The organism is Bacillus changyiensis (genome assembly GCF_027706145.1).
Classification (GTDB): domain Bacteria; phylum Bacillota; class Bacilli; order Bacillales; family Bacillaceae; genus Bacillus; species Bacillus changyiensis.
This window is the reverse complement of the sequence record NZ_JAQFWW010000001.1, coordinates 920,904-978,433: the sequence shown is the minus strand read 5'-3', so window position 1 is coordinate 978,433 and position 57,530 is coordinate 920,904. Positions and strand designations below refer to the sequence as shown.

At 38.0% G+C, this 57,530-nt stretch carries 62 protein-coding genes and 2 pseudogenes (1 of these 64 only partly in view); 44 read left to right on the top strand and 20 right to left on the bottom strand.

Annotated elements, in window-relative coordinates; all coding sequences use genetic code 11:
• Positions 1-97 precede the first annotated feature (97 nt).
• Positions 98-1,909, top strand: coding sequence for a PAS domain-containing protein (locus PDT38_RS05130; RefSeq protein WP_270799487.1), 1,812 nt, complete (start codon positions 98-100; stop codon positions 1,907-1,909).
• Here the strand turns inward: PDT38_RS05130 and PDT38_RS05125 are convergent.
• The 3 genes and pseudogenes from PDT38_RS05125 to PDT38_RS19565 all read right to left on the bottom strand — a co-directional run bounded on the left by PDT38_RS05125 (position 1,890) and on the right by PDT38_RS19565 (position 3,988).
• Positions 1,890-3,103, bottom strand: a pseudogene (locus PDT38_RS05125) (aminotransferase A). The gene PDT38_RS05130 and the pseudogene PDT38_RS05125 overlap by 20 nt on opposite strands.
• 134 nt (positions 3,104-3,237) lie before the next feature.
• Complete coding sequence (locus PDT38_RS05120; protein ID WP_270799484.1) at positions 3,238-3,393, bottom strand: hypothetical protein; 156 nt, start codon at positions 3,391-3,393, stop codon at positions 3,238-3,240.
• Positions 3,394-3,631: 238 nt separating this feature from the next.
• Positions 3,632-3,988, bottom strand: a complete 357-nt coding sequence (locus PDT38_RS19565; protein WP_270799483.1) for a hypothetical protein — start codon at positions 3,986-3,988, stop codon at positions 3,632-3,634.
• A gap of 110 nt (positions 3,989-4,098) precedes the next feature.
• Here PDT38_RS19565 and PDT38_RS05110 point away from each other — a divergent pair, with 110 nt between their 5' ends.
• Positions 4,099-5,415 carry an MFS transporter gene (locus PDT38_RS05110; protein WP_270799482.1) on the top strand — a complete coding sequence of 439 codons (1,317 nt, stop codon included), beginning with the start codon at positions 4,099-4,101 and terminating at the stop codon, positions 5,413-5,415.
• Positions 5,416-5,487: 72 nt separating this feature from the next.
• Positions 5,488-6,411, top strand: a complete 924-nt coding sequence (locus PDT38_RS05105; RefSeq protein ID WP_270799480.1) for a chemotaxis protein — start codon at positions 5,488-5,490, stop codon at positions 6,409-6,411.
• A gap of 35 nt (positions 6,412-6,446) precedes the next feature.
• On the opposite strand, the gene PDT38_RS05100 is transcribed toward PDT38_RS05105, so the two are convergent.
• The 4 genes and pseudogenes from PDT38_RS05100 to PDT38_RS05085 form a co-directional block, all read right to left on the bottom strand.
• Positions 6,447-6,905: a YkyB family protein gene (locus tag PDT38_RS05100; RefSeq protein ID WP_270800143.1), complete on the bottom strand. Its 459-nt coding sequence runs from the start codon at positions 6,903-6,905 to the stop codon at positions 6,447-6,449.
• A 139-nt stretch (positions 6,906-7,044) separates the two neighbouring features.
• On the bottom strand, positions 7,045-8,346 hold the full coding sequence (locus PDT38_RS05095; protein ID WP_270799479.1) for an MFS transporter: 1,302 nt from the start codon (positions 8,344-8,346) through the stop codon (positions 7,045-7,047).
• Positions 8,347-8,427: 81 nt separating this feature from the next.
• Positions 8,428-8,784: pseudogene (locus PDT38_RS05090) on the bottom strand (L,D-transpeptidase); the annotation flags it as partial.
• Between the two features lie 218 nt (positions 8,785-9,002).
• Positions 9,003-9,848 (bottom strand): metallophosphoesterase, encoded by an 846-nt coding sequence (locus tag PDT38_RS05085; RefSeq protein WP_270799477.1) that lies wholly within the window; start codon positions 9,846-9,848, stop codon positions 9,003-9,005.
• Between the two features lie 149 nt (positions 9,849-9,997).
• Between PDT38_RS05085 and fadH the strand changes: the two genes are divergently transcribed.
• The 22 genes from fadH (at position 9,998) to moaD (ending at position 26,554) form a co-directional block, all read left to right on the top strand.
• Positions 9,998-10,762, top strand: coding sequence for a 2,4-dienoyl-CoA reductase (gene fadH, locus PDT38_RS05080; RefSeq protein ID WP_270799475.1), 765 nt, complete (start codon positions 9,998-10,000; stop codon positions 10,760-10,762).
• A gap of 65 nt (positions 10,763-10,827) precedes the next feature.
• Complete coding sequence (locus PDT38_RS05075) at positions 10,828-12,048, top strand: EAL domain-containing protein (RefSeq protein ID WP_270799474.1); 1,221 nt, start codon at positions 10,828-10,830, stop codon at positions 12,046-12,048.
• 454 nt (positions 12,049-12,502) lie between these two features.
• Positions 12,503-12,745 (top strand): YkuJ family protein, encoded by a 243-nt coding sequence (locus PDT38_RS05070; protein ID WP_270799473.1) that lies wholly within the window; start codon positions 12,503-12,505, stop codon positions 12,743-12,745.
• A 96-nt stretch (positions 12,746-12,841) separates the two neighbouring features.
• A complete protein-coding gene (locus PDT38_RS05065; RefSeq protein WP_270799472.1) occupies positions 12,842-13,360 on the top strand; it encodes a ribonuclease H-like YkuK family protein in 519 nt (172 codons plus the stop codon).
• 136 nt (positions 13,361-13,496) lie between these two features.
• Positions 13,497-13,676, top strand: a complete 180-nt coding sequence (gene abbA / locus PDT38_RS05060; protein WP_172294484.1) for an antirepressor AbbA — start codon at positions 13,497-13,499, stop codon at positions 13,674-13,676.
• Between the two features lie 184 nt (positions 13,677-13,860).
• Positions 13,861-14,304, top strand: coding sequence for a cyclic-di-AMP-binding protein CbpB (gene cbpB, locus PDT38_RS05055; RefSeq protein WP_270799470.1), 444 nt, complete (start codon positions 13,861-13,863; stop codon positions 14,302-14,304).
• Between the two features lie 108 nt (positions 14,305-14,412).
• A complete protein-coding gene (locus PDT38_RS05050) occupies positions 14,413-15,297 on the top strand; it encodes a LysR family transcriptional regulator (protein WP_270799469.1) in 885 nt (294 codons plus the stop codon).
• A gap of 107 nt (positions 15,298-15,404) precedes the next feature.
• A complete protein-coding gene (locus PDT38_RS05045) occupies positions 15,405-15,872 on the top strand; it encodes a flavodoxin (protein ID WP_270799468.1) in 468 nt (155 codons plus the stop codon).
• Positions 15,862-16,752 (top strand): WD40/YVTN/BNR-like repeat-containing protein, encoded by an 891-nt coding sequence (locus PDT38_RS05040; protein WP_270799466.1) that lies wholly within the window; start codon positions 15,862-15,864, stop codon positions 16,750-16,752. The genes PDT38_RS05045 and PDT38_RS05040 overlap by 11 nt, the downstream gene beginning before the upstream one ends.
• 25 nt (positions 16,753-16,777) lie before the next feature.
• On the top strand, positions 16,778-17,233 hold the full coding sequence (locus tag PDT38_RS05035) for a flavodoxin (RefSeq protein WP_270800142.1): 456 nt from the start codon (positions 16,778-16,780) through the stop codon (positions 17,231-17,233).
• A gap of 82 nt (positions 17,234-17,315) precedes the next feature.
• Positions 17,316-18,026, top strand: coding sequence for a 2,3,4,5-tetrahydropyridine-2,6-dicarboxylate N-acetyltransferase (gene dapD, locus PDT38_RS05030; protein WP_270799464.1), 711 nt, complete (start codon positions 17,316-17,318; stop codon positions 18,024-18,026).
• 68 nt (positions 18,027-18,094) lie between these two features.
• Positions 18,095-19,228: an N-acetyldiaminopimelate deacetylase gene (locus PDT38_RS05025; RefSeq protein WP_270799463.1), complete on the top strand. Its 1,134-nt coding sequence runs from the start codon at positions 18,095-18,097 to the stop codon at positions 19,226-19,228.
• Between the two features lie 44 nt (positions 19,229-19,272).
• Positions 19,273-19,518: a YkuS family protein gene (locus PDT38_RS05020; protein ID WP_270799461.1), complete on the top strand. Its 246-nt coding sequence runs from the start codon at positions 19,273-19,275 to the stop codon at positions 19,516-19,518.
• A 264-nt stretch (positions 19,519-19,782) separates the two neighbouring features.
• Positions 19,783-20,325, top strand: coding sequence for a biofilm-specific peroxidase AhpA (gene ahpA / locus PDT38_RS05015; RefSeq protein WP_270799459.1), 543 nt, complete (start codon positions 19,783-19,785; stop codon positions 20,323-20,325).
• Between the two features lie 68 nt (positions 20,326-20,393).
• Entirely contained in the window at positions 20,394-20,849 is a 456-nt protein-coding gene (locus PDT38_RS05010; RefSeq protein WP_270799457.1) for a TlpA family protein disulfide reductase, read from the top strand.
• A gap of 610 nt (positions 20,850-21,459) precedes the next feature.
• Entirely contained in the window at positions 21,460-22,038 is a 579-nt protein-coding gene (gene rok / locus PDT38_RS05005) for a transcriptional regulator Rok (RefSeq protein WP_270799455.1), read from the top strand.
• Positions 22,039-22,402: 364 nt separating this feature from the next.
• The gene (mobA, locus tag PDT38_RS05000; protein WP_270799453.1) at positions 22,403-22,984 is read left to right on the top strand and encodes a molybdenum cofactor guanylyltransferase; all 582 of its coding nucleotides are present in this window, start codon (positions 22,403-22,405) and stop codon (positions 22,982-22,984) included.
• A 42-nt stretch (positions 22,985-23,026) separates the two neighbouring features.
• Positions 23,027-24,037, top strand: a complete 1,011-nt coding sequence (locus PDT38_RS04995; protein ID WP_270799452.1) for a MoeB/ThiF family adenylyltransferase — start codon at positions 23,027-23,029, stop codon at positions 24,035-24,037.
• Positions 24,038-24,056: 19 nt separating this feature from the next.
• Positions 24,057-25,349, top strand: coding sequence for a molybdopterin molybdotransferase MoeA (locus tag PDT38_RS04990; protein WP_270799451.1), 1,293 nt, complete (start codon positions 24,057-24,059; stop codon positions 25,347-25,349).
• The gene (gene mobB, locus PDT38_RS04985) at positions 25,316-25,852 is read left to right on the top strand and encodes a molybdopterin-guanine dinucleotide biosynthesis protein B (RefSeq protein ID WP_270799450.1); all 537 of its coding nucleotides are present in this window, start codon (positions 25,316-25,318) and stop codon (positions 25,850-25,852) included. Before PDT38_RS04990 ends, mobB begins: the two co-directional genes overlap by 34 nt.
• The gene (locus PDT38_RS04980; protein ID WP_270799449.1) at positions 25,831-26,328 is read left to right on the top strand and encodes a molybdenum cofactor biosynthesis protein MoaE; all 498 of its coding nucleotides are present in this window, start codon (positions 25,831-25,833) and stop codon (positions 26,326-26,328) included. Before mobB ends, PDT38_RS04980 begins: the two co-directional genes overlap by 22 nt.
• Positions 26,321-26,554 carry a molybdopterin converting factor subunit 1 gene (moaD, locus tag PDT38_RS04975; protein WP_270799448.1) on the top strand — a complete coding sequence of 78 codons (234 nt, stop codon included), beginning with the start codon at positions 26,321-26,323 and terminating at the stop codon, positions 26,552-26,554. Before PDT38_RS04980 ends, moaD begins: the two co-directional genes overlap by 8 nt.
• A 35-nt stretch (positions 26,555-26,589) precedes the next feature.
• Here moaD and PDT38_RS04970 read toward each other — a convergent pair whose 3' ends face one another.
• Positions 26,590-26,970, bottom strand: a complete 381-nt coding sequence (locus tag PDT38_RS04970) for a Rok-like winged helix domain-containing protein (protein WP_270799447.1) — start codon at positions 26,968-26,970, stop codon at positions 26,590-26,592.
• A 364-nt stretch (positions 26,971-27,334) separates the two neighbouring features.
• On the opposite strand from PDT38_RS04970, the gene PDT38_RS04965 reads away from it, so the two are divergent.
• The 3 genes from PDT38_RS04965 to PDT38_RS04955 all read left to right on the top strand — a co-directional run bounded on the left by PDT38_RS04965 (position 27,335) and on the right by PDT38_RS04955 (position 29,638).
• Complete coding sequence (locus PDT38_RS04965) at positions 27,335-27,982, top strand: Yip1 family protein (RefSeq protein WP_270799446.1); 648 nt, start codon at positions 27,335-27,337, stop codon at positions 27,980-27,982.
• Between the two features lie 240 nt (positions 27,983-28,222).
• Positions 28,223-28,855: a YIP1 family protein gene (locus PDT38_RS04960; protein WP_270799444.1), complete on the top strand. Its 633-nt coding sequence runs from the start codon at positions 28,223-28,225 to the stop codon at positions 28,853-28,855.
• A gap of 90 nt (positions 28,856-28,945) precedes the next feature.
• The gene (locus tag PDT38_RS04955; protein WP_270799443.1) at positions 28,946-29,638 is read left to right on the top strand and encodes a YIP1 family protein; all 693 of its coding nucleotides are present in this window, start codon (positions 28,946-28,948) and stop codon (positions 29,636-29,638) included.
• A gap of 110 nt (positions 29,639-29,748) precedes the next feature.
• Here PDT38_RS04955 and PDT38_RS04950 read toward each other — a convergent pair whose 3' ends face one another.
• Complete coding sequence (locus tag PDT38_RS04950; protein ID WP_270799442.1) at positions 29,749-30,465, bottom strand: cytochrome c biogenesis CcdA family protein; 717 nt, start codon at positions 30,463-30,465, stop codon at positions 29,749-29,751.
• 475 nt (positions 30,466-30,940) lie between these two features.
• On the opposite strand from PDT38_RS04950, the gene PDT38_RS04945 reads away from it, so the two are divergent.
• From PDT38_RS04945 to lepB, 4 genes are all read left to right on the top strand, one after another.
• Positions 30,941-31,696 carry a DeoR/GlpR family DNA-binding transcription regulator gene (locus tag PDT38_RS04945; protein WP_270799441.1) on the top strand — a complete coding sequence of 252 codons (756 nt, stop codon included), beginning with the start codon at positions 30,941-30,943 and terminating at the stop codon, positions 31,694-31,696.
• On the top strand, positions 31,693-32,604 hold the full coding sequence (gene pfkB, locus PDT38_RS04940; RefSeq protein WP_270799440.1) for a 1-phosphofructokinase: 912 nt from the start codon (positions 31,693-31,695) through the stop codon (positions 32,602-32,604). The genes PDT38_RS04945 and pfkB overlap by 4 nt, the downstream gene beginning before the upstream one ends.
• Positions 32,605-32,617: 13 nt before the next feature.
• On the top strand, positions 32,618-34,501 hold the full coding sequence (locus tag PDT38_RS04935) for a PTS fructose transporter subunit IIABC (RefSeq protein WP_270799438.1): 1,884 nt from the start codon (positions 32,618-32,620) through the stop codon (positions 34,499-34,501).
• Positions 34,502-34,636: 135 nt separating this feature from the next.
• Positions 34,637-35,188: a signal peptidase I gene (lepB, locus tag PDT38_RS04930; protein ID WP_270799436.1), complete on the top strand. Its 552-nt coding sequence runs from the start codon at positions 34,637-34,639 to the stop codon at positions 35,186-35,188.
• 37 nt (positions 35,189-35,225) lie between these two features.
• Here the strand turns inward: lepB and PDT38_RS04925 are convergent, their stop codons facing one another.
• Together PDT38_RS04925 and PDT38_RS04920 are read right to left on the bottom strand one after the other, a co-directional pair.
• On the bottom strand, positions 35,226-35,498 hold the full coding sequence (locus PDT38_RS04925) for a hypothetical protein (protein WP_270799434.1): 273 nt from the start codon (positions 35,496-35,498) through the stop codon (positions 35,226-35,228).
• 12 nt (positions 35,499-35,510) lie between these two features.
• Positions 35,511-35,753, bottom strand: coding sequence for a hypothetical protein (locus tag PDT38_RS04920; RefSeq protein WP_172294536.1), 243 nt, complete (start codon positions 35,751-35,753; stop codon positions 35,511-35,513).
• Positions 35,754-35,901: 148 nt separating this feature from the next.
• Here PDT38_RS04920 and PDT38_RS04915 point away from each other — a divergent pair, with 148 nt between their 5' ends.
• Positions 35,902-37,521 carry an ABC-F family ATP-binding cassette domain-containing protein gene (locus PDT38_RS04915; protein WP_270799432.1) on the top strand — a complete coding sequence of 540 codons (1,620 nt, stop codon included), beginning with the start codon at positions 35,902-35,904 and terminating at the stop codon, positions 37,519-37,521.
• Between the two features lie 83 nt (positions 37,522-37,604).
• Here PDT38_RS04915 and PDT38_RS04910 read toward each other — a convergent pair whose 3' ends face one another.
• The 3 genes from PDT38_RS04910 to mreBH all read right to left on the bottom strand — a co-directional run bounded on the left by PDT38_RS04910 (position 37,605) and on the right by mreBH (position 40,136).
• Positions 37,605-38,837 carry an aminopeptidase gene (locus tag PDT38_RS04910; RefSeq protein WP_270799430.1) on the bottom strand — a complete coding sequence of 411 codons (1,233 nt, stop codon included), beginning with the start codon at positions 38,835-38,837 and terminating at the stop codon, positions 37,605-37,607.
• Positions 38,838-38,924: 87 nt separating this feature from the next.
• A complete protein-coding gene (locus tag PDT38_RS04905; RefSeq protein WP_270799429.1) occupies positions 38,925-39,056 on the bottom strand; it encodes a protein YkpC in 132 nt (43 codons plus the stop codon).
• A 72-nt stretch (positions 39,057-39,128) separates the two neighbouring features.
• Entirely contained in the window at positions 39,129-40,136 is a 1,008-nt protein-coding gene (mreBH, locus tag PDT38_RS04900; protein WP_270799428.1) for a rod-share determining protein MreBH, read from the bottom strand.
• Between the two features lie 305 nt (positions 40,137-40,441).
• On the opposite strand from mreBH, the gene PDT38_RS04895 reads away from it, so the two are divergent.
• From PDT38_RS04895 to ade, 4 genes are all read left to right on the top strand, one after another.
• The gene (locus tag PDT38_RS04895; RefSeq protein WP_270799426.1) at positions 40,442-40,729 is read left to right on the top strand and encodes an AbrB/MazE/SpoVT family DNA-binding domain-containing protein; all 288 of its coding nucleotides are present in this window, start codon (positions 40,442-40,444) and stop codon (positions 40,727-40,729) included.
• Between the two features lie 335 nt (positions 40,730-41,064).
• Entirely contained in the window at positions 41,065-42,369 is a 1,305-nt protein-coding gene (locus PDT38_RS04890) for an ATP-binding protein (protein ID WP_270799424.1), read from the top strand.
• Between the two features lie 68 nt (positions 42,370-42,437).
• Entirely contained in the window at positions 42,438-43,100 is a 663-nt protein-coding gene (locus PDT38_RS04885; protein WP_270799422.1) for a potassium channel family protein, read from the top strand.
• A 117-nt stretch (positions 43,101-43,217) separates the two neighbouring features.
• Positions 43,218-44,945, top strand: a complete 1,728-nt coding sequence (gene ade, locus PDT38_RS04880) for an adenine deaminase (RefSeq protein WP_270799420.1) — start codon at positions 43,218-43,220, stop codon at positions 44,943-44,945.
• A 44-nt stretch (positions 44,946-44,989) separates the two neighbouring features.
• Here ade and rnjA read toward each other — a convergent pair whose 3' ends face one another.
• Together rnjA and PDT38_RS04870 are read right to left on the bottom strand one after the other, a co-directional pair.
• Positions 44,990-46,657, bottom strand: a complete 1,668-nt coding sequence (gene rnjA / locus PDT38_RS04875) for a ribonuclease J1 (protein ID WP_270799419.1) — start codon at positions 46,655-46,657, stop codon at positions 44,990-44,992.
• 4 nt (positions 46,658-46,661) lie between these two features.
• Positions 46,662-46,871 (bottom strand): DNA-dependent RNA polymerase subunit epsilon, encoded by a 210-nt coding sequence (locus PDT38_RS04870; protein ID WP_270799417.1) that lies wholly within the window; start codon positions 46,869-46,871, stop codon positions 46,662-46,664.
• 378 nt (positions 46,872-47,249) lie between these two features.
• Here PDT38_RS04870 and PDT38_RS04865 point away from each other — a divergent pair, with 378 nt between their 5' ends.
• Positions 47,250-48,023, top strand: coding sequence for a Cof-type HAD-IIB family hydrolase (locus PDT38_RS04865; protein ID WP_270799416.1), 774 nt, complete (start codon positions 47,250-47,252; stop codon positions 48,021-48,023).
• A gap of 49 nt (positions 48,024-48,072) precedes the next feature.
• On the opposite strand, the gene def is transcribed toward PDT38_RS04865, so the two are convergent.
• Positions 48,073-48,624: a peptide deformylase gene (def, locus tag PDT38_RS04860; RefSeq protein WP_270799415.1), complete on the bottom strand. Its 552-nt coding sequence runs from the start codon at positions 48,622-48,624 to the stop codon at positions 48,073-48,075.
• Between the two features lie 105 nt (positions 48,625-48,729).
• A complete protein-coding gene (locus tag PDT38_RS04855; RefSeq protein WP_172294555.1) occupies positions 48,730-48,867 on the bottom strand; it encodes a YjcZ family sporulation protein in 138 nt (45 codons plus the stop codon).
• 287 nt (positions 48,868-49,154) lie between these two features.
• On the opposite strand from PDT38_RS04855, the gene PDT38_RS04850 reads away from it, so the two are divergent.
• From PDT38_RS04850 to lpdA, 5 genes are all read left to right on the top strand, one after another.
• Entirely contained in the window at positions 49,155-49,754 is a 600-nt protein-coding gene (locus tag PDT38_RS04850; RefSeq protein ID WP_270799414.1) for a YkyA family protein, read from the top strand.
• Positions 49,755-50,240: 486 nt separating this feature from the next.
• Positions 50,241-51,356: a pyruvate dehydrogenase (acetyl-transferring) E1 component subunit alpha gene (pdhA, locus tag PDT38_RS04845; RefSeq protein WP_270799413.1), complete on the top strand. Its 1,116-nt coding sequence runs from the start codon at positions 50,241-50,243 to the stop codon at positions 51,354-51,356.
• A gap of 3 nt (positions 51,357-51,359) precedes the next feature.
• The gene (gene pdhB / locus PDT38_RS04840) at positions 51,360-52,337 is read left to right on the top strand and encodes a pyruvate dehydrogenase complex E1 component subunit beta (RefSeq protein WP_270799411.1); all 978 of its coding nucleotides are present in this window, start codon (positions 51,360-51,362) and stop codon (positions 52,335-52,337) included.
• 100 nt (positions 52,338-52,437) lie between these two features.
• On the top strand, positions 52,438-53,721 hold the full coding sequence (locus tag PDT38_RS04835) for a dihydrolipoamide acetyltransferase family protein (protein ID WP_270799410.1): 1,284 nt from the start codon (positions 52,438-52,440) through the stop codon (positions 53,719-53,721).
• A gap of 4 nt (positions 53,722-53,725) precedes the next feature.
• The gene (gene lpdA, locus PDT38_RS04830) at positions 53,726-55,138 is read left to right on the top strand and encodes a dihydrolipoyl dehydrogenase (protein WP_270799408.1); all 1,413 of its coding nucleotides are present in this window, start codon (positions 53,726-53,728) and stop codon (positions 55,136-55,138) included.
• A 56-nt stretch (positions 55,139-55,194) separates the two neighbouring features.
• Here lpdA and PDT38_RS04825 read toward each other — a convergent pair whose 3' ends face one another.
• Complete coding sequence (locus PDT38_RS04825) at positions 55,195-55,497, bottom strand: hypothetical protein (protein WP_270799407.1); 303 nt, start codon at positions 55,495-55,497, stop codon at positions 55,195-55,197.
• Positions 55,498-56,713: 1,216 nt separating this feature from the next.
• Here PDT38_RS04825 and PDT38_RS04820 point away from each other — a divergent pair.
• Positions 56,714-56,833: a GapA-binding peptide SR1P gene (locus PDT38_RS04820; RefSeq protein WP_270799405.1), complete on the top strand. Its 120-nt coding sequence runs from the start codon at positions 56,714-56,716 to the stop codon at positions 56,831-56,833.
• A 41-nt stretch (positions 56,834-56,874) separates the two neighbouring features.
• Here PDT38_RS04820 and PDT38_RS04815 read toward each other — a convergent pair whose 3' ends face one another.
• Positions 56,875-57,530, bottom strand: the final stretch of a protein-coding gene (locus PDT38_RS04815; protein WP_270799403.1) for an aminotransferase class I/II-fold pyridoxal phosphate-dependent enzyme. 817 nt of this gene lie beyond the right edge of the window; only the last 656 of its 1,473 coding nucleotides appear in the window; the start codon falls outside the window, past its right edge; it ends in the stop codon at positions 56,875-56,877.

Below are 57,530 nucleotides of genomic sequence, written 5' to 3'. Positions count from 1 at the left end.
AGTTTTGAAGGAGATTTTTCGTATTTTAGCGAATCTTTTTAAACAAAATTGTTTTAATGAATGCTGGTCATGAATAAGGGTATAAAGGAGGGATATGATGGAACAAAAAACAAAACGTTTTGAGCAATATAAACCCCATGTGAATTTACAGGCAGTCCTATCAGCAAACGGCCGGTTTATCTATATATCTGCCAACTGCAAAGAGATGCTGGGCTACAAGCAAAACGAACTGATCGGTACGTATTTGAAGGACTATTTACACAAAGACGATCTTTTTCTGGTAGAAAGCTATTTTTACAATGAGCATCATTTGTTGCCATACACGTTTAGATTTGTAAAAAAAGATTACACATTGATTTGGATCGAAGCAGCGATTGATTTTGTGACGACACATGTTGGTGAAAAAGAGCGGGAAATTGTTCTCAAAATGAAAGTGTTTGAAGACCGTCCCTCTACTAAGAAGAAGAATTCTCATGAGGAGACCGGACCGGAAAAACCGGGCACAAATCCGGTCAAAGAAGAATTTCAAGCGATGATTGAAGGTTTACCCAGTCCTTTGTGTATCAGTGTTCAGGGGAAAATTGTCTATGTCAATGATGCCTTTGTCAGTCTTCTCGGAGCAGAACATAAACAGCAAATTATCGGTAAGTATTCCTACGATTTTATTGAGAAAGAGTATCATGACATTGTCAAAAATCGCATCATGAGAATGCAAAAAGGGCTTCATGTCGGAATGATCGAGCAGACATGGAAAAAGCTGAATGGTCAGCAAATCCATCTTGAAGTTAAAGCGGCTCCGACCGTTTATCAAAACCAAAAAGCGGAACTGATATTGTTGATAGATATTTCGTCAAGAAAGAAATTTCAAACGATATTACAAAAAAGCAGGGAACGTTACCAATTGCTGATCCAAAATTCGATTGACACAATAGCTGTTATTCATAAAGGCAAATGGGTATTCATGAATGAATCAGGGATTCGTCTGTTTGAGGCGAAATCATATGAAGATTTAATTGGCAAAAATATTGAAGAACAGCTTCATCATTGTGATCATGAAGAAGTGAAAGCAAGGCTGAAGCGAATCGTGGATCGAAAATCTGAATCTGAAATCATTAAACAAACTTGGCATACTTTTGGCAACCGTCTAATCTATACAGAGATGGTCTGTATTCCCACGACATTTTTCGGTGAAACAGCTGTTCAAGTCATCTTAAGAGATATTTCTGAAAGAAAACAGACAGAAGAGTTAATGGTGCGTTCTGAAAAATTGTCAATTGCCGGTCAGCTTGCTGCTGGAATTGCTCATGAAATTCGCAATCCACTAACAGCGATTAAAGGATTTTTACAATTGATGAAGCCAACAATGGAAGAAAACGAGGATTATTTTAATATCATTTTTTCAGAATTAAGTAGAATCGAATTGATTTTGAGCGAGCTATTGATGCTCGCAAAACCTCAGCAAAATGCATTACAAGAAAAGCTTGATTTGATCAAACTGATTCGCGAAGTAACGGCTCTCTTAGAAACACAAGCTAATTTGAACGGCATCATGATGAATACGAATCTCTCAGATGAAAAGGTTTGTATAAAAGGGGATCAAAACCAGTTAAAGCAAGTATTTATTAACCTAATAAAAAATGCTGTTGAATCAATGCCAGATGGTGGGACTGTTCATTTAAGTGTGACAGAAACGAAGCAAGCCGTTACCGTTATGGTTCAAGATGAAGGAAAAGGAATCCCCGAACATGTTCTCAAACGGATCGGTGAACCTTTTTTAACAACAAAAGAAAAGGGAACAGGGCTTGGATTAATGGTTACCTTCAATATTATTGAAAACCACAATGGCACAATCGAAATCGATACTCAAGAAGAAAAAGGCACAACGTTTGTTATATCTTTTCCAAAATAAAACAACGGCTCAAAAAGCCGTTGTTTATGTAGTCTCAATCGCCTGTCTTTTCTTGAATACAAATGATTCCAGTCGATCAAGTCCTTCCCGCAGTGTATCGGGTGAGTATGCATAAGAAATCCTCACATAACCTTCCCCGTATTTGGAAAACGAGCTGCCCGGTACAATCGCCAGTCCCTCTTCTTTTAGAAGTGATAAACAAAAATCAAAAGAAGGCATTTCAAACGATTTAATCGAAGGAAAGATATAAAATGCTCCTGACGGTTTAATGACATCAAGCCCCATTGTGACAAGTCTGTCATAAACATAGTCAAGCCGTTTTTTATATTGTTCCTTCATGATCAGTGAATCATCAACACCATTTGTGACAGCTTCTATGGCTGCTTTTTGGGAAATGGAAGAAGCGCATGATACATTGTACTGATGGACTTTTAAAATGTGTTTAGCCACCTCTTTTGGGGCAAACAAGAACCCGATTCTCCAGCCGGTCATACTGTGGGATTTGGAAAGCCCGCCAATCACAATGGTTTGATCCCTTAAAACGGAAGCAATTGAATGATGCGGCCTGTCAAAAGTGAGTTCACTGTATATTTCATCTGATAGAACAAACACATTCCGTCCTTTTAAAAGGGCGGCAATGTCTTTTAGTTCGTCTTCTGTAAGCGTCATTCCGGTCGGGTTTGACGGATATGAAAGCAGAACACATTTCGTTTTTGGTGTTAGAGCTTCCTCGATTAACTTAGCTGTTAATTTAAAGCCGTGAGATGTGGTGTCAACGATCAGTGGAGTGGCACCACACATCCTAATAATCGGTTCATAACCGGGATAAACAGGACCTGGAAGAATAACTTCATCACCCGGTGATAAAATCGTTCGAAGTGTTGCATCAATCGCTTGGCTCGCTCCGGTTGTAATGATAATTTCGCTATCTGCTTCATAATTTAACTCGGTTTTCTTTTTCATATATAATTGGACAGCCTGACGCAACTCCGGATATCCGGCATTATGCGTATATGATGTATCATTGTCATCTATCGCTTTTTTTGCAGCTTGCTTTACATGATGAGGGGTGAAGAAATCAGGCTGGCCAATTGTCAATGAAATGACATTTTCATACTGGGAAACGAGGTTTGAAAACTTACGTATCCCCGAAATTTCAATTTGTTTTACATTTGAATTTAGCAAATGTTCCATTTTTCATCACCTTAACAATATGATCTTTTATCTTAATTTTACCATCATTAGTTGAATTGTCATCTTTTAAGCCATGTATATGCAAAAAACAACATCACTAGAAGAAAAAAAGAAGACAATCAAGTGATTGCCTTTCAATACCCATATTCTGAATCAAGGTTTTCCTTCCAAGAGAGATAAGTTTGCTCAACATTTTCTGAACACGTCTTTACCATTTCTAAATAAATGGCTTTACTGATTTCTTCCATCACGGTGACTTCCTGATCTTTGATCATAATGATAGTTCCCATCATTAAACACCTTCCTTGTAAAAATCCTTCATTATTGTAACATGAAATCTTTGGAATTCAATGTCCATATTGTGAGCAAAACTTTAAATTTAGTTTAAAAAAATGTGATCGATATTGCTTCAAATCGGAAATTGTTAGTAACATATAAAGGTTAGGAGGTAGAAATTTGGAATTAAGTAAACATGGAACAGCTCCAACTTTAGATAGGAGTGAATATGCGGAGTTTGCTCCGCGTTTTTTAGCTTATTGTATTGATCTGATCCATTTCTCTGTTCATGAGTGTATTCATTGCAACGGAAGCTCTTGAAAAATCATAGAATCTTTGATAAGGCAAGCGGTTTTTTGGAATGTGTTCTTCATGCATTTGATCTTCATGGACACTCTTAAGGCTGCTGTCATGGTTTTTTCTGGGTGTATTATTTTTACACACTGATGGAATCATCGACATGGAAAGCAACAAACAGTAAAAGGGTAATGGGAATTCAAGTCGTAGATAAAGTAAAGAGAAGAAAAATTTCTTTTGGGACTGCTGTTGGCCGTTTTTTTGCAAAATAATGTTTATCCCATTTTTATTTTCGCTTTGTTTACTAAGCAACAGCAAACACTTCATGATCTTTTAGTTAAGACAATCGTTATAAAAAAGTAACTAGCACCTACTCAGAATGCTTACTATTGTTTCCAAAGTACAATAAAGGGGGTTTTTTGATGAAGATTCAGCCGGAACAAGAGAAAACATTGAAAGATACCCAGACAAAAGGATTCACATTGTTTTTGACTTTGCCGATCCTTTCATGGGCATTGTATGATTTTGCAAATACGATCTTTTCATCAAATATTGTCACAATCTTTTTTCCTTACTATTTAAAAGAGGCTGTCGGAAATAGTGCTAGTATGGATCAACTAGCAAGCACGTTTATCTCATACGCAAATTCTGCATCAAGTATATTATTGGTGATGTTTACACCGTTATATGGTGTTTTGATTGATAGGACAGGTAGGAAAAAACGGTATATCGCTCCGTTCACACTCATTTGTGTGACGTCAACTATATTAATGGGAGTATTTGCAGGTGCTTCATTTTCGCAAAAAATAGCAGGTGTTCCATTGCAATTACTAATCGTGATCGTCCTGTTTGTGATCGCAAAGTTTTTTTATAACTCCAGTTTAGTGTTTTATGATAACATTTTGCCTGATTTAGGAACAAAAGAACAAATCCCTCTCATATCAGGGTTTGGAATTGCCGTCGGCTATATCGGTACATTGGTAGGGTTAACGGTTTACGCTTTCGTAGGAGACCATCAATTCCATCGAGCATTTATTCCGTCCGCTCTATTAGTTTTATTCTTTTCTCTTCCATACATTTTGTTTACAAAGGAGAAACGGAAAACGGAAGTACTTGAGAAAAAATCGTTTTTTAGCGGATACAAAGAAATCATCAAAACCTTTAAAGACATTCGTTTATATCGTTCCGTTTTTTTGTTTATGATCGCTTACTTTTTTCTCAATGACGCGCTTGCGACAACTGTTGGGATCATGGCAGTCTATTCAGCGACGGTATTTGGTATTGTAGGTAAACAGTTCATTGGGGTATATCTAGTCTCAACAATATTCAGTATTATCGGATCTTTTATGTTAGGGTATGTCACCAAAAGGATTGGCGCGAAAAGAGCGGTCAGCCTTGTGGGGGTTATCTTAATTATCGCTTTAACAATCGGTACCCTTGCCAAATCAGAAGCGATGTTTTGGGTGGCAGGCGGATTATTTGGGGTCGCGCTTGGAGGAAGTTGGGTTACCTCAAGAACATTCATTATCGAACTAACACCTCCGCATAAACGTGGTGAATTTTTCGGTATGTTTGCATTGTCTGGTAAGATTTCTTCCGTCTTTGGTCCATTACTTTATGGTTCAATTACATTATTGTTCCATGATTTAGGGAACGTAGCAAGTCGAATGGCGTTTGGTTCTTTGATTTTATTGACTTTGGCTGGTTTAATTGTTCTTCAACGTGTAAAACCAAATTGAGCAGAAACATCAACTTTTACATAAAGATGCCGATATTAAAAATAAAATAGATGTAGATAGAGAGGGATATCCGTGTCTTTAAATAAACAGGAGATTTTATTAAGTTCCGGAACCAATGAGTTGGAAATTGTCAAGTTTGAAGTTGGCTGCAATATATTTGGTATCAATGTAATGAAAGTGAGAGAAATTATTCAACCTGTCGAAATTACAAAAGTACCTCATTCCCAAAGACATGTTGAAGGAATGATCACGCTAAGAGGTGAGATTCTTCCGGTAATTGATTTATTCTCGTTTTTTGGAGTAGAGCATGGAGAAGAAGAAGAAAAACAGGAGAAATATATCGTAACTGAATTTAATAAACGCAAAATCGTTTTTCACACTGGTTCGGTTTCTCAAATCCATCGGGTTTCATGGGAAGAAATTGAAAAGCCGACTGCATTGAATCAAGGAATGGAAAGGCATCTTACTGGAATTATCAAACTTGATGGAACCATGATTTTCCTACCTGATTACGAAAAAATTATTTTTGATCTGGAATCTGAAACAGGTGTTAATCCTTATGAAGTAAAAGATGAGACATTTGATCAGCGAAGAACATCTAAAAAACTGGTGATTGTTGAAGATTCTCCTTTACTTCTCCGCCTTTTAGTGGAAAAATTAAATGAAGCAGGCTACAACAATATCCTCTCCTTTGAAAATGGCAAAGATGCTTATGATCACCTGATGAACATGATTGAGGATGGAACACCGCTTGATCAACAAATCGATTTAATGATCACTGATATTGAAATGCCGCAAATGGACGGACACCGCTTAACAAAGCTGATCAAAGATAATCCGTTAAGCAATAGGGTACCAGTCTTGATTTTCTCTTCACTGATCACAGATGACCTTCGCCATAAAGGGGAAAAAGTCGGTGCTGATGAACAGATTAGCAAACCAGAACTGAACGAGTTGATTGAAAAACTTGATAAATATATTATGAAAAAAGATTAACAAAAAAAGCCTTGGAAAGAGGCTTTTTTTGTTAATTAAAAATAACTCTCACCGAGTCGTTTAAACACTGGTTTTGTCGCTTGTTTTCGACCGGTCATTAGTGATTTTTCTTTTAATCCCGTATAGTTTTGGAGAAGCTGCTTCGCAATGTACAGAGACATTTGAGCTCTAGGATTCCGATATGAATGATTAAGTGTACCTAAGTGTGGGAGATTTTCGAAGTCTTCTTTAGTTGGAGGCATATGAAAAACGTAGTCTCCGAGAGATATGAGTACATCTGATTGCTGCTGACTAAATTTTGGGTTTTTTGAAAAATGGAGCCCAACCTTTTTCCCTTTCCCATCATTGATCAGTTTTTGTAATGCCTTTTTTTTCAGCAGATATAGGAATTTGGGATTAGTTGCTGTTTTAGCGTGACGATTGACTGTATAAATTGCTTTTGAAAGATTTTCAATTGTCGGTTTTAATTCTTTAGTATGATTATGGTCGTCCATTTTCTGTCTCCTATCCATGCTTTCCTCACCACCTCCTAAAGATGTAAAGGTTATGTCTAAATTATACGAAATACAATGGAAAATGCAAATATTTCATAAAAAATACGCAATTTCTTGGTTAAATTGCGTATTTTTTTCTTTAGGTGATGGAGTTCATTTTCGTTTTTGTACTTTTTTGTCTTTTTAATGTTTCATGAACATCAATTTCTGCAGTCTGAACACTTAATTTTGGCAAAGTTATAAAATAATACAAACCTGCTAAAAGTATAGTAGCTGCCAGACCGTAATAGATATAATTGATATTACTAATCATTGCTGGGAATAACAGAGCAATCAGACCGAGTGCCGAAGACTGGGCCATCATCATCAGCGGATCTGTCCAGCCGCTTACTCTTCCCATTAATCTAGGGTGAACAATTTTAGGGATCCAGCCTCCGAGTGCAGTATTAACAGGTCCAATACATGTTCCAGCCAAAAAAGCTGCAGCATAATAAACAATTAATTGATCTGTGAATCCCAGTAGAATAATGAATGCTCCTGCAATCAAAATAGGCACTGACATCAAGAATTCAGGTTTCACTTTTTTAGAAAGAAGAGCTCCGGTTACAGCTCCTATCAAAAGTCCGATACCAAGAACGATGGTAAAGAGTGATGTATGCCACTCATATGATTCAGGAGAAAGCACATATTTCATTTTAAACATAGGTAATACAGCTAATCCGCCGCTGACAAATCCGAAGACAAAGTACCCGAATACAAGAGATGCAAGCAACTTGCTTTTTAAAATATAAACGATACCTTCTTTAAAGTCATGCATAGAATCTTTCACAGCAGAGTTTTTCCAGCCGTTTTTTCCATTTGGCTGCCTGGCTTCAATCGGTATATCACAGAAGCGGATTAAAAGACCAGATATGATGAAGCTGATAAAATCGAGAGCGATCGCTCCATGCAGGCCGATCGTTTTATACATAAAGGCACCAAGCCCTACACCAAACAGCATAAATAAACTGAAAAGCATTTGATTAAGTCCAGCTGCTTTTGCATATTGATCTTTTCGCAAAATAGCCTGAACCAAACTTGCTTCAGCAGGAAAGAAAAATTTTGTCACCGCACTTCTGATAAACAGAACGAACAAGACAAGCGGAATAGACTCGAGAAATAATACAAAAAAGAGAATGGCAGTCAATCCTGCTCTGATCCAATCACAGTTTTCGGCCACTTTCTTACGGTCAAAACGGTCAGCGACCACACCAACGAGAAAGAAAACAAAAATTGTAGGGAGTGAATACATCAGTTCAGCAATTGTCGTATAGACCGGCTGGCTACTGAACCTATCGAGCAAGAAAAAAGCGAAAGCCAAATTCCCCACTGTTGTTCCCATTTGCGAGGTAAAGGCTGCAAAAAAGAGCCGAAGAAAATTACGATTTTGAAAGATATCCATAAATATATATGCTCCTTACTCTAAAGGTCCTATTATATTTTAATACAAGATGGGGTGATTGTTCAAATATGCAGAGCGGATTTAGGGTGTAATGATCACTGGGGTGCTGTTTGGGACAATGGAAGCCAGTTCTCTAACATCTTGATTATACATTCGAATACATCCCTTTGAAACAGCTTTTCCAATTGAAGACGGGTTATTCGTTCCATGAATCCCATAACCCTCTTTTGATAGTCCTAACCAATATGCACCGAACGGTCCACCGGGATTTGCCTGTCGATTGACAATCATAAACTCACCTTGGGGAGTTTTCTTGAGCGTCCTCCCTATGGCTACTGAGTAAGTTTTTATCAATCTGTCCGACTTATACAATTTCAGTGTTTTACTCCTAAGAGAGACGACAATCTTGTAAGGGATGGTGTTTGCGTCTCTTAATCCAGCAGAATTTGTACTGCTTTTCCATGGTTCTAAGAATTTCATTTAATAGTCATCTCCTTTTTGCTAAAAACGAAAAAAGAGCTTGTTCCGTTGCATTTATTAGACGATAAAAAGCTATGGAAGTTTCTTTTTTCACTAAAATCAGGGTAGGTAGTTGTTTCCTTTTTAAAATATATGCCTGTATTTTTCTATTTGCGACAAAAGCCTTGTAGCATATCTTATTCTGATTTTAGTTCAAAAACAGTTATTTCAGGCTTTGACAAAAATCGGAGTGGTAGTCTTGTTGTCCCAATTCCACGATTGACATAGATTTGCATCCCATCTCGTACATACAACCCTTCCGTATAGATTTTTCCATATGGAGGGGTTATGAGTGGGCCAAATAGTGGGAGCCTCACCTGTCCGCCATGGGTATGCCCTGATAATTGCAAATTGACAGGGAAATCTTTGGCGGCTAACGCAGCATCTGGCTGATGAACAAGTAAAATCGAAAAAATATCCTTACTAAGTTTTGATAACACTCCTTCGACTTTCGGTTTTCCGAGCATGAAATCATCTAGTGAGGCAATCTCAATCACACTGTTGCTGCTTAATTCAAGTTTGACCAAATCATTTCGTAAAACGTGAAAGCCAGCGGCTGACATAATGTTTCGATAAATAGTTGTTCCATAACCACCATGATCATGGTTTCCGTAAATTGCAAACTTTCCACATCGTGCATGAAGCTTTTTTAAGACGAGAACGGCTTGATCATGATTTTGATAGTGAGGCGGATCATCAATTAAATCTCCGCTAAACACGATCAAATCTGGATTTAAATTGTTAATTTGATGGACAATTTCTAATAGCTGATGAACTGTAAAGTCATGACTTAAATGAGTATCACTGAACTGGACAATTCGAAATTGATCAAATGCTTTAGGGATAAGTCGATGTTGAATGGGAATCACATTTGTTTCAAGCATACGGGGTTCAAGAAAACGGGCATAACCAAATGATAACCATCCTGTTGTAAAAAGGCCAAGCAAACCTTTTAAAAAATGTCTTCTAGTTAAATTTTTCATCATCAACCAACCTTTAATAGAATCCATACATTATATCTTTTTAAAAAGTAAATTAGGACAACCTCTTAAGAATTGTTAAACTTTTTTAAACAGTATGATAAAATGAGTAGTGAATGATCATTCATTCATGACAAGGGGGATAAAAGAAAATGGGCAGAAAAGTTGTGATTGTGACCGGAGGGTCAAGTGGTATGGGAAAAGCAATGGCTAAAAAGCAGGCTGAACAAGGCTGGAATGTGATGATTACGGGGAGAACGAAAGAAAAGCTAGAGGCTACCAAACAAGAAATTGAAACGTTTCCGGGACAAGTTGGGATTTGCCAAATGGATGTCAGATCTGTTGAAGAAGTAGAAGAGATGATGGAGGAAACGATTGATCGTTTTGGGACAATTGATGCTTTGGTAAATAATGCGGCCGGAAATTTTATTTGTCCAGCTGAGAAGCTGTCTGTTAATGGTTGGAAATCCGTCATCGATATCGTTTTAAATGGAACATTTTACTGTAGCCAGTCTGTTGGTCGTTATTGGATCAAGGAAAAGAAAAACGGAATGATTGTGAACATGGTGGCGACGTATGCATGGGGTGCTGGAGCAGGTGTTATCCATTCTGCGGCAGCAAAAGCTGGCGTTTTGTCATTGACGAGAACACTTGCTGTTGAATGGGGGAGAAGATATGGTATTAGAGTAAATGCTATTGCGCCTGGTCCGATTGAAAGGACAGGTGGGGCCGAAAAACTGTTTGAATCAGAGGAAGCAGCAGAGCGTACAATCAAAAGCGTTCCTTTAGAAAGACTCGGAACTCCTGAAGAAATTGCAGGACTTGCTTCATATTTATTATCTGAACAAGCGGCATATATAAATGGAGAATGTGTAACAATGGATGGTGGTCAATGGCTTAATCCTCATCCATTTTAAAATGATCAATGTGGTGGGACGTTGTGGTATAATCAGACAAAGACCTGAGAAGCTGGTGATATACCATGTTGGATCCACTCGACATTTTAACAAATATTGAAGATGTTTTCCCTTATTATCAAGCTGTTTTCAGTGCTGAAGAGCAAAAAGTGATCGGCTATGAAGTATTGGGACGTATTAAGATGAAATCTGGAGTGAAGAGTATAGGGGCATTTTTCTCTGACCCATCAATCCCAGAAGAATATAAAGCAGAAGTTGAATTAAGGGTCGTTCGTCAAGCACTACGTTCTTTTTTAGATACCGACTGTGATCTTTTAATTTTTATCAACCAAGACGCAAATGTGTTGATGATGGATCATGGAGAAGGATTCCTCAACCTTTTGATGGAGTATAAGGAAAAAGGTATTGAACTAGATCGTTTCGTAGTCGAAATAACAGAGCAGTATTTCAAAGGAGATATAGAACAACTGCAACATGTACTAACATATTACCGTACATATGGTATTAAAGTTGCGGTTGATAATATTGGTAAAGATAGCAGCAATCTCGACAGAATCGCACTGCTTTCGCCAGACTTGTTGAAGATCGATTTACAGCCACTTAAAATGGCTTCTCCTTCACCCTCCTATGAATATGTTCTTTATAGTATATCATTGCTTGCGAGAAAGATCGGTGCGACATTATTGTACGAAGATATTGAAGCAAACTTCCAACTTCAATATGCTTGGAGAAACGGAGGCCGCTATTTTCAGGGACATTATTTACAATCCCCACAAGAACAATTTGTTGAGCGGGATGTATTGAAAAAACGTTTAAAGGCTGAGTTTCACCAATTTATTTTACATGAGAAAAAGAAGCTAGAGATTTTGTTTGAGCAGTCAGACCAGTTTGATAAAAGGGTTCATCAGTTGGTGACTGAGCTTAAAAAAGGGAACCAGAGTGAGGATGATTTTTTACTGGGTCTCGGTCATGGACTGACCGACTGCAGTTTTAGAATCTATATGTGCAATGAAGATGGCGTTCAACTAACGAAAAACGTCTATAAACAGGACGGAGAATGGATATTTCAGCCGGAATACATCGGGAAAAATTGGAGCTGGCGTCCGTATTTTTTGGAGAATATCATCAAAATGAGAACGATGAGAAAAGGGTTTTTCAGTGATTTATACAGTGACAATGAGACAGGTGAAATGATTCGGACGTTTTCATATCCAATGGATCACGAACGGTATCTTTTTATTGATTTGCCGTATTCCTATCTTTATGAACAAGATGGCCTGATTTAAAGTTGGCTATAAACTGCACTTCATTTAACGATTGGAGTGCAGTTTTTTTATTTTCTGTCATCTTGGGGTTGACAATGAAATTGATAATCATTATCATTTGACTATAGAGAGATATCCTCTCTGTTCCCCAACCCCTTATCAGATCAAGTATAAAAAAACTTGGCGCTGCCCCCGCCAAGTTTTTTTGTTTACAGAAACAATCAGGAATAAGACAAGCTAGATGATCAATAAATTTTACTTATGAGCACACATACTGCTAGTTGCCTTAGGGAAAAATGATTTTGTGTATGACTTGTTCATTGAAAACTCACACTATAAAAAACAGTTTTTCTTTTTCGCAATTCGAAAGGAAAAATGTCATCAACTGATACTTTGTGGTATGATGCGTGTAGAACTTGTATTATAATTAATACTTGTTGATCCTGAAGTGTTTTTGAAAGGAGTCTTTTTTAGAATGTCACAATTAATGGGTATCATCACGAGACTGCAGAGTCTTCAAGAAACTGCGGAGTCCTCGGGCGAACCGACACAACGCAACTTCGAAGTAAACGGGGAAAAAGTATGTAGTGTGAAATATTTTGAGAAAAACCAAACGTTTGAATTAACGGTCTTTCAAAAGGGAGATAAGCCTACAACATTTCCTTTTGATAACATTGATATGATTTCAATCGAAATCTTTGAACTACTTCAGCAATAAAGGCATGATGAAGCTTTTCCAGGCGTCGTTTTCCTGATAGCTCTCGGTTAAAGCGTTTATCTTCGGTATAGATCTTAGATGTAAAGGAGCATTGAAATGGCTGATTCCTTTCTTTTTTACAATCTTTCTGAAGATCAAATGACATTTTTTGAAGTCATTGAGAGACTGAAAACGTTTATTCGTCAAGATCCGCGTGCAAGCTACCTTTTGTCGGTCGGAACAGACTCACAGATTCACAATCATGCTACAAAGTTTATAACCGCTGTTCATTTGCATCGAAAAGGCAAAGGAGCGTGGGGGTGTTTAAAAAATACAGTTGTGAATCGACCGATAAACAGTCTGAGGGAAAAAATCTCGCTGGAAACAGCCTACAGCCAAGAAATTGCAGGATATCTTCTTCACGACTATTTGACTGAAATCACGGATCTGCTCCTTCCGTTTACAGATGAGGGAGCAGATTTAACCCTTGAAGTTCATTTGGATATCGGAAAAAAAGGGCTGACAAAAGATTTGATTCAGGAAATGACTGGACGGATTACATCGATGGGAATCAGTGCGAAAATTAAACCTGACTCCTATGCAGCTTCAAGTTATGCAAACCGCTATACAAAATAATTGTTCTAAAGAAAAGTGTCTATATGTCGAAATGTGCGGTTGACGTTTAAAACTCAATTTTTTATTCTAACCCTATAGAGGCTAAAGAGAGATGGTAGTTTCTGATTTAAGCAAATCGATAGGGAGCTGATTAAGAATGGATCGCTTTTCAGAAGAAGAGAGAAGACTGTTACTTAATGTCCTGCTAGATCATGAATACGCGGTAGAGTTACTGAGCAGTGAGATCAATGATATAGAAACGGGTTCAAAGCGTGTGGATAACCTCACCTATAAAAAATTGGTTACCTTATACGACCGTGTTCGGTCTGAAAACTAACTCACATTATATCTATTGATACTCGAGAATTGAGTATCTTTTTTATTTCATGGTCAGCTCTAAATCAACAATCAGTCTTTGAATAAGAGGAAATTTTTCGACAAATCCTGATAAAGTTTATATTATTGTAATATAGGGAAAACACGTGTTGCTAGATTAAAGTTGAAAAGGAGTCGAAGAATCTATGATTAGTTTGCAGTCAGATGAACTTCTTGAAACAACAGTCGGTCAACATATGATTGAGGCTGATAAAGTTGCTCATGTCCAGGTTGGAAATAACTTAGAACATGCTCTTCTAGTATTGACAAAATCCGGTTATACAGCAATTCCTGTGCTTGATGCGTCTTTTCGTTTACACGGATTGATCGGAACCAACATGATTATGGATAAGATCTTTGGTTTGGAAAGAATTGAGTTTGAAAAGCTGGAAGATATACATGTCGAAGAAGTGATGTTAACTGATATTCCCCGTCTTAACATAAGTGAGCCTATTTTAAAAGGGTTTGGAATGGTTATCAATCATGCGTTTATTTGTTGTGAGAATGAAGAAGGAGTTTTTGAAGGGATTTTTACACGTCGTGTTGTTTTGAAACAGTTCAATAAATATATTCGGACATTGAATAAATAGGCGCTGAAGCAGCCTATTTTTCATTTCTGCCGCTTTTAAGCTTGCGAAAGAAATGACAGGTCGGTTAGAATCAATGATAAGAAAAACTTATCGAAAAGAGGAGTGTACATGCAGCTTCAGGAGCTACATATGCTTGTCATCTTGGCAGAAGAATTAAATATGCGTAAGGCAGCAGAGCGACTATTTGTTTCACAACCAGCGCTGTCACAGCGGCTGCAGACGATTGAAAAGTCATGGGGAACGAAAATTTTTCTAAGATCACAAAAAGGTCTCACTGTAACATCGGCAGGAGAAAAAATTATTCAGTTTGCAAAAGATGTCACAAGAGAACAGGAAAAGGTCAAAGAAAATATAGATGAGTTAGAAGGAGAAATCCATGGTACATTAAAACTTGCGGCGGCATCAATTATTGGTCAGCACTGGCTTCCCAAAGTCTTGAAAACTTATGTCAAACAGTATCCGAATGTTAAGATTTCACTTATTACTGGATGGAGTAGTGAAATGCTGAAAAGCCTATATGATGATCACATACATATCGGGATTATTAGGGGAAATCCAGAATGGAAGGGCCCTAAGCATTATTTAATGACAGATGAGTTGTATCTTGTCGATACGGAAATCAAAACAATTGATGATATTGCGGAAACGGAGCGGCCGTTTATCCAATTTAAAAGTGATAGCACGTATTATCAACAAATCCAGCATTGGTGGCACCAGAAATTTAAAATGTCACCAAAACAAACGATTATCGTCGATCAAATTGAAACATGCAAACAAATGGCATTTCACGGAATTGGCTATGCAATCCTTCCGTCTGTCACACTTTCCGATAGCGGCAGCCACGTTCATAAAATTCCTTTGCTTGATACAGAAGGAAAAGCAATTGGAAGGGATACATGGTTGTTAGGGTATGAAGCCGCTTTTGAATTGAAACAAGTACAGGCTTTTTTAGAAATAGTCGAATCCCTACTAAAAAAACGAATCATGTTTTAACAACCCAGTTTTCCATAAGGAAAGCTGTTTTTTTTAGCGCACTTATTGACAATGATAATCATTTTCATTTAAAGTGTAGATATAAAACATTCGTTGAGGTGATTCACTTGGCTAAAGCGCTGATTGCGTTTGCTAGTATGTCTGGCAATACTGAAGATATTGCAATAGTGATCAGGGACACATTGACAAAACATTCCCTTGATGTCACTTTTCTTGAATTAGATGCCGTTGAAACCGATTCATTACAAACATACGATTATCTATTAATTGGTACATATACATGGGGAGATGGTGATCTTCCTTATGAGGCGGAGACATTTTTCGAAGAGGTTGCTTCATTAGATCTAAAAGGGAAAAAAGCAGCTTGTTTTGGTTCTGGTGATTATGCATACCCTAAGTTTTGCGAAGCTGTAAACACGTTTTACAACATGCTTGAACAAACAGGTGCTGACCTTTTTCCTGAAACACTTAAAGTTGAGCTTGCACCTGAAACAGATGAAGACATCGAGTGCTGCCAAGAGTTTGCTTTAAGTTTTGTCAGATGGGCAAAGCGGAGCGAGTCATATGTTTCATAAAGGAGCAACGGCTGTTACAGCTTCAAATTCAGGTTATTTTGTAGCTGTAAAACGAGAGGGGATTTTTCATTACTCGTTTGAATTCGGCTGGAAACAACTTCTACAATTTAAAACAAAAATTTGTTCGATCACATATATTGGTCATTATTTATTTGGAGTAGGTGAATCAGGTACAATCATTAGATCATCTGACAATGGTTTAACTTGGTCAATTTCCAGTTTTCCGACAAATGCAACAGTCTGGTCAATCACAGGATGTGATAACGGGTTTGTGTGTGCTCACGGGAAACATTGTATCTATATCTCAGAAGATTTTGGAGTGTCTTGGAAAATCGCTAAACCGTTTAGAGATTTTACTATACCACCTGTTATCCGTTCTCTATGTCTCTACCAAAACCGTCTCTATATTGGAACACAAATTCATGATCAATATGGAGGTATTTGGGTATATGATTTAGAACAAGATTCAGTCTTTTTGCTCAAGAAAGAAACGGACCGTATGACAGCTTCCATGATTATCTTTAAGCAAACATGGCTTGTTTGTGCGATGGGCTCAAAAAAGGGTCGGTGTGCTGCCATCGATATCATTCATATCCACACAAATGAACATAAGGTTATTAGATCGGGTATTGTAGATAAAGAAGATTCTTTTCTTGATATATCGGAGAATCGCGGTGTCATTTATGTAACATCTGCTCAAGACACTAAAGGATTTTCTAGAATCTATCAGTTCGATTTTGATAAACAAGAACTGAAATGGTTTGAATCCATTAAAGGACATGGATTTAGGGTAGCTAATCAAAAAGAGCATTTCTTTTGTGCCGGTCTTTATGAATGTAAGTTTGTCAGACCTTATGAGCAGTCCGCCCTCGCTCATTAACACCTTAAATGAAATAGGAGGAATGATGTTGGAAAAAGTTTTACTTGTATATGCAACGATGTCAGGAAATACAGAAGCAATGGCAGATTTAATCGAAAAAGGACTGTTAAAACAAGAAGTTATCGTTGACCGTCATGAAGCGATGGATATTGATGCTGACCTTTTTAATGAATATCAATGGATCTTATTAGGCGCATATACATGGGGAGATGGAGACCTTCCTGATGAAATGTTAGACCTTTATGAAGATATGGATGATTTAAATTTCAATGATAAGAAATTCGCTGTTTTCGGATCAGGAGACACCTCATATGAACATTTTTGTGGAGCTGTCGATATCCTTGAGGAAAAAATTAAACAACTTGGCGGCGAAATTGTACTTCCGGCTGTTAAAATTGAAATGAATCCTGAAAATGAAGAAGAAAACCTACTCATAGAATTTGGTGAAAAATTTGCAGAAAAAAGTAAGGCGTCACTTTGAAAACGGCGTCTTCTTTTTTCTTGTCTTTAAATCTGACCTTTGATACAGTAATGAAGTAGAAAAGAGAAGGAGGATGTACATAATGAAGATGATGGACGCTAATGAGATTATCTCGTTTATTCAAAATAGTAAGAAATCAACACCTGTTAAAGTATATGTGAAAGGTGATCTTGAAGGAATCGATTTCGGCGCTTCTGCGAAAACATTTATAACAGGAAACACTGGTGTGGTGTTTGGCGAATGGGAAGAGGTCCAGGTTGCACTCGAGGCAAACCAAAGCAAAATTGAAGACTACGTTGTCGAAAATGACCGCCGCAATTCCGCAATCCCAACTCTTGACATGAAAAATGTGAACGCTCGAATTGAACCTGGTGCTATTATTCGCGATCACGTGGAAATCGGTGATCGAGCTGTCATTATGATGGGAGCATCCATCAATATCGGTTCTGTCATCGGAGAAGGTACGATGATCGATATGAACGTAGTGCTTGGTGGACGTGCGACAGTGGGTAAAAATTGTCATATCGGAGCAGGTTCTGTCCTTGCTGGCGTTATTGAGCCACCTTCAGCAAAACCTGTCATCGTTGAAGATGATGTTGTCATTGGTGCAAACGCCGTTATTCTTGAAGGTGTAACAGTTGGAAAAGGAGCTGTCGTTGCCGCTGGAGCGATTGTTATTGAAGATGTTGAACCATATACAGTTGTAGCGGGGACACCAGCTAAAAAAATGAAAGACATCGATGAAAAAACAAAAGGTAAAACTGAAATTAAACAAGAATTGCGTCAACTGTAAATAAGCAAAGAAGCAGCGCGTGGACCTGAACAAGTCCACGCCTTTTCATATGCCAGGAGGTTTTAAAGATGGAATTGGAGCACTTAACAGCGATTCGCAGAGATCTGCACCAGATCCCTGAGCTTGGATATCAAGAATATAAGACTCAAAGCTATATTTTGAACCATTTAAAACGGTATCCAGAAAACAGGCTTGAAATTGAAACTTGGAAGACAGGGTTATTTGTCAAAGTAAAAGGAACGGCGTCCAAAAAGATTTTTGCTTATAGAGCGGATATGGATGGATTATCCATTGAAGAAGCTACCGGTTATCCTTTTTCTTCTGTTCACCAAAATAGAATGCATGCATGTGGACACGATTTCCATATGACGATCGCGCTTGGAGTGCTTGATTACTTTGTACATCATCCGGTAAAACATGATCTTCTCTTTCTCTTTCAACCAGCTGAAGAAGGACCTGGCGGGGCTGAAGCGATGATTGAGTCTGCCACCTTCAAAAAATGGGAACCAAGTATAATTACTGCTTTACATATTGCACCTGAGCTTCCTGTTGGAACTATCTCGACTAAAGGCGGTCTTCTCTTTGCCAATACCTCTGAGCTTGTCATTGAGTTGGAAGGAAAAGGCGGACATGCGGCATATCCTCATCTTGCTGAAGATATGGTCGTGGCGGCCAGTTCGTTAGTAACACAAATGCAATCGGTTGTCGCTCGAAATGTAGATCCGCTTGACAGTGCTGTAATCACAATTGGAACGATTACTGGTGGATCAGCACAAAATATCATCGCTCAAAATGCCAAGCTGGAAGGAACGATTAGAACGTTATCACCTTCAGCAATGGAGCAGGTAAAAGCGAGAATAGAAGCGATGGTAAAAGGATTGGAGATCGCCTATCATTGCAAAGGGACTGTCACGTATCCATCAGCATATCATCAAGTTTATAATTCAGCCGATTTAGTTGAAGACTTTATGAAGTTTGCTACAGAACATCAGCTTGCCAATGTGGTTTGTGCCAAAGAAGCGATGACAGGGGAAGACTTTGGGTTTATGTTAAAAAAATACCCGGGTTTTATGTTTTGGCTTGGTGTCGATTCCCCTTATGGCCTTCATCATGCCAAACTTCAGCCGAAAGAAGCAGCGCTTGAGACGGCGGTTCGTTTGTTGACGGCATATTTTTCAGTTCATGCCAATCAGGAAGTATAAAATCTCAGCGAAAACGCCATCTTAAATGCTGGAGGTGTATCTTCATGTCAAAAAAAATCGGAATTGAACAATCTCTAACAGATGTTGAAGCTGCATTAAAAGAAAAAGGTTATGAGGTTGTGATGATGAAAACGCAAGATGATGCAAAAGGCTGTGATTGCTGTGTCGTAACCGGTCTGGATTCGAATATGCTCGGTATTTCAGATACGACGACTGGAGCTCCTGTTATTGAGGCGTCAGGTCTTTCCGCAGATGAAATTTGTCAACGAGTCGATCAAAAAACTCATTAAATGATGGTGAAACCGGAGTGAAGTGCTTCGGTTTTCTTTTTCATAACCGAGCTGATGATTTGTCTCACAACGGAAGAACATGTTAAAATTTTTTAAGAGAACCTTTACAAAATATTGATTTCTTATTTAAATTAATTATCAATTGATATTGACTAAAAAAGTGGTTGCATTTATAATTATTTGTGTAACGTTGTGAACTAAATGAGAATTTAAGATTTTAATTCTCATTTCATCTACAAAAAAATTTTTGGAGGGATACATAAAATGGCAGAACGTATGGTAGGTAAACAAGCTCCACGCTTTGAAATGGAGGCAGTTCTTGCAAATAAAGAATTCGGAAAAGTGAGCCTTGAAGAAAACATGAAGAATGGTAAATGGACAGTTCTTTTCTTCTATCCAATGGATTTTACTTTCGTATGTCCGACAGAAATTACAGCAATGTCTGATCGTTACGATGAGTTCGAAGACCTTGATGCAGAGGTTATTGGTGTTTCAACTGATACAATTCACACTCACTTAGCTTGGATTAACACAAATCGTAAAGATAACGGTCTTGAACAGCTAAAATATCCTCTTGCGGCTGATACAAATCATGAAGTATCTCGTGAATATGGTGTCCTTATTGAAGAAGAGGGTATTGCTCTGCGCGGATTATTTATTATCAATCCTGAAGGTGAGCTACAATATCAAACAGTATTCCATAACAACATCGGTCGTGATGTAGATGAAACACTACGCGTTCTCCAAGCTCTCCAAACAGGTGGACTATGCCCTGCAAACTGGAAGCCAGGCCAAAAAACACTTTAATTCTACAAGTTGCTAAAAAGGTCTAACAATTGTTAGACCTTTTTACAATCGTAAAAGGAGAGAAGAAAATGAAATTACGTCAGCCTATGCCAGAACTTGTTGGTGCAAAAGAATGGTTAAATGGAAAAGTAACAAAAGAACAGCTGATTGGTGAAAAACCAACGCTAATCCACTTCTGGTCGATCAGCTGTCACTTATGTAAAGAGGCTATGCCGCAAGTAAACGAATTTCGCGATCGCTACAGTAACAAACTAAATGTCGTTGCTGTGCATATGCCTCGTTCAGAAGATGATTTAAATATCGATAAAATAAAAGATCTGGCAACAGAGCATGCTATCACACAGCCAATTTTTGTCGATAGTGATCATAAACTAACAGAAGCTTTTGAGAATCAGTATGTTCCTGCTTATTATGTATTTGATAAGAGCGGTCAGCTTCGTCATTATCAGGCCGGTGGTAGCGGTATGAAAATGCTCGAAAAACGTGTGAATCGAGTTCTTGCGGAAACTGAACAAGCGGAGTGATGCAAAGGGGCTATCCAATAGTCGATTTATTGACTGTTGGATACCCTTTTCACGTTTACCAAAGTTATCATTAATCTTGAATGATAACAGTTGCCAATTTTGCTCTTTTCGGACAGCTCCTTTTTCTAACACTTTTAAAAGAAATTTTCGTTTTTTTGAGGGTTTCTTCAAATGAGTCTTAAAGCACTGTTTTTCAAAAATAATGAGCCTTTTATCCTGTTATTTTCGAAACGGATTCTGCTCTTCATGAGAACATAAAACCTCTCTTCTTATGTAGACTTGACTAATCGTTTAAATTTTTATCAATTTTTAAATGATACTCATTCCTGTTTAATTATACTTCTTATCTTAATCATTACTGTCAAAATACTTTCGTTACAAAAGTATTTTTTGAATTTTCATCATTGCATACCATTTTTCGACAATAATAATAAAGTAGGTCAAATGACTTTAGGAACCCCTGTAAGATTCAGTCTTTCACAAAATTTAGTTCTATTTTCTTAATGGGAAATAACAGTAGAAAAATGAAAAAATAGTTGATAAAATTAGTTTGATAATCTAATATTTTTATTAGAAGGTTTATTGATTTTGATAGGAGGGGTAAAGCAGTATGTTTAATGAGAGAGAGGCATTGCGTTTACGTTTGGAACAGCTAAATGAAGCTGAGGTAAAAGTCATTAGGGAGTATCAAATTGAGCGTGACAATATATATGCAAAGTTGCGTGAATTAGATCGACCAGCCAGCTTCAATGATACAAGGAAAGATTACCGTCCAGAACGAAAAAGTGAACAACTCCCAGTTTTAGCTGAACTGGCTGCACAGGAAATGAAAAGTTACCAAAAAGTCCCACAATCATCTCAACATTTACAGAATCCACAAAAGCCAATTTCTACACTACCTGCTGGAATTCCAGAAGGTGCTACTCGGCGTAGAAGGGGTACTGCACGTCCGGGTTCAAAGGCTGCAAAATTACGTGAAGCGGCGATTAAAACGTTAAAACGTCATAATGCAGCAATTAAAAGTTCTGAACTTCAGAAAGAAATAGAAAAAGAAAGCGGACTTGAGATCCCGAATATGACAACTTTTATGCAAAGTTTAATTAAAATGTATCCCGAAGTTAAAAAACCATATCGCGGTCAATATATATTAGAGGGAGACATCTCTACAGAATCTGATCAACAATTCTAAGATTTATTTCCATAATACATGTAATCGTTAACACCCATTTTTTTCAACTGAGTACTTAGAAACTGCTTGAGGTACACGACTCAAGCAGTTTTTTGTAAAATACATAAATGCTGTACCGTCATCTGGGAACCAATTCCGCTTATTGCTTATATCGGCTGTCTTTCCTCTATATTTTAGTTTTGGAGGAGACAGTTTTTTTTATTTTCAGTCATAATAGAAGATTCTTTCTGTCGTGATTCCATTTATTTAAAAATTCTTGTCCAAAGTTTAAAATGGTATGGAAGCGGATTTTTTTCACATCCGCTATTCTCGAAAATATGTTACAACTACAATATGTAGATTGCTTTTGCGAAAGGGTGAGAATGTGAAACCCGTTCATGTTTTATTAGCTGGCGGATTATCCCGCCGTTTTGGAGAACCAAAGGCTTTTGCCTTGTGGGAAAATAAACCTTTTTATCAGTGGTGTAAACAGGCTATGGGAGGTAAAGTGGTGATTTTAAGCCATTCCGAGCTGTTAGATCGTTTCAAAAATAATGGAGAAATATCAGTAATCGAAGATATTGACCCATTTAAAGGAAAAGGGCCCTTGGCTGGAATATATACGGCTATGGAACACCAGGATGGAGATTGTTATGTCGTATTGGCCTGTGATACGCCACTTATTCGTCAAAACACAATGACTACCTTAAAGAAATCAATGTCTCTAGAAACAGATGCTGTTGTGATCGTTGCCAATGGACAGGTGCAACCGCTTGTTGCTGTTTATCATAAAAGAGTCAAGCCTGTTTTATATGAGCAGCTTTGTCAAAATGAACTAAAATTAAGCAATTTCCTTTCCCGCATTCGTGTGACATATATTCACGCTGAGACGATAGGAGCGAAGGCTAGTGAGTTTTTCAACATGAATGAAAAATCAGATCTAGAGATAATTAAAGAGGGATTTTAGGGACGAAGAAAAGTAAAAAAGAAGGAGAGGAGTTGCTATTGGATGCGTGAACGGTATTCAAGACAAACCAGATTTCAAAACATTGGAGAAGTTGGACAGGATCTCATTCGAAAAAGTCATGTTTTGATTGTCGGAGCCGGAGCACTCGGCACAGCTGCTGCCGAAGGATTGACTCGTGCCGGTGTTGGTGTTTTATCTATTATAGATCGAGATTATGTGGAATGGAGCAATTTACAAAGGCAGCAGCTTTATACGGAAAAAGACGCAGAAAACCGCTTGCCGAAAGCAATAGCAATTAAAAATCATCTTTCAAAAATAAATCGGGATGTTACACTGCATACATATGTTGCTGAAGGCAATGCCGAGATATTGCTGTCATTAATAGAAGAAGCTGATGCCGTTGTTGATGCCACGGACAATTTTGAAACCCGTATGATGATCAATGATCTGTCACAAAAATTGAACACTCCATGGGTATATGGCGCATGTGTTAGTAGCCAAGGAATGTATATGACCATTGTTCCAGGGGAAACACCTTGTCTACGATGTCTGTTTGCAGAAATTCCGATTGGTGGGGAGACATGTGATACTTCTGGCATCATTTCCCCTGCTGTACAAATGGTGTCGGCTTTTCAGCAGACTGAAATACTAAAACTTTTAACCAATCAAAACGAAGCACTCCAAACTTCGTTTGTCACATTTGATTTATGGACAAACACCCACTTTAAGATGAAAGTAACCCGGAACGAAAAGTGTTCTTCTTGCGGACAAAAGCTGTATCCAAGTCTTCAAAACTCACATCAAAAGAAAGCGGAGGTCCTCTGTGGAAGAGACACTGTTCAGATACGCAATGAAGGATTAAAACGTCTATCTAAACAGGAGTTTATTCAAAAACTAACCGGAATTGGCAAAGTAGATGCAAATGATTATCTTGTTCATGTCGTATATGAAACGTTTCGAATCGTTATTTTTCAAGATGGAAGAGCACTTGTTCATGGTACGAATGATATTAAGGAAGCAAATTCAGTGTTAGCTAGAATGATCGGTATGTAGCATGAGGAGGTTTCGTGGAATGATTGAAAAAAGAACGCCAATATCCGTTTTTGAAGCTGTTGAATCGGTTGTTCAATATCAGAAACAAGGGGAAACAGAATGGGTCCAATTGGAAGGCAGTCTGCACAGATATTTAGCTAAGGATGTCAAGGCTGATCATCATGTCCCTGCTTTCGACCGATCACCATATGACGGATTTGCCATTAGAGCTTCTGACACAGTAGACGCCACCAGAGATCATCCGCTTCAATTTGAAGTCATTGATCATATCGGAGCTGGGGCTGTTTCTCATAAACGGCTTGGTCCTTTTCAGGCAGTTCGTATCATGACGGGAGCACAAATTCCTGCCGGGGCAGATGCTGTTATCATGTTGGAGCTTGTCAAAACATATACAGAAAATGAAAAAAACTATATGGTACTGAAACGTTCAGTACAGTCTGGAGAAAACATCTCAAAAAAGGGAGAGGATGCGGAAAAAGGCTCGGTTCTTTTAACAAAAGGAACGAGAATTACGCCAGGGGTCATCGCCTTACTTGCTACATTTGGGTATGCGACAGTCCCTGTTGTAAAAAAACCGGTTATTGGTATTATTGCCACTGGTACAGAACTATTAAATGTTAGCGATCCCCTTGTTCCTGGCAAAATTCGTAACAGTAATGCTAACATGGTGATTGCGCAAGTTGAAGAAGCAGGCGGTAGACCTATCTATCTAGGGAAAATTTCCGATCAATTGAAGGAAAGTTTTACAGCGATTGAAAAAGCACTTAAACAAGTAGATTTTCTAATTACAACCGGTGGTGTCTCTGTTGGAGATTTTGATTTTTTGCCAGACATATATGAAAAACTCGGTGCAAAAGTTCTTTTTAATAAAGTAGGCATGCGTCCTGGAAGTGTTACAACGGTTGCTCAATTAAACGGAAAGTTGCTATTTGGACTGTCAGGAAACCCATCTGCTTGTTTTGTAGGGTTTGAATTATTTGTGAAGCTGTTGATTCGTCTATGGCTGCGTGATCAAAAACCATATACTTTAACGGCAAAGGCTATTCTAATGAAGAGTTTTCCTAAAGCGAACCCCTTTACCCGTTTTGTCCGTGCACACGTTTCAGTGAAAGATGGCTTTTTTCACGCTATACCTGTAGGTTTGGATAAATCGGGTGTTGTGACTTCACTTGCGATTGCAAATGGACTTATCATTTTGCCAGGTGGCACGAGGGGCTATCAAGCGGGAGAACATGTCAATGTTCTTTTATACAGAGATGAGAACGGATGTGAACAAATGTGTCCGGAGATTTTCCAATCCTGCAGATCGTAGGCTATCAAAACAGTGGTAAAACAACGTTCATGGAATTGCTGATCAAAAGGCTTGCACATCAGAACATGAAAGTCGGTTGTCTTAAACATCATGGCCATGGAGGTGAGCCTGCCTCTGCAACAAAAGGGAAGGATACGAACCGATATTTAGAGGCTGGTTCAGTGATATCCGGTGTTGAAGGTGGTGGCGTTTTTCAGCTAACAGCACGCGGAAATCTGCTGCTTGAACAACTCATACCCATCTATGAGCTATTATCAATTGACTGCCTGTTAATCGAAGGATTTAAACAAGCAGCCTATCAAAAAATCGTAATGGTCAGAGATGAAAAGGACAAGCATTTGCTCCAACAATTAGAAGGTATTATTGCTGTGATATATCGAGATCAAAAGCCGCAACTTTCGCGATTAGCTTTTCCTGTTTTTCATATCAAAGATCCAAGTGCGATCTCATTTATATTTAACTATTTAAAGGAGGAAGGCGCTTGCCGGAACGATTTAACATAACCAAGAAACCGATTGTGATCGAAGATGTCGTCAAAAAAGTTGAGTGCAGAGAGGCTGGGGCCATTACAACATTCATTGGGACAGTGAGAGAATGGACAAATCATAAGAAGACACTTTATCTAGAATATGAAGCCTATGTTCCAATGGCAGTCAACATGTTGAAGAAAATAGGCGATGAGATCAATACAAAATGGCCGGGGACAAAACTGGCAATCACCCATCGGATCGGGAGGCTTAATATTTCTGAAGCGGCCGTTGTCATCGCTGTTTCCTCTCCTCACCGAAAAGCGGCCTATGAAGCGAATGAGTACGCAATTGAAAGAATCAAACAAATTGTTCCGATTTGGAAAAAAGAGTATTGGGAAGATGGTGAGTCCTGGATTGGAGATCAGCTCCAAACAACTGCCTATCCTGAAGGGAAACCGAGCGTGACAACTGTTTCTCCTGACAGAAAAAGAGGTGACGAATTTGATTAACATTCTTTTATTTGCCGGTCTTGCAGAACAAGCTGGTACACAGAGCATTTGTTTTGATGAAGAAAAAACGACAACAGACGATATCACTTTATACTTAAAAGAAACATATCATCTTCAAGGGATAGAACGGGCAATGGTTGCAGTTAATGAGGAATATCGGAGGGGAAATCGTGAAATAAAGTCGGGTGACACCGTTGCATTTATTCCGCCAGTTAGTGGTGGATGATAAAAGAATGTTTGGCAATCGGTATTAGCATGAAGCTAATACCGATTGCTATTGTTTCTCAGATGATTTTCAAGATAAAGAAAACACCCGCGCCGTTCTTTGGAAATATTCGGTTCTATTTTTTGGATCAGATCATAGAGCTCACTAATACGGTGAACATTAAATTGGGTACGCTCCTTTAATTTCTTTTTAAGTTCTTTTGTTGTTACGATTTTTCCTTTTTGTTGTTTAATAATTTCAACGCAATGTGCTGCATAGTACTCTTTATTGGAACGTCTATGTTTTTGGATATTTCGATCTAACTCTTCTAATCTTGCATAAATGGCTTCCCTTTCCTTTCGATAATCCTTCCAGACTTTTTGTTCCAATTCAGCTAAGCGGAGAAGCTGTTTTTTTAAAGCCTCTCGATTCGACATTGAAATCAACTCCGTCACTCTAATTTGATAACATTTTCTATTATTTTACATGATTTTACTTCAAACATCAAAAAATTCCCTATAAGATTTTCGAAGTTTTTGCAATTGAGATGCCAGATAGGTGTTGTGACATGTAAAAATGAAAGTATTTCACGCCTTACATATAAGTGGAAGGAATAGGATTTGATTGATGATCATTTAATAAAGAACAGTGAACGAGAACCAAGTTTGTGAAAGTGAAGAAAACAAGTGAGTGATTCTGAAAAAACAGGAAGCATGCAACCGAGATTTAAAGTATAATAAAACTTATAGTTTGTCAGTTACACATAAATGATGAGGTAAATAGGTTGGAGGTTTTTTTACGATGGAAACGAAGTTAGAAAAAGGTTTAGACAAAAAACCCTCTGTTTTGGGGTTGTTTTTAAAACCGGGTGTGCATTTTGAACGAATGAGTAAAAAGCCAAGTATATGGCTGCCCCTCCTCATTGTCATTGTTATTAATCTAGTCGGAATTACATTAGCGAGCTTGAAGATTGATTATGAGAAACTCATGAAAACAATGCAATTACCAAAAGAGTACATAGGAAATCCTGATGCTGAGCGAGGTCTCTTTATACTTCAAATCGTAGGAAGTATTATTGGTTGCATCTTATTGATTTTGGCTGCTTCATTAATATATTGGCTCTGTGTCAAAATATCAGGTGGTACGACTACATTTACAAAAATGTTTTCTATGTCATTGTTTGTTAGCATTGTGGCAAGTTTTGCTACCCTTAGTAGGGGAATATATATCTATTTTTCAGGTCAATATATAGCAAGTAATGTTACAACACTAGCTAGTCTTATACCGTCTAAACCCCCAATTACCGGTATTTTAAGTGCAATTGAACTGTTTTCAATTTTGAGCTTTTTCTTATTGCCGATCGGTTTTGAAAAAGTCGCTGGAATGTCTAAAAAGTCTGCATGGATCAGTACGGTTGTCTTGTTCATCCTTTCAATCTTATTTTTGTAAGTGGTGCGTAAAGGAGAAGGGAATAAAGGAGATTTTGAACAAAACAGCTTCTATAGAGAAAGAATTAGTGAAACAATAAATATACTGGGTTTTTCAGAGTATATAAGTGAGAGATCCTATTACTTAAGACCGCCTTTTAGCGGTCTTTTTTAATGAAAATTAAGCTGGTTTTAAAGTTTAGTTACTAGCCTTTATGATACGATTATAAAGGTTGTAAAGATATTTTTGGAGGAATGAAAAGTGAATCAGTCGATAGAAAACCTAAAGAAGCCATCATTGTTTGGTATCATCACAAATCCAATGAAGCAGTTTGAAAGAATTAAAGAAAGACCGACGATTTGGTTGCCGTTTATGATTGTACTCGTATTATTGTCATTGTCGATTCATCTTGAAAATTCTAAAATGATTGAGCTTTTAAATGTTGATGTAGAAGCATACAGATATATGATTTTGTTTTTCCGCACTATTTTTTACTCTGTCATTTTCTTTGTGATTTGGGCTTTATTACTGTGGTTGATTGCTAAAATAGGTAATGGGAAAACGAACTTTTCCGCAATGTTTTCTTTGTCTATTTATGCAAGTTTTGTAGTTGTGATAGCAAAGTTCATTTTAAGTATCATTTTTTATTTAACAGGTTCGCTGGAAGTGCGTACATTAACATCACTTAATGGTTACATTTCAGTTGCTCAGCCTATTCAAAGTGTTTTAGGAATGATTGATATTTTTTATATCTGGACGTTCATATTAATTGCTTTTGGATTGCAGAAAATAGCTGGGGTTTCAAAGCGCGTCTCATGGATTGGTGTGGCTGTTTTGTTTGCTTTGTTATTACTATGTGGCTATTTATTAGGTATGTTTATTTTAATGATCTAGAATCGCATATGAAAGATGTAGGTTAAACATATAGTATCAGCGAACAGTCTGAATTCGAAGAATGGAACAAGATAGGAGAGGAACTGTCAAGTGAATGGAGAGTCAATAAAAAAACCATCGTTATTAGGCATCATCACAAATCCTGTCAGGCAGTTTGAGAGAATCAGGGAAAGACCAACGGTTTGGTTGCCACTCATCATCGTGATGGTATTATCTTCTCTGGCTGATTATCTTAACAGATTAAATGATCCAAAGCTTTTTAATGAAGAGCGATCTTTTGGAAGTTATTTTATACATAGTACTGTTAACTCTATTATGCTATTTGTGCTGATTACTTTCATATTATGGATGATCGCTAAATTGGGACGGGGTAAAACTAATTTCACCTGTATGTTTTCTTTATTTATTCATATATACTTTTTAACAGCAATGAAGGATCTCATAGTTGCAGTCATCAAATATTTTTCAAATACATCACCGGATTGGTTTTCGTACATATCTCTTACAGGATTCGTTCCAGCCAATAACTATTTAACGGGATTTTTAGGGATATTTGATATCTTTTTAATCTGGACGCTCATTTTATTAGCGATCGGTTTGCAAAAAACAGCCGGAGTTTCAAAAACATCTTCATGGGTTGGTATTGCAGTGTTATTTTTGATTTTACTTGTATTTTTGTTGACCATATTGGCCATTGCATTTTTGGTGGTCCAGCTATTGATGGCTATTTTAGATATCTTTGAATCGATCAACTCGCTCTTAAAACCGTTTTATACTCTTTAAAATACCATATTTTCAGTCTAAGAAAACCAAAATGATTCAGTTGTGTTAGAAGCACATTGCTTTCTACTAGGAAAAAGATGGCGTAATTTTGCCATCTTTTTTTACGGTGATCACGATAAAAAACCAGTAAGATTAGAATACCATATATTGATCCACACCATTTTATTGGTGTACAAAAGCACGCCAACAATAACAAGAATACCGCCACCAATTTTCATGAAAAGATTGGAGTACTTTAGAAAAATCTTTATTTTTCCAATGAAAAATGACATGAATAAAAATGGAATTCCAAAACCTAAAGAATAGGCTGTCACATTAATAAATGTATGAGTGGGTGTGTTAGCAGGGGATGCAATATTAGTCGATATAATTGCTCCAAAGATGGGTCCGATACAAGGCGTCCACCCGGCAGCAAAGATGATTCCGATTAACATTGAATTAAGTATTCCAATTTTCCCCCTTCTAAAAGCAAAGCGGTGTTCTTGAAGCATGAATTTTGGTTGGAAAATCCCTAATAAAAACAATCCCATGATTGTAACAAAAATTCCCCCAAGCATTCGGATTAAAGTTTGATTCTCGGCAAAAATTCTGCCGATTGAACTCGTCGAGAACCCCAACACATAAAAAATGAAGGAGAATCCTACTAAAAAGGATAATGCATGAATGCAAACAGATCTTGTGATACTGGTTGACTTATGATTCTTCAAATCGTTAACAGATATCCCTGTTATATAAGAAATAAATGAAGGATAAAGAGGTAAGCAACATGGAGAAACAAATGATAGCAAACCGCCGCCAAAAGCTAACCACCAAGTGACTTGTTCCATCATATTGACTCCTTTTCTAAAGTTATTTCGCCACTTCTATACACAACGTTACCATTACATATAATGGATTGTCTACCACAATATTAGGGGATTGTCTTAATCAGAAATGATAAGCGGTTCGTCAAAATCGATTTAGTCGGTCTTTCCTTTGTTTTAATCATAGAGTAGTTCCCCAAACTGTTCATGTACTAAACTTTCAGAAAGCACAAATATTTACAATTACATAATTTTACCAAATTACTTTTTAGAGAATGATTAAAAACGAATTAGAGAATAATCGTAATGTCACATATTTTTGCGAATTGTCATTGCTTATCTAGTTTACAAATAGAACACATCAAGTTAAGATGATAAAATGTGAAAGATTTTGATGGTTATTGAATGAATTTGAAAGATTTTTGTTGATTTTTGTCGAAATAGCGTTTACAATGACATTGTAAGCAAAATGAATGCGTTTCCAAAAAGGGGTGATTATGTGCTTACTCCTGAACGACATCAGCTCATCATTGATAAGATAGAGCAGGATGATGTCGTGAAAATTCAATATTTAATGAATTTGACAAATGCCTCTGAATCAACGATCAGAAGGGATTTGTCAACGCTTGAAGCTCGTGGATACTTAAAGCGTGTTCATGGAGGAGCATCTAAGATTTCCGATATTCGGAAAGAGCCAGATATGCTTGAGAAATCATCCAAAAACCTTCATGAAAAGAAAAAAATTGCCCAAGAAGCTGCTACATTGCTTGAAGAAGGTGATTGCATTTACCTTGATGCTGGAACGACGACATTACAAATGATCGATTTTATAGATCAAGAGAAGGATATTATCGTCGTCACGAATGGAATTATGCATATTGAGCCACTCATGAAAAAAGGAATCAAATTTTATTTATTAGGTGGCTATGTCAAGCAAAAAACAGGAGCAATTCTTGGCGGTTCTGCTTTAACGTCCATTAGCCAATATCGGTTTGATAAAAGTTTTCTCGGTGTCAATGGGGTTCATAAGGAAGCGGGCTACACCACTCCTGACCCTGATGAAGCGCTATTGAAAACGAAAGCGATTCAGCAAGCGAAACAAGCTTTTATTTTAGCTGATGCTTCAAAGTTTGGAGAGATTTCTTTTTCTGCCTTTGCAAGTTTAGACGACGCAGCTATCATTACAGCAGGATCTGGCAAACATTCATTTGATAACTATCAAGAAAAAACTGTCGTAAAGGTAGTGAAATCATGATTTATACTGTAACACTCAATCCATCGGTCGACTATATTGTCCATGTCGAATCATTTTCATTAGGCGGGTTAAATCGTTCAGCTTATGATACGAAATATCCCGGTGGCAAGGGTATTAATGTCTCAAGGGTATTAAACAGGCATGATGTCCCTTCAAAAGTTCTTGGTTTTGTTGGCGGTTTTACCGGGGACTATATTAAATCCTTTCTCGAAGAAGAGAAGCTTGAAACAGCTTTTCATGAAGTAAAGGGAGATACTAGGATCAATATCAAGTTGAAAACCGGAGATGAAACGGAGATTAACGGCCAAGGTCCTGCCATAAGTGAAGAAGATTTCTCAGTGTTTCTAGCGCAATTTTCCACGCTGAAAGAAGGGGATATTGTCGTGATGGCGGGAAGTATTCCAGCTTCATTACCACAAGATACCTATGAGAAAATTGCCGAAGCATGCAGAAAACAAAATGTCCGGGTCGTTGTGGATATTTCAGGTGAAGCACTTTTGAAAGCAGCTGAAATGAATCCACTGTTAATGAAACCGAACCACCATGAACTTGGTGAAATGTTTGAGACGACGATCAACTCTATAGAAGATGCGGTCCCATACGGAAAAAAATTGATTGAACAAGGGGCGGAAAACGCCATTGTATCAATGGCTGGTGAAGGTGCTCTTCTATTTACTAAAGATCAAGTTTATTATGCAAATACCCCGAAAGGAAAGCTTGTTAATTCTGTTGGAGCTGGCGATTCAGTTGTTGCCGGGTTTCTTGCCGGTATTCAAAAACAGCTGGATATGACAGAAGCATTTCGCTTAGGAGTCGCATCAGGTAGTGCTACAGCATTTTCGGAAGAATTAGGAACAGAAGAACTGGTCCAAAAGTTACTTCCTGAAGTTCAAATCAGAGCCATCTAAAGGAGGAAAGGTTATGAAAATAACAGAGTTACTAACGAAGCAAACAATCAAGTTAAATCTTGAGAGCAGCCAGAAAGAAAATGTTATTGATGAACTTGTAACAGTTTTGGATCAGGCTGGAAAACTGAGTGATAAAGCAGGCTATAAAGCAGCTGTTATCAATCGTGAAAAGCAAAGCTCAACAGGAATCGGTGAAGGTATTGCGATTCCTCATGCGAAAACAGCAAGTGTTAAAGAACCAGCGATTGCTTTTGGTCGTTCAACGGCAGGTGTTGATTATGAATCATTGGATGGACAGCCAAGCCATTTAGTTTTCATGATTGCTGCCACTGAAGGAGCAAATAATACCCACCTTGAAGCATTATCAAGACTGTCAACTTTATTAATGAGAGAAGAAATTCGTAAAAAACTCCTGAATGCACGAACAGAAGAAGAAATCATTGATATTATTAATCAACATGATAAAGATGATGAAGAAGAGCAGGCTGACGAGTCTAGAACGCCATCTGCAAAAGGAAAAATTCTTGCTGTTACGGCATGCCCAACAGGAATTGCCCACACATTTATGGCAGCGGATGCTTTGAAAGAAAAGGCAAAAGAACTCGGTGTGGACATTAAAGTGGAAACAAACGGTTCAGGCGGAATTAAAAACGCTCTAACAGCACAGGACATTGAAGATGCTGTGGCAATCATTGTGGCGGCGGACAAGCAAGTAGAAATGGATCGTTTCGCAGGAAAGCATGTCATCGAAGTCCCAGTAACAGCTGGAATTAGACGTCCGAAAGAACTGATTGAGAAAGCGTTAAAACAGGATGCACCAATCTATAAAGGCACAGGCGGCAAAGCAGCCAATGATGATGGAGCTGCAAAAGGCGGCGTCGGCGGCTTTTATAAACATTTGATGAGCGGTGTCAGCAACATGCTCCCATTTGTTGTCGGTGGCGGAATTTTAATTGCGATTTCGTTCTTCTGGGGAATTAAATCAGCGGATCCCAATCATCCTTCTTATAATGAATTTGCAGCTACATTGATGGATATTGGTGGCGGTAATGCCATGAAATTAATTGTTGCCGTCTTAGCCGGATTTATTGCGATGAGTATTGCAGATCGTCCAGGCTTTGCACCTGGTATGGTCGGTGGCTTTATGGCGACGCAAGGAAATGCTGGGTTCTTAGGCGGATTAATCGCTGGCTTCTTAGCAGGTTATATTATCATTCTTCTGAAAAAAATGTTTGCTGGACTTCCACAAACACTTGAAGGATTAAAACCGGTCTTAATTTATCCGCTATTTGGTATTTTCTTAACGGGCGCAATTATGCACTATGTTGTCAATCCTCCTGTCAGTAGGATTATGACTGGTATGACAAATTGGCTTGAAGCACTTGGCACAGGAAACCTTGTTTTAATGGGTATTATATTAGGCGCTATGATGGCAGTTGATATGGGTGGTCCGATCAACAAAGCAGCCTTTACATTTGGGATTGCGATGATTGATGCTGGAAACTTTGGACCGCATGCGGCCATTATGGCAGGTGGTATGGTTCCACCGCTTGGTATCGCACTTGCAACAACATTCTTTAGAAACAAATTCACAAAACGTGATCGTGAAGCAGGGATTACTTGCTACTTTATGGGCGCATCATTTATTACCGAAGGTGCGATTCCATTTGCGGCGGCTGATCCGGCTCGGGTTCTTCCGGCATGTATTATCGGTTCAGCAGTTGGTGGTGGTTTGTCTCAACTTTTCAATGTCACACTTCCTGCACCGCACGGTGGATTGTTTGTTATCTTTACAACAAATCACGCGTTCTTATATATTCTCAGTATTTTGATCGGATCTGTTGTCACTGCTCTCATTCTGGGCATATTGAAAAAGCCGGTTCCGAAAGAAGCATAAACAGTGTGAAGTGTCGCTTGTGCGGCACTTCTTTTTTATGAGCAGTTTCAAAATTATGTATTCATCTATCACATATGATAAAGTATAAGAAAGTCGATTGTTTAGATTTGACAGACTTTTTTAGGAGGAAGAATATTGACTGAGCAAAAGTCCGCCAAAAAAAAGAGTTCTCTGTTTGAATGGGTCAAAGCCATTATCATTGCCATTGTCTTGGCCATTGTGATCCGTATCTTTTTATTTGAACCGTATTTAGTGGAAGGGACATCGATGGATCCGACATTACATGATGGTGAACGATTATTCGTTTATAAAACGGTGAAATACATTGGTGAATTTAACCGGGGGGATATCGTGATTATCGATGGGGATGAAAAAAATGTTCATTATGTAAAACGTCTCATCGGTCTACCACATGAAACAGTGCAAGTGAAAAATGATACACTTTATATTAACGGAAAAAAAGTAGCCGAGCCATATCTTTCAGAGAAGCGTAAAGAAGTTGACGGTATACTGACACATGATTTCGGACCTGTAAAAGTGCCTGAAGGCAAGTATTTTGTTATGGGTGATAATCGTCAAAGATCAATGGATAGTCGGAACGGACTGGGGATGATTGATAAAGATCGAGTGGCTGGGACATCACAATTTGTGTTTTTTCCGTTAAATGAAATTCGTAAAACAGACTGAAAATGCCTGATGTCCATTTGGACAAACAGGCATTTTATCATCGGGATGATAGTGAGTACAGTACGACGATAAACAGCACAGTTATAAATACTGATGCTGTAATGAGTAGAACGCTGTACAAAATCCGGATTTCCGAGGCCTCTTTTCCCCGCTTTGTCAGAAATTGCTTTGCCGCAAGATGTACAAATGTGTAAATCATCGCAAAACCAAGATAAAGGCCAAGATCTCGAGCAGAAAAACCGGTCACTGCAACATAAACCCCGGCAAAAAAAATAAACATACAGTATTCTGTCAAAGTGATAAGCTTCATATTTTCCTCCGTCTAATGGTCCGTTTTTTCTCCAAACATTACTTTTTTATAATATATCTTTTGGAGCCATCCTACAAGAAGGCCGAAACCAATTAAAAGACAGGAAAAGATAAGGAATTCTATTGTCCACATATAAAAGCCTTTGAATAGACCGATTGACATTGTTGATATCACCATGGCAAATGAAATGAAGAACGCCTGCCACGGTCTGTTGTTCACCCATTTTCTAATATCTGGATCATCTTTTAAATTCATTTTCCCACCCTCCATTCTTCATTAATTGTAACATATTGTCATCATTAAAATACAAAAAATGATTTTAATTAATGACAAAGCAAGGCGTTTCTCTTCCGGAATATTCGTGTTATACTTCTTTAAGAAGTATAATGATGGAGGATATATAATGATAGCTGTAAGTAATGTTAGCTTGCGGTTTGCGGACCGGAAGCTATTTGAAGATGTTAACATTAAATTTACACCGGGAAACTGTTACGGTTTGATTGGTGCAAATGGAGCAGGTAAATCAACGTTCTTGAAAATTTTATCTGGTGAAATTGAGCCTCAGACAGGCGATGTTCATATGAGTCCTGGCGAACGTCTAGCCGTCCTGAAGCAAAACCATTTCGAGTATGAAGAATTTGAAGTATTAAAAGTTGTGATCATGGGACATAAGCGTCTATATGAAGTGATGCAAGAAAAAGACGCGATTTACATGAAGGCTGATTTTTCAGATGAAGACGGTATTCGTGCGGCTGAGCTTGAAGGAGAATTTGCGGAATTGAACGGTTGGGAAGCGGAAGGAGAAGCCGCGATTTTACTGAAAGGGCTAGGAATTTCCGAAGATCTTCATGAAAAGAAAATGGCAGATTTAGGCGGAGCTGAAAAAGTCAAAGTTTTGCTTGCTCAAGCGCTGTTTGGAAAACCAGATGTTCTTCTCTTGGATGAGCCGACAAACCACTTAGATATTCAAGCGATTCAATGGCTTGAAGAGTTTTTAATCAACTTTGAGAATACTGTAATCGTTGTCTCGCATGATCGTCACTTTTTAAATAAAGTGTGTACGCATATTGCTGATTTAGATTTTAATAAAATTCAGATTTATGTCGGAAACTATGATTTCTGGTATGAATCAAGCCAGCTTGCACTAAAAATGGCACAGGAAGCCAATAAGAAAAAAGAAGAGCAAGTTAAACAGTTGCAAGAGTTTGTCGCCAGATTTAGTGCAAATGCTTCAAAGTCAAAACAGGCAACCTCAAGGAAAAAGTTGCTTGAAAAAATCACAATTGATGATATAAAGCCATCATCACGAAAATATCCGTATGTCAACTTTTCCCCAGAACGTGAGATTGGTAATGATGTGCTTGTCGTTCAGGATCTTTCGAAAACAATTGATGGTGTAAAAGTGCTTGATTCAGTGAGTTTTATGATGAATAAAGATGATAAAATCGCATTTACAGGGCGGAACGAACTCGCAATGACAACGCTTTTTAAAATTTTGGCAGGGGAGATGGAGCCCGACAGTGGAACATTTAAATGGGGTGTAACAACTTCTCAGGCATTTTTCCCGAAAGATAACAGCGAATTTTTTGAGAACAGTGAGCTAAATCTTGTTGATTGGCTTCGCCAGTTTTCACCAAATGACCAAAGTGAAAGTTTTCTTCGCGGATTTTTAGGGCGAATGTTGTTTTCAGGAGAAGAAGTGTTGAAAAAAGCAAGTGTCCTTTCAGGAGGAGAAAAAGTCCGCTGTATGCTTTCGAAAATGATGCTTTCTGGAGCGAATGTTTTAATGTTGGATGAACCGACAAACCATTTGGATCTTGAATCAATTACAGCATTAAATAATGGCTTGATCAGTTTTAAAGGAGCCATGCTATTTACTTCTCACGATCATCAGTTTGTTCATACGATTGCCAACCGGATCATTGAGATAACGCCAAACGGTATCGTTGATAAACAAATGAGTTATGATGAGTTTTTACAAGATCAGACAGTCCAAAAAAAATTGACTGAATTATATGGTTGAGCAAGTGTAATAAAAGCTAGTCGACAAAGTCGTGAAAAAACCGGCTTAATCGACTAGCTTTTGTAATCTAAATTTTGAAGGTTTTAAATAGCCCATTCACCGTTTCGGAAGATGGGTTCTTTTTTTCCGTCAGCCGTTATTCCATCAATATCCATCTCTCCAGAACCAATCATAAAATCAACATGGGTAATACTTTGATTCAAACCGCTTTGAGCAAGTTCTTCACGAGTCATTTGTTTCCCGCCTTCAATATTAAAGGCATATGAACTTCCAATGGCGAGGTGATTTGAAGCATTTTCATCAAACAATGTGTTATAGAATAAAATATTGGATTGGGAAATTGGTGAATTGTGAGCTACTAAGGCAACTTCACCTAAATAATGTGAGCCCTCATCTGTTTCAATCAATTCTTTTAAAATGTTCTCACCATGCTCAGCCTTTACATCAGTAATCCTTCCGTTTTCAAACGTCAATGTAAAGTTTTCAATGATGTTTCCGGCATAGCTCAATGGTTTTGTGCTTGAAACCGTTCCATTCACTCCATCTTTTTTCGGAGCGGTGAATACTTCTTCTGTCGGCATATTGGCCATGAAATGAACACCTTTATCATTGGTGCTACCGGCTCCAACCCACAGGTGTTTTTCTGGGAGCTCGATGGTCAAATCAGTTCCTTTTGCTTGATAGTGAAGAGTTTGAAAATGTTTTTCGTTTAACAAACGGACTTTTTCAGAAAGTGCTTGGTCATGTTCTTTCCATGCTTGAACAGGGTCTTTCTGATCTACACGGGTTGTTTTAAAAATTTCATCCCAAAGTTTGTTAACTGCCTCTGTTTCGCTTAACTCCGGAAAAACTTTTTTCGCCCAACTAGGTGAAGGTGCAGCGACAACCGTCCAGCTGACTTTATCAGTTTGAATAGCTTGTTTGTATGTATAGAGTGCTTTCCCAGTTGTTTTTTGCTGTGTAGCAATCCGTTTTGTATCAATTCCTTTCAAAAGATCAGGGCTTGAGGAGACAACAGAAATAAAGGCAGCGCCTTCCTTCGCAAGTGTTTCAAGCCCTTTCGCTTCCCATTCAGGATACTCTTCAAAGCTTTCAGAAGGGGCAAGTTCATATTTCAACCTTGTCACAACATCATCCTGCCAACGGACTGTTACATGTTTTGCACCTCTTTGATATGCGTTTTTCACAAGGAGACGGGCAAAATCGCAAACTTCTGTTGAGACATTGATCACGACTTGTTGTCCTTTTTGAACATTTACACCGACTTCTGTGACGAGCTCTGCATATTTGTTTAAATGATTGGTAAATGTATTCATCTGCAAAACCTCCTTCAGTATCTTAAACATCATATCAAATATTAGCTGGAAAAGAAAAAAAGACGCAGCTTTTGGCTGCCGCCTTGTTTAGCGATTGATTTTGCCGGTTTGATCTGCAGGGGGGGTCGGCATATTAGCCAGTGATATACTGATCCCCCCGAGAATAATACTGCTCAAAATCATCGTGATAGCCACACGTCTCCCTAGATCTCTCAGCATGTTTTTCCTCCTTATCATTCCTCCATTTTTCACAATATGAAGGAAATGTCTAAAAAAGACGTATATTTTAAATTACTTAGCAACTTTCCGTAATTTATCAATGACTTCAAGAGAACGGCCTGTACCAATCACAACCGATTCTAACGGACTTGAAGCGATGTGTACCGGAACCACGATTTCTTGCATGAGCCATTCTTGTATACCGTTTAAAAGTGCTCCTCCACCTGTCAAAATGACACCGCGGTCAACAATATCTCCGCTGAGTTCTGGAGGACAGTCTTCAAGCGTAGCTCTAATTGCTTCAAGCATCTGAAGAAGCGATTCGCGCATAGCTTCCTGGATTTCAATTGATTGCAGTGTAATCGTTTTGGGTAAACCGGTCACAAGATCACGACCTCTGATTTCCATCGATTTCGTTTCATGTTTAATTAAAGCATACCCTATATTCATCTTGATTTCTTCTGCGGTTTGATCACCAATTAATAAATTATATTTTTTTCTTACAAACATGATAATATCTTCATCAAGTTGGTCACCGCCGATTCGAATGGAATGGCAGGATACAACACCACCGAAAGAAATAATCGCTACTTCTGTAGTGCCTCCTCCAATATCTACAACAACATTTGCAATTGGTTCATCAACGGGTAGATCTGCTCCGATTGCAGCAGCTAAAGGTTCTTCAATTAAATGAACATGTTTGGCTCCACAGTTTTTAACAGCATCGCTGATCGCTCGTCTTTCAACGGCGGTAGATCCTGATGGAGTACAGACGACAACACTCGGTTTTCTAAAAGTATGTCCAATATTTTTACTGGCTTTCTTCATAATCTGTTTTAAGAGGTCTGTTGTCATTTCATAATCAGCGATAACGCCGTCTTTCATTGGCCTTATCACCGCAATTTTATTCGGCGTCTTACCAATCATGCTTTTCGCATCAGTTCCTACTGCCAACACGTTTTTTGTTGCCTTGTCAACGGCGACAACTGATGGTTCATTAAAAACGATACCTTTGCTTTTACTGTAAACTAATATGTTTGCAGTACCTAAATCAATTCCGATTTCAGTAGTTTGAAACATGATTTCCACCCTATCTCTATTTTAAATTTTTTGGAAAAACGAAATGTTTTTTCATGCTGAAAAAGAACTCCATTTAGATTATCTCAAAAAAAACTCTATTTTTGGGGGTTTGTGACGTTTTGAAAAAAATTTGTAAAACGATAGACTCATATTTACAACATAAAAAACATTTTATTTTTTATGACGTGAATTTTTTGTTAAAGAATAGCTTAAACAGGGAAACTTTTTTTAATAGTTGTACGTCTATCGTTATGCTAAGAATAATATCTTAGAATAGATATAAATATAGGAAGAAGGCGAAAGTTTTGAAAGCAATTGGAGTTGTAAGAAAAGTAGATGAACTCGGTCGGATCGTGATGCCGATTGAGCTAAGGAGAGCACTAGGGATAGCGATCAAGGACAGTATTGAGTTCTTTGTCGATGAAGATAAAATTGTAATGAAGAAGTATAAACCGCATGGAGTTTGTCTGATGACAGGAGAAATTACGTCAGAAAACCACGAATACACGAATGGAAAAATAACACTGAGTCCTGAAGGTGCCAAATTGTTGCTAGAGGAAATTCAAGCAACACTAAACCAAACGAAAGCATAATGATGTCCCCTGCCTTTCATCGGGCAGGGTTTTTTAATAGAATAGAATCCAAGACGCTTTCATCTAGGTATAAAAAACTCCTCCAGATGTGACAACATGAGAACACGGAAGAGTTGTAATTGCGTGAAGAAAATCAATAAAAATTTAGGAATATTCCGTACATTATGAGCAACCCGGTCTAAGATGAATGTATCTACATGAGTGATTTATATGCAAATGTGAGCTATGATTATCAAAAATTTTTTTGTGAAAACAAGATCTCTTTAAACAACCTCTAAAAAGATGACGTAAACAATGTTACAATTAACTGAGAAACACGAGTGGCAGGTGGGGGAATGAAAAGATATCAAGGGCGGATCATTGCGACCTTGTTAGCAATGACCTTTATCATGTTTTGGAATTATTTATTTTATGGGATACTAGGTAATAAAATTAATTGGCCTGTTGATGTACTGTTTACAATGGTGACATTGATCAGTGTCTGGTGGCTAACTCTTTATATTGATGAATCAAATCAGCTCGTTCATAAGCTGAAGGAAAGTGAGAAAAAATATAAAGAACTCTCAGATGAAACAAAACGAATTATGGATAATCTTCAGGAAATTGTGTTCCAGACAGACAAAAAAGGAATCATTACTTTTTTAAATCAACCATGGACCACTTTGACGGGCTATAGTATTGAAGAAAGTCTTGGAACAATGTATAACGACTATTTTGATCAGGAGGAGCGAGTCACAAATCATCTCGTTTCTCATTTAGAAAACAAAGAGTCTGAAGGTAGAATTGAAGTGATGTATCATCGTAAAAGTGGCAGTAAATTTTGGGGTGAAGTTCACTATAAGTTATATTATAAAAATGGTCAATTCATTGGGAGTTTAGGGACACTGACAGATGTAACAGAACGTAAGAAAACTGAAATGGAACTGTTTAAATCAAACCAGCGATTGGCTATGCAGTCACAAAAGCTTGCGATGGCAGGGCAACTTGCTGCTGGAATTGCTCATGAGGTCAGAAATCCACTGACAAGTGTTAATGGTTTCTTACAGTTAATGAAATCAGAGTACCCTGACAGAAGCGATTATTTTGATATTATTTTTTCTGAAATTAAACGGATTGATTCTGTGTTAGGTGAACTGCTTGTTTTAGCAAAACCTCATCAGGTAAAGTTTAAAAAAGTCAACATTCATTCGGTGCTTGAGCAGGTCATCACCTTGCTTGAAACAAATGCCGTTCTTTCCCATATCAAACTTGAAAAATGGTTTCATACAGATGAGAATTTGCAAGTGAATGGTGATGAAAACCAAATTAAGCAAGTGTTTATCAATTTAATTAAGAATGGGATTGAAGCGATGCCTGATGGCGGGAAAATCACGATTTCTACGAAAAAGGAAGGAAACTATGCAAAAATAAGTTTTAAGGATGAAGGAACTGGAATAGCACAGGATCATTTAAAAAAACTTGGCAAGCCTTTCTTTTCAACAAAGAAAGAAGGAACAGGGCTGGGATTAACTATTTGTTTTAATATTATTGGCGCTCATCATGGTGAAATGAAGATTGACAGTGAATTGGGCAAGGGTAGTACATTTCATATTTTGCTACCACTTAGAAATACAGAGTGTTGCCCTCAAACGATATCATGAAAAAAAGAGGAAAAATATTTTTTCGTGTGATAGAATTTGTTAAAGATTGATCCATGGAGGAATTACCGATGAAAAAAGAATTTGCAGTAATTGGGCTTGGCCGGTTTGGTGGAAGTATTTGTAAGGCGCTAAGTGAAGAAGGACTTGAGGTCATGGCGATCGATAAAGACGAAGATCGTGTGAATGAATATGCAAAAATTGCTTCACATGCTGTGATAGGAGATACAACGGATGAATCTGTGCTTAAAAATCTCGGGCTGCGTAATTTTGACCATGTTATCGTAGCCATTGGTGAAAATATTCAAGCAAGCATTTTAACTACAATTATATTGAAAGAACTCGGGGTTAAAATGATTACGGTTAAAGCTCAAAATGATTATCATGAAAAGGTGCTTTCGAAGATTGGAGCTGATCGAATCGTTCATCCAGAACATGAAATGGGGAAACGGATAGCCCATAATATTGTGTCAAACAATGTCCTGGATTATCTTGAATTATCTGATGAACACAGCATTGTGGAGATCGTTGCAAATAGCAAATTAGCAGGTAATACATTGCTTGATCTTGATATTCGTGCACGATATGGAATCAATATTGTTGCTATCAAACGCGGAAAAGATGTCATCGTTTCTCCGCTTGCTACAGAAGAAATTCAAAAAGAAGACGTATTAATTGTGATTGGTTCTATTCCTGATATCACAAGATTTGAAAAAAAAGTCCTGCAGCATTAATATTAAAATCGACCCGTAAGCAAGTGTAGCTTACGGTTTTTTTTATTGACTGATTCATTGAATTCCGATAGGATATTGAACTAAATACTATTAACAACTAGAGAGGATCGAATAGCTTTGGACAAAAAGAGGTTGATCGACCGGCTTGACACTGCCAGTCATCGTAAGAAAGCTGATATTGTGGTCAAAAATGGGAAAGTCATGGACGTTTTCAATCAAAAATGGATGGAGACAGATATTGCGATTACAAATGGTGTGATTGTCGGTTTAGGTGATTATGAGGGAAAAGAAACGATTGATGCCAAGGGGCAAATGATTGTTCCGGGCTTTATTGACGGTCATGTCCATATCGAGTCTTCAATGGTCACACCGCCTCAGTTTGCTAAAGCAGTCATTCCTCACGGAGTGACAACAGTTATTACAGATCCTCATGAAATTGCCAATGTCGCAGGTGTCAAAGGCATTCATTTTATGTTAGAACAGGCTCGTTTAACACCATTGAACATCTATTTTATGCTCCCGTCAAGTGTGCCAGCAACAGCATTGGAAAAATCGGGAGCGGTTTTACATGCTAAAGATTTACAACCATTTTATCGTTATAAAGAAGTTCTCGGGCTTGCAGAAGTCATGGACTATGTGTCAGTGGAAACTGCAGATGAAGAAATGACGCAAAAATTAATTGATGCCCATACCGCAGGCAAATGGATTGATGGACATTTAGCAGGTCTTTCAGCCAAGTTTGTCAATGTTTATCGAGCGGCAGGTGTTTTAACCGATCATGAAGTCACAACACCAGAAGAAGCCTTTGATAGAATCAGTCGAGGGATGTACGTCATGCTGAGAGAAGGATCTGCTGCTAAAAATGTTTCTAAAGTGTTACCTGCTGTTAACGAAAAAAATGTAAGACGTTTCTTTTTTTGTACAGATGATAAACATTTGCTTGAACTGATTGAAGAAGGAAGTATTAACTATCAAGTAAAACTGGCGATTCAACAGGGGCTTGACCCATTTTTGGCTTATCAAATGGGGAGCTTCAATGCGGCTGAATGTTACGGTTTAACAACAAAGGGAGCGGTCGCCCCTGGTTATGATGCGGATCTTCTCTTTATTAGTGATTTAAATCAGGTAAAAATTAATGAGACAATGATCGCTGGTGTGATTTACCGTGAAGAAGACGAAGGTGTGTTACCTAGCATACAAGCAGACTCAAGGATGTTGCAATCTGTCCATTTGGCTCCTGATTTGAATGCGGAAGATCTTCAAATACCGATATGTCAAAACAAAGATCTGCATGTGATCGGGATTATTCCCAACCAGCTTGTGACAAAACTCATGTTGGAACAGCCTGTAAAAGATCAAGTGTTTTTCAAGGCAGACCCTAAAAACGATTTGTTGAAAATTGCATTAATCGAACGACATCGAGGGTTAAAGGAGATCGGCCTTGGAATTGTAAAAGGATTTGGGATAAAAAATGGTGCGATCGCCACAACAATTTCTCATGATTCTCATCATTTGATCGTCATCGGAACAAATGACGAAGATATATTAGCGGCAGTCGACAGTCTAAGTAAAATCGGGGGAGGGCTGACTGTTTCAAAAGGGGGAAGAGTGCTCCACTCTGTCGCCTTGCCAATTGCTGGTCTTTTATCAGACAAGCCATTGCAAGAAGTGAACGAAAGCTTAGTAGCTCTTGAAGAAGCCTTAAAACAAACGGGATTTTCTGAAACATTTAATCCGTTTTTAACACTATCTTTTTTAGCATTGCCTGTCATTCCTGAAATCAAAATGACAACAAATGGATTGTTTGATGTCAGAGCGTTCAAACATATTCCAATTCAAAAATAAACAAAAAGCCAGTGGATAGCTGTCCACTGGCTTCGTTTGTCTATTTATACTTCCATAATAATTGGCAGAATCATCGGTCGCCGTTTTGTTTTTTCGTATAAGAAAGGTGCAAGCGTGTCTGTAATTTCATTTTTAATTTCAGACCACTGTGTTGTTTTACGTTCCATCACCTTTTTAAGATGTCCAGAGATCAGTTCTTGGGCATCATTGATCAAGTCACCAGATTCTCTCATGTAAACAAATCCTCTAGAAATGAGATCAGGTCCGGCGGAAATTTTAAACTCTTTCATATCAATGCTGACTACAACAATCACGAGTCCTTCTTCAGAAAGAATTCTCCGATCACGTAAGACAATGTTACCGATATCGCCAATTCCGCTTCCGTCAATATAGACGTTGCCAGATGGAATTTTTCCAGCGATTGAAGCCTCTTCATTTGTTAAAGCAAGCACTTCACCATTATCCATGATAAAACAGTTTTCTTCAGGTATCCCGCAATCTGTCGCCAATTTGACATGCATTTTTTGCATTCTGTATTCACCGTGAATAGGCATAAAGAATTTTGGTTTGATCAGGCGAAGCATCAGTTTTTGTTCTTCTTGACCACCATGTCCTGACGTATGGATGTTATTTAGGGAACCGTGAATCACATCTGCACCGGCACGATAGAGCTGGTTAATGGTCCGGCTAACACTGATTGTATTTCCGGGAATCGGTGATGATGAGAAAACAACCGTATCCCCAGGATTAATGGAAATTTGCCGATGTGTGCCATTCGCTATTCTAGAAAGGGCAGCCATCGGTTCACCCTGACTTCCTGTACAAAGAATCGTCACTTTGCCAGCGGGAAGTCTGTTAAGCTCATTGGCTTCGATAAATGTATTTTTTGGACATGTAATATATCCAAGTGTTTGTCCAATTTCAATAGCTGACTCCATGCTTCGTCCAAATACAGCCACTTTCCGACCGTTTGCGACAGCCGCTTCAATGACTTGTTGAAGGCGATGGATATTTGAGGCGAAAGTGGCAAAAATAATTCTGCCTTCCACTTTACGGAAAATATCGTCAATACTTTCGCCAACTTTGCGCTCTGACATAGTAAAGTCAGGAATTTCACTATTCGTACTGTCCGACAAGAGACAAAGCACACCTTCTTTTCCAATCTCAGCCATTTTCGTTAAGTTGGCAGGTTCGCCTACCGGAGTAAAATCAAATTTAAAGTCACCGGTATGTACAATATTTCCCTGTGGCGTTTTCACGACAATTCCGTAAGAATCCGGAATACTATGGGTTGTTCTGAAAAAAGAAACAGAAGTTTTTCTGAATTTTACAATATCTTCTTCTTCAATCAGATGGAGCTTAGTTTGCCGAAGTAGACCGTGTTCTTCAAGTTTTTTTCGTAAAAGACCGATCGCTAATTGTCCGCCATAGACAGGAATATTGACCTGTTTAAGTAAGTACGGAATGCCACCGATATGGTCTTCATGTCCATGCGTAATGAATAGTCCTTTAATCTTGTCTTCATTTTTGACTAAATAAGTGTAATCAGGAATCACATAATCGATGCCGAGCAGCTCATCTTCAGGAAACTTAATCCCTGCATCAATCAGAATAATTTCATCTTGAAACTGTACACCATATGTGTTTTTGCCAATTTCACCTAGACCTCCCAAGGCAAATACGGCCGTTTGATCGTTTTTAACAAATTTCATTCATTCATAACTCCAATACTTTAAAATTTTCACTTTGCTTTTCATATTCTAAAAACACATCATCAACTTCCTGTATAAATTCAATGTTGTAGTTGTATTTTTTTAATTTAGATCTGACTTCACGTTCAGATTGAGCTTCCACAAAAATTGTATCTGTTTTTTCACGAACAGGTACTTCGTCAGAACTTGCTTGATAAAATACCTTATATATCATCCAAATCTCTCCTTAACTGCCGATTGTTAGACTCATCTTTCTATTATATGCGAAATTGCTTCATAAGAAAAGCGCCTGAGAAAAAAAGGACCCTTCAGTCAGTATGAAGGCCCCTTCTTAAGCAATCGACTTTCTACGTATCATGCCATTCAATTGTTTTTTTAATTTTTTTCGAAGGCGGCGAAGCATTTCTGAGTTCCTCCTTTCATTGACTTGTCCCAATTCGATCTTTTATCTTTACTTATAGTATATGATGAAATTGCTGATTGTTACATGGATATTATTGGTATTATGATGTGAAAAGGTTTTCTAACATGACATATTTCTGTATGATGAAATGGAGAAAAAATAGTGACTAAGGGAGCAGGATTCGTAGTTATGAATAAAAAAATTATTTTTTTTGATATTGACGGAACCATTTATGATCATGATAAACAAATTCCCAAAAGCACAAAAAAGACCATTCAAAACTTAAAGGAGTATGGTCACCATTTGTTTATTGCTTCTGGAAGAGCACCGTTCATGATGACTGAAGTCTCTGAAGAACTCGGTATTGACTCATTTGTTTCATATAATGGACAATATGTTTTATACGAGGGAGAAGTGATTTATAAAAATCCACTGCCTACTCAATCCCTTCAGGTTTTGCTTGACCATTCTGAACAATATGGTCATCCTTTAGTTTTTATGGGTGAAGAGGGGATGGGTACAAATGTTGCTGATCATCCTTATATCCATGAAGGAATGGGTAGCCTAAAATTGAAGCACCCCAAACTTGATCGTTTCTACTATAAAGACAGAGACATTTTCCAAGTGCTTTTATTTTGTGATAAAAGTGAGGAGATGATGTATAGGCATTTTCGTGAATTCGATTTCGTTCGCTGGCATAAGTGCTCGACCGATATTCTTCCAGCGAGCGGTTCAAAGGCTGAAGGGATCAAAAAAGTCATTGAAAAACTGCCGTTTGGAATAACAGATACTGTTGCATTTGGTGATGGTTTAAACGATCTGCAGATGATTGAGTTTGTCAATACTGGAATAGCGATGGGCAATGCTGTACCAGAACTTAAGGATGTTGCTCATTTTGTTACGAAGCCTGTTGATGAAGACGGGATTGCTTATGCGGTTGAAGCCCTCGGACTTTTAAAATAAGCAGAAAAAGCGGATCAAAATATGATCCGTCTTTTTTACAGCATATTGGCTAGACACTTACCGGAGTCGCATTCTCAGGCTCTTTCAGCGGATTTTCTTTGTCAATATGATCATAGAACATGATTCCATTTAAATGATCGATTTCATGTTGAAATACAATTGCGGGATATCCTCTTAAGCGAATATTAATCTGTTCACCTTCAAGAGTCGTTCCTTTTACTCTAATTCGGGCGTACCTTGGGACATATCCCGGAATCGGTTCATCAACAGAAAGGCAGCCTTCACCACTTGACAGATAGCTTCTTTCGACAGAATGGCTCACAATCTTAGGATTAAAAAGTGCATAGCTATACAACGTTCCATTGCTTTCAACATGAACGGCAATCATTCGCTTGGTAACATTAATTTGCGGTGCGGCAAGCCCGACTCCAGGCCGAAGATTATATTCTTGTGCCATTTCAGGGTTCTGACTGTTTTTAACAAATTCAATCATTTCAGTCAGTTGTTTGATTTCTGTTTCGTTTGCCGGTAATTGGACCTCTTCCGCGACGGTTCTTAAAGCGGGATGACCGTCGCGGACAATGTTTTCCATTGTGATCAACATCTTCACTCCCAGTCATTAATATGTAAAGTATAGCGGATTTTACGCATGGCGTGCAATCATGAAGAAATGACCAGCCGTCATTAGACTGGTCATTAACATGGACTAGCAGCCCAAATATGCAGCACCTACAATAATTAACAATATAAATAAAACAACGATCAATGCAAAGGTGCGGCCGTATCCATAACCGCCATATCCGTATCCACCATACCCGTACCCAGGGCAGCAATAACCGTACATAATGAAGACCTCCTCCGTTATTTTACGCAAAGCCTTTCTTTGGTAGGCATAGCGTCTAATATAAGTTATGTAAAAATGAAAAGGTTGTATAGTTAAATGCCTATTTTTCACAAATTTCAGGAGGAAGTTGTTCTAATGGGATAAGAGCCGCATAATCATTTTGTAATACATGTCCCAAGTGTATTTGTCTAAGAATTGGAGGTATATACTATATGAAATCTTTTAAAAAATATATATTATTCGGCCTGACCGTTTTGTGCACAGTTGTATTTTTGTTGACGGGATGTATGTCAAAAGATCCTGTTCAAACTCTTCATGAGTCACTGGAAAAGATCGTTGAATTAGAAAAGCCGTTTCGAAAAGCGCAAAAATCTTTGAAAACCTTAGAACAAGCTGAAGGAAAGTTGTATGACAAGATGATTAAGCTCAATATGGATGAATTTAAACAAATGATTAAGCTTTCAAATAAGGCGCTTAAACAAGCAGAAAAACGTCAAGAACATTTAGATTTAGAAAAAGAAAGTATCGAAAAAGCAAAAAAAGAATTTAAAAGAGCTCAATCAATGGTTAAAGAAATTGAGGATCAAAAGGTTAAAAAGAAAGCAAAAAATTTAATCTCTCATATGGAAAAACGGTATCAAGCCTATGATCAGTTTAATAAAGATTATCAAAAAGCGATTCATCTTGATAAACAATTGTACAAGCTCATGCAAAACAAGCAGCTTAAATTGCAAGATTTAGAGAAACAGTTAAAAAGTATAAATGAAAAATATAATGAAGTGCTAAAACAAAATGTAGCATTTAATGATTACACAACAGAGTATAATAAAGTAAGAAAAGATTTTTATAAGGATTGTGGGTTTGACATTAAAGAAAAGAGCAATTGATCGTTCAGACTGTCGAGAACATCTCGACAGCTTTTTTTATTCAGGGATGAATTAGCGTAAAGACACCTATATATATTGCTGTTTAGTTCACCACTTTGCTTCAAAACACTCTTTTTCACGGAACTGTCACATTTATTATAATACAGTTTTTTAACTATACTAATACAGTTTTGGTCATTTGGTAAATATTGTTCTTTAATTAAATAAAGCGAATACATTTCTTTTAATTCAGGAACAAATTAATTGACGGGTTTTGCCTGCTAGTGTAAACTTAGCCTTGGAGAAACTAGTTGTATTAGTTTTTTAGATGTTTTTATTGATACAGTTTTAGGTGATTTTCGTATTTTTCATCATATGGATTTGACAACAATGAGAACAGATTATGCGATTTGAAACATATGAGTTATGCCTTTAATTTAAGGACACCCTATTTGAGATAAGGGTGTACATCTATAACTGTCAAAAGAAAGGAAGAGGTGACTTTGGATGGCTGCAAAAACAAAAAAGACGATTGTTGATAGCAAAAAGCAATTTGATGCCATTAAAAAGCAGTTTGAAACATTTCAAATTTTGAATGAAAAAGGCGAAGTCGTAAATGAAGCGGCAATGCCTGAATTAACTGATGATCAATTGAAAGAATTAATGCGTCGCATGGTATATACGCGCATTTTAGATCAACGTTCAATTTCCTTGAATCGCCAAGGACGCCTAGGTTTTTATGCGCCAACTGCTGGTCAGGAAGCTTCTCAGGTCGCTAGCCATTTTGCACTTGAAAAAGAAGATTTCGTACTTCCTGGTTACCGCGATGTTCCGCAGTTGATTTGGCACGGTCTTCCACTTTACCAAGCATTTTTGTTTTCTCGAGGACATTTTCGCGGAAATCAAATGCCGGATGATGTCAATGCGCTTTCACCACAAATTATTATCGGTGCGCAATACGTTCAAACAGCAGGTGTTGCACTAGGTTTGAAAAAACGTGACAAAAAGGCTGTTGCGATTACTTATACGGGTGATGGCGGCGCTTCCCAAGGGGATTTCTATGAAGGTGTCAACTTTGCTGGCGCTTTTAAAGCTCCGGCAATCTTCGTAGTACAAAACAACCGTTATGCGATTTCTACACCTGTTGAAAAACAATCAGCAGCTGAAACAATTGCTCAGAAAGCAGTATCTGCCGGGATTGTTGGTGTTCAGGTAGACGGAATGGATGCCTTGGCTGTGTATGCTGCAACTCGTGAAGCTCGTGAGCGTGCTGTCAGCGGTGAAGGTCCTACACTCATTGAAACACTTTGCTTCCGTTATGGTCCTCATACAATGGCCGGTGATGATCCAACAAAATATCGCACGAAAGAAATTGAAAATGAATGGGAACAAAAAGATCCATTGGTCCGGTTCCGCAAGTTTTTAGAAAACAAAGGTTTATGGTCTGAAGAAGAAGAAAGTAAAGTTATTGAAGAAGCGAAAGAAGAAATCAAGCAGGCGATCAAAAAAGCCGATGAAGAACCAAAACAAAAAGTAACAGACTTGATCGACATTATGTATGAAGAACTTCCTTATAATCTTGCAGAGCAAAAGGAAATTTATAAAGAGAAGGAGTCGAAGTAAGCCATGGCGCAAATGACAATGATTCAAGCAATCACTGATGCGTTACGCACAGAACTGAAAAATGACGAAAATGTCTTAGTGTTCGGAGAAGACGTTGGTGTTAACGGCGGTGTGTTCCGTGCGACTGAAGGGTTGCAAAAAGAGTTTGGTGAGGATCGTGTTTTTGACACACCTCTCGCAGAATCTGGTATTGGCGGCCTTGCACTCGGATTAGGCTTGCAACATTTTCGTCCAGTCATGGAAGTTCAATTTTTCGGATTTGTCTATGAGGTGATGGATTCAATTTCAGGACAAATGGCACGGATGCGCTATCGTTCAGGTGGGCGCTGGAACTCTCCTGTTACGATTCGTTCTCCATTCGGTGGCGGTGTTCACACACCTGAGCTTCATGCGGACAGTTTGGAAGGACTTGTTGCACAACAGCCGGGACTTAAGGTGGTCATTCCTTCAACTCCATATGATGCAAAAGGGCTTTTAATTTCCGCTATTCGTGATAATGATCCGGTTGTTTTTCTTGAGCACATGAAACTTTACCGTTCATTCCGTCAGGAGGTTCCTGAAGAAGAATACACAATTGAAATCGGAAAAGCAGATGTGAAACGTGAAGGATCAGATCTTTCCATCATCACTTATGGCGCAATGGTTCATGAATCACTAAAAGCAGCAGAAGAACTTGAAAAAGAAGGCGTATCTGCTGAGGTTGTCGACCTTCGCACAGTAAGCCCGCTTGATGTTGAGACGATCATTGCTTCAGTTGAAAAAACAGGCCGCGCAATTGTTGTTCAAGAAGCACAAAAACAGGCTGGTGTAGCAGCGAATGTCGTTGCAGAAATTAATGACCGTGCGATTTTAAGTCTTGAAGCTCCTGTGTTACGAGTGACTGCGCCAGATACGGTATTTGCATTCTCGCAAGCGGAAAGCGTGTGGCTTCCAAACTATAAAGATGTACTAGAAACCGCCAAAAAAGTATTAAACTTTTAGTCTTATCCTGTAAAGGGAAGAGTTTATCTCAATCTTTTTCTTTTATTCCGTGAACTAACGGCTAAATCAACTATTGAAAGATTTTAGGAGGTCGAGAACTGTGGCATTTGAATTTAAACTTCCCGACATCGGGGAAGGAATCCACGAAGGTGAAATTGTTAAATGGTTTGTTAAACCAAATGATGAGGTTGACGAGGATGATGTTTTGGCAGAGGTGCAAAACGATAAAGCAGTTGTAGAAATTCCTTCACCTGTTAAAGGAAAAGTATTAGAATTAAAAGTTGATGAGGGAACTGTCGCAACCGTCGGACAGACCATTATTACATTTGATGCACCAGGATATGAAGATCTTCAATTTAAAGGAAGCGAAGAATCAGACAATACGAATTCCGAGGAACAAGCTCAAGCAAAAGAGGCTAAAGAACCAGCAGCTGAACAGGCTCAAGAGGATGTAGATTCAAACAAACGTGTAATTGCAATGCCTTCCGTTCGTAAATATGCCCGTGAGAAAGGAGTAGATATTGCTAAAGTTACAGGTTCAGGCAAAAATGGACGTGTACTGAAAGAAGATATCGACAGCTTTGTAAACGGCGGAGCAACTGAATCAACTGATAACCAAACAACGGAGAAAGCAGAAACAGCAGCACAACCAGCAGCTCCTGTTCAAACGCCAGAAGGAGAATTCCCTGAAACACGTGAAAAAATGAGTGGAATTCGCAAAGCCATTGCAAAAGCCATGGTGAATTCAAAACATACGGCTCCACATGTTACATTAATGGATGAAATCGATGTGACAAATCTTGTCGCTCACCGTAAACAGTTTAAACAAGTCGCGGCTGATCAGGGAATTAAGCTGACATATCTGCCTTATGTAGTGAAAGCTTTAACATCAGCTCTTAAAAAATACCCTGTCTTAAATACATCAATTGATGACAACACTGACGAAATCATTCAGAAACACTATTACAACATTGGTATCGCTGCTGACACTGAAAAAGGCTTACTTGTGCCTGTTGTTAAAAATGCGGATCGCAAAGCCATTTTTGAAATTTCTAATGAAATTAATGAACTTGCGACAAAAGCGAGAGAAGGAAAACTTGCTCCTGCTGAAATGAAAGGTGCTTCTTGCACGATCACAAACATCGGTTCTGCGGGCGGACAATGGTTTACACCAGTCATTAACCATCCTGAGGTTGCCATCTTGGGAATTGGTCGTATTGCTGAAAAAGCGATTGTTCGTGACGGTGAAATTGTCGCTGCACCTGTTCTGGCACTTTCTTTAAGCTTTGACCACCGGATGATCGACGGAGCAACAGCACAAAATGCTTTAAACCACATCAAGCGTTTACTAAACGATCCACAATTAATTTTAATGGAGGCGTAATGTAATGGTAGTAGGAGATTTCCCGATTGAAACAGATACTCTTGTGATTGGTTCAGGACCTGGCGGCTATGTAGCTGCCATTCGTGCCGCTCAACTCGGACAAAAAGTAACAATTGTTGAGAAAGCAAATCTTGGTGGCGTTTGTCTGAATGTTGGCTGTATCCCTTCAAAAGCACTGATCAATGCGGGTCACCGCTATGAAAATGCAAAACACTCTGGAGATATGGGAATTACAGCTGAAAATGTAAAAGTTGATTTTACAAAAGTTCAGGACTGGAAAGGTTCTGTCGTGAAAAAGCTGACTGGTGGTGTTGAAGGTCTTTTAAAAGGCAACAAAGTCGATATCGTCAAAGGTGAAGCATATTTTGTAGACAATCAGTCTATTCGTGTAATGGATGAGAACTCAGCTCAAACCTACACATTCAAAAACGCAATCATCGCGACTGGTTCCCGTCCAATTGAATTGCCAAGCTTTAAATATAGTGAACGTGTCTTAAATTCAACAGGTGCACTGGCTCTTAAAGATATTCCTAAAAAGCTCGTTGTGATTGGCGGCGGCTATATTGGAACAGAACTTGGAACAGCATATGCAAACTTTGAAACTGAAGTTGTGATTCTTGAAGGTGGAGACGAAATCCTGCCAGGTTTTGAAAAACAAATGAGTTCTTTAGTCAAACGCAATCTTAAGAAAAAAGGCAATGTTGAAATTTATACAAAAGCGATGGCAAAAGGTGTGGAAGAGAAAGCAGACGGTGTAACCGTGTCGTTTGAAGTAAAAGGCGAAGAAAAAACGATTGATGCTGATTATGTACTGGTCACAGTCGGACGTGTGCCAAACACTGATGAGCTTGGGCTTGAACAAGTCGGTGTGGAAATGACAGATCGGGGTATCATTAAAACTGATAAACAATGCCGCACAAGTGTTTCTAACATTTATGCAATCGGTGATATCATTGAAGGCCCACCACTTGCACACAAAGCATCTTATGAAGGAAAAATCGCTGCGGAAGCCATTTCAGGAGAGCCTTCCGAAATTGACTATCTTGGCATCCCTGCCGTTGTGTTCTCAGAACCTGAGCTTGCATCAGTCGGTTACACTGAAGCACAAGCTAAAGAAGAAGGTCTTGAAGTGACTGCGGCCAAATTCCCATTTGCTGCAAACGGTCGTGCACTATCATTAAATGAAACTGACGGTTTCCTTAAACTTGTGACACGCAAAGAAGACGGACTTGTTATCGGGGCGCAAATCGCAGGTGCAAGTGCTTCTGACATGATTTCAGAACTAAGCTTGGCCATTGAAGCAGGTATGACTGCTGAAGATATTGCGATGACGATTCACGCTCACCCAACATTGGGAGAAATTACAATGGAAGCAGCTGAAGTGGCAATTGGAATGCCAGTTCATGTTGTAAAATAGAAAAACCGCACTCTGGTTGTGATCATAACAATCAGAAGTGCGGGTTTTTTATAGGATCATTTATTTAATTTTTTTTCAAGAGAATTTAAGATCTTTTCTTTGTTTCTTATTTTTCCTTCAATTTTAAACAGTACTTTTTTATTATCAATGAGCAATAAACAAGGAAATGTATTCACTTCTTCTTTCCATTTTCCTTTTTTACTTAAAATATCCATATTTGCAACCTGTTTGGGGTGTTTCTTTTTTAATTCTAGAAGAGCATCATAATAAGTAACTTCCTGTTCAATATGATCGTTATCGGAAAAAAACAGGAGCTTAACGTTCTGGGGCTTTGCATCTTTGCTATTTTGTTCTGTCATGGAACAGCCGCTCATTAGGAAAAAGATACAACTGACGGTGAAAATAGCACGAAATAACATGAAAACTCTTCACCTCTCTATAAAAATGCAACTCCTGTGGCATAAAAACTGCCTTCATTTAGTAAGCAATTCCTATTTTATCATGAGAAAAGTAAAAACTTTCGTTTGTTACCCATTTGTTACATAAATGATAACATTCGTCAAAATTCTCAGTATTTTATAGGTTTTTAGGTAAATATTTTTAGAAACGTCCCCCAAAACCTTACCCTGTTGCTTTCATTATTTGTTCAAAATCTTTAGTACAAAATAAAAAACTAAACTGCGAAGTAAAAGCCGTACGTTTTCCTCACTTACACAGTTTAGTTTACACTCCAAAAGATGTAGCCAAGCTTAAGCGCAGTTTAACTCTGTACTGAATACGAAGGCGCAACTTTGGATACTTCTTATTTTTTGTGAAATTCTAATCTGCATTATAGCTCCCATAGGGAGTTATTTGTACATCAAATGTAATTAAATATAATATGTAAAGTCACTTCGACCATAAGAAAATAAATCATAAACAAACATACTTTAAATCTGTACCTTCATGTTCTTTATTAGAAAAAGTCCATACAAATAAACCGATTACAGTTAATAAAGTGACGACTTCAATGATTGTTATGAAAGACATCCTGACCATCCCCTCGGTTTTACAATCCGTAATATGATAGCTAATCGCTCATTCTAAAAATACTTTGCGAATCTTCTCCATCCTTAATCTGTTCTATTCTGAAAACTCATCATCAGACAGTTACACGTTAAGTATGCATCTTACAATTTAATAGATGACCATTAATGATAGAGAAATGACCTGATATTTTTAAAAAGATTCAATTCGCTTCTTTTTTGCAATCCAGACTGTTTATATGATTAGCAGTAAAAAATGAAAATAGCCTATTTTGATGGTAGTTGTTGAAAAAGAAATTTTAATTGACTTGTATATAACTGATCTGATTGATCAAGTAACACATTTGTCATTATCATAAAAAGAAATTGTTTTTTTTAAAATTTTTATGATTTGAGCTTTATGATGAAAAATGAAATGATTCATTCAATCATCCACATATAAAAAATAATTGTGTTATACAATTTGCCGTTGACAACACAAATGTGACATCATATTATAATAGTAGTTAAATGAAACGCTTCCATTTTGATATGAAAAGGGGAATGAGAGATGGGAACGATTGTTTGCCAAGACTGTAACGAACCAATTCATCATTTTGAAGATGAAAAAGTGACAATTCTTTATGGAACATGTGGGCAATGTCAATGTGAGCTCAAGGATGAAGCATAATAGTGAAAAGCATGCGATCATTTTTCAGATCGCATGCTTTTTTACTGAATGGCCTGCTGTTCTTTGATGACCCTGATCATGTGAAGTGTGTCATCTTCAGGACCCTTAACTGGCAGACCAGCTTCTAGATTTTTTTCAATGTAATGAATGTTATCTTCGGTAATAATCTCACCCGGGATAAAGATTGGAATACCTGGTGGATAAACCATGACAAATTCAGCAATAATTCGCCCAGCTGCTTTTTTAAATGGGATGATTTCTGTATTTGCATAAAATGCATCACGTGGTGTCATCGCAAGTGCTGGTATATTCGGAAGCAACACCTCGGTCTTGTTCTGATCTATATCAGATAAATCGACCTGGTGGGCAATGTCTGCTAAGGCTTCGACCAAAATCTCTGCATCTTCTTTACGATCTCCAGGTGTAAAAATACAAAGGATGTTATATAAGTCAGAAAGCTCTACTTCGATTTGATAAGACTCACGAAGCCATTTTTCAACATCATGTCCTGTTAAACCAAGATTTTTCACAGAAATAATTAATTTAGTTGGATCGTAATCAAAAGCGGCTTTTGACCCAAGTATATCTACGCCAGCACAGGAAAGCCCTTTGATCTGGTTAATACGTTCCCGTGTTTGATTGGCGAGTCGTATCGTTCCTTCAATTAAATCATGTCCTTTTGTTGCCAAGTGTTTTC

What these genes read in the sequence shown, in the direction of transcription:
- PDT38_RS04905 (WP_270799429.1), bottom strand. Translation starts at nt 39,056, where the DNA reads ATGCTGAGAGATCTAGGGAGACGTGTGGCTATCACGATGATTTTGAGC.
- PDT38_RS05120 (WP_270799484.1), bottom strand. Translation starts at nt 3,393, where the DNA reads ATGGGAACTATCATTATGATCAAAGATCAGGAAGTCACCGTGATGGAA.
- PDT38_RS05070 (WP_270799473.1), top strand. Translation starts at nt 12,503, where the DNA reads ATGTCACAATTAATGGGTATCATCACGAGACTGCAGAGTCTTCAAGAA.
- rok (WP_270799455.1), top strand. Translation starts at nt 21,460, where the DNA reads ATGTTTAATGAGAGAGAGGCATTGCGTTTACGTTTGGAACAGCTAAAT.
- PDT38_RS04950 (WP_270799442.1), bottom strand. Translation starts at nt 30,465, where the DNA reads ATGGAACAAGTCACTTGGTGGTTAGCTTTTGGCGGCGGTTTGCTATCA.
- pdhB (WP_270799411.1), top strand. Translation starts at nt 51,360, where the DNA reads ATGGCGCAAATGACAATGATTCAAGCAATCACTGATGCGTTACGCACA.
- PDT38_RS04870 (WP_270799417.1), bottom strand. Translation starts at nt 46,871, where the DNA reads ATGATATATAAGGTATTTTATCAAGCAAGTTCTGACGAAGTACCTGTT.
- PDT38_RS04865 (WP_270799416.1), top strand. Translation starts at nt 47,250, where the DNA reads ATGAATAAAAAAATTATTTTTTTTGATATTGACGGAACCATTTATGAT.
- PDT38_RS05020 (WP_270799461.1), top strand. Translation starts at nt 19,273, where the DNA reads ATGTCAAAAAAAATCGGAATTGAACAATCTCTAACAGATGTTGAAGCT.
- PDT38_RS05025 (WP_270799463.1), top strand. Translation starts at nt 18,095, where the DNA reads ATGGAATTGGAGCACTTAACAGCGATTCGCAGAGATCTGCACCAGATC.
- mreBH (WP_270799428.1), bottom strand. Translation starts at nt 40,136, where the DNA reads ATGTTTCAAACTACTGAAATCGGAATTGATTTAGGTACTGCAAACATA.
- PDT38_RS04890 (WP_270799424.1), top strand. Translation starts at nt 41,065, where the DNA reads ATGAAAAGATATCAAGGGCGGATCATTGCGACCTTGTTAGCAATGACC.
- PDT38_RS05010 (WP_270799457.1), top strand. Translation starts at nt 20,394, where the DNA reads ATGAAATTACGTCAGCCTATGCCAGAACTTGTTGGTGCAAAAGAATGG.
- PDT38_RS05100 (WP_270800143.1), bottom strand. Translation starts at nt 6,905, where the DNA reads ATGGACGACCATAATCATACTAAAGAATTAAAACCGACAATTGAAAAT.
- ahpA (WP_270799459.1), top strand. Translation starts at nt 19,783, where the DNA reads ATGGCAGAACGTATGGTAGGTAAACAAGCTCCACGCTTTGAAATGGAG.
- rnjA (WP_270799419.1), bottom strand. Translation starts at nt 46,657, where the DNA reads ATGAAATTTGTTAAAAACGATCAAACGGCCGTATTTGCCTTGGGAGGT.
- PDT38_RS05035 (WP_270800142.1), top strand. Translation starts at nt 16,778, where the DNA reads ATGTTGGAAAAAGTTTTACTTGTATATGCAACGATGTCAGGAAATACA.
- fadH (WP_270799475.1), top strand. Translation starts at nt 9,998, where the DNA reads ATGGGCAGAAAAGTTGTGATTGTGACCGGAGGGTCAAGTGGTATGGGA.
- PDT38_RS05050 (WP_270799469.1), top strand. Translation starts at nt 14,413, where the DNA reads ATGCAGCTTCAGGAGCTACATATGCTTGTCATCTTGGCAGAAGAATTA.
- PDT38_RS04825 (WP_270799407.1), bottom strand. Translation starts at nt 55,497, where the DNA reads ATGACAGAACAAAATAGCAAAGATGCAAAGCCCCAGAACGTTAAGCTC.
- PDT38_RS04850 (WP_270799414.1), top strand. Translation starts at nt 49,155, where the DNA reads ATGTCAAAAGATCCTGTTCAAACTCTTCATGAGTCACTGGAAAAGATC.
- PDT38_RS04970 (WP_270799447.1), bottom strand. Translation starts at nt 26,970, where the DNA reads ATGTCGAATCGAGAGGCTTTAAAAAAACAGCTTCTCCGCTTAGCTGAA.
- PDT38_RS05110 (WP_270799482.1), top strand. Translation starts at nt 4,099, where the DNA reads ATGAAGATTCAGCCGGAACAAGAGAAAACATTGAAAGATACCCAGACA.
- abbA (WP_172294484.1), top strand. Translation starts at nt 13,497, where the DNA reads ATGGATCGCTTTTCAGAAGAAGAGAGAAGACTGTTACTTAATGTCCTG.
- PDT38_RS05065 (WP_270799472.1), top strand. Translation starts at nt 12,842, where the DNA reads ATGGCTGATTCCTTTCTTTTTTACAATCTTTCTGAAGATCAAATGACA.
- PDT38_RS04885 (WP_270799422.1), top strand. Translation starts at nt 42,438, where the DNA reads ATGAAAAAAGAATTTGCAGTAATTGGGCTTGGCCGGTTTGGTGGAAGT.
- pdhA (WP_270799413.1), top strand. Translation starts at nt 50,241, where the DNA reads ATGGCTGCAAAAACAAAAAAGACGATTGTTGATAGCAAAAAGCAATTT.
- PDT38_RS04990 (WP_270799451.1), top strand. Translation starts at nt 24,057, where the DNA reads ATGATTGAAAAAAGAACGCCAATATCCGTTTTTGAAGCTGTTGAATCG.
- PDT38_RS04915 (WP_270799432.1), top strand. Translation starts at nt 35,902, where the DNA reads ATGATAGCTGTAAGTAATGTTAGCTTGCGGTTTGCGGACCGGAAGCTA.
- dapD (WP_270799464.1), top strand. Translation starts at nt 17,316, where the DNA reads ATGAAGATGATGGACGCTAATGAGATTATCTCGTTTATTCAAAATAGT.
- PDT38_RS04820 (WP_270799405.1), top strand. Translation starts at nt 56,714, where the DNA reads ATGGGAACGATTGTTTGCCAAGACTGTAACGAACCAATTCATCATTTT.
- pfkB (WP_270799440.1), top strand. Translation starts at nt 31,693, where the DNA reads ATGATTTATACTGTAACACTCAATCCATCGGTCGACTATATTGTCCAT.
- PDT38_RS05085 (WP_270799477.1), bottom strand. Translation starts at nt 9,848, where the DNA reads ATGAAAAATTTAACTAGAAGACATTTTTTAAAAGGTTTGCTTGGCCTT.
- PDT38_RS04910 (WP_270799430.1), bottom strand. Translation starts at nt 38,837, where the DNA reads ATGAATACATTTACCAATCATTTAAACAAATATGCAGAGCTCGTCACA.
- PDT38_RS05075 (WP_270799474.1), top strand. Translation starts at nt 10,828, where the DNA reads ATGTTGGATCCACTCGACATTTTAACAAATATTGAAGATGTTTTCCCT.
- PDT38_RS04965 (WP_270799446.1), top strand. Translation starts at nt 27,335, where the DNA reads ATGGAAACGAAGTTAGAAAAAGGTTTAGACAAAAAACCCTCTGTTTTG.
- PDT38_RS05130 (WP_270799487.1), top strand. Translation starts at nt 98, where the DNA reads ATGGAACAAAAAACAAAACGTTTTGAGCAATATAAACCCCATGTGAAT.
- PDT38_RS05095 (WP_270799479.1), bottom strand. Translation starts at nt 8,346, where the DNA reads ATGGATATCTTTCAAAATCGTAATTTTCTTCGGCTCTTTTTTGCAGCC.
- PDT38_RS05040 (WP_270799466.1), top strand. Translation starts at nt 15,862, where the DNA reads ATGTTTCATAAAGGAGCAACGGCTGTTACAGCTTCAAATTCAGGTTAT.
- PDT38_RS04935 (WP_270799438.1), top strand. Translation starts at nt 32,618, where the DNA reads ATGAAAATAACAGAGTTACTAACGAAGCAAACAATCAAGTTAAATCTT.
- lpdA (WP_270799408.1), top strand. Translation starts at nt 53,726, where the DNA reads ATGGTAGTAGGAGATTTCCCGATTGAAACAGATACTCTTGTGATTGGT.
- PDT38_RS04995 (WP_270799452.1), top strand. Translation starts at nt 23,027, where the DNA reads ATGCGTGAACGGTATTCAAGACAAACCAGATTTCAAAACATTGGAGAA.
- PDT38_RS04925 (WP_270799434.1), bottom strand. Translation starts at nt 35,498, where the DNA reads ATGAAGCTTATCACTTTGACAGAATACTGTATGTTTATTTTTTTTGCC.
- PDT38_RS04920 (WP_172294536.1), bottom strand. Translation starts at nt 35,753, where the DNA reads ATGAATTTAAAAGATGATCCAGATATTAGAAAATGGGTGAACAACAGA.
- cbpB (WP_270799470.1), top strand. Translation starts at nt 13,861, where the DNA reads ATGATTAGTTTGCAGTCAGATGAACTTCTTGAAACAACAGTCGGTCAA.
- PDT38_RS04855 (WP_172294555.1), bottom strand. Translation starts at nt 48,867, where the DNA reads ATGTACGGTTATTGCTGCCCTGGGTACGGGTATGGTGGATACGGATAT.